The sequence below is a fragment of the Burkholderia sp. Bp8963 genome, from assembly GCF_003854275.1.
GTDB lineage: Bacteria > Pseudomonadota > Gammaproteobacteria > Burkholderiales > Burkholderiaceae > Burkholderia.
This window is the reverse complement of sequence record NZ_QTQP01000038.1, coordinates 1-56,900: the sequence shown is the minus strand read 5'-3', so window position 1 is coordinate 56,900 and position 56,900 is coordinate 1. Positions and strand designations below refer to the sequence as shown.

Below are 56,900 nucleotides of genomic sequence, written 5' to 3'. Positions count from 1 at the left end.
CGCGTCGATGGTGTTGTAGACGCCGTCGGCAGCGCCTTCGATGTAGGCCGCGCACGACGCCCGCGACTTGACGTCCGTCTTCGCGCACAGCCGGTCGAGATCCGCGCCCGTGAACGCCGCCGCCGTCAGCGGCACGGCAAGCGCCGCGGCACAAAACATAGCCCGCAACATGGTGTTCCTTTTGTCTATACGGCCGGAGCCGCACGCTGCGATGATCGGCGCGGCGGCGCCGGGATGCCGGCCGCGCCCAAGTTGGCCACGCCTATGCCGGCCGCACCGAAAAACCTCATTTTGCACTCTTTTGCGCATCCGCCGGCGACGATGCGCCGACGCGTACGGTGCGCTTGCTCAGGATCTCCGTCGCGTCCGGCGCCTTGTAGTGCTTCGCGAACTCGAGCGCGGTGATGCCGAGCTGGTTCTTCACCTGAGGATCCGCGCCCTGGTCGAGCAGCAGGTTGACCGTCGTCGCATGGTTGCCGCGCGCCGCCATCATCAGCGGGGTCGTGCCGTTCGGCGACGCGGTGTCGATGTACGCGTCGTGATCGAGCAGCACCTTGACGACCGCGTCCTGGCCGTTGGTCGCCGCGTAGTGCAGCGGCGCCCAGCCCTTCTTGCTGACTTCCGCGCCCTTGTCGATCAGCAGCTTCACGAGGCCGACGTCGCCGTTCAGCGACGCGAGCATCAGCGCGTTCTCGCCGGCCTTGTCTTCCTTCTCGAGATCGACGTTCGGCGCCGCGGCGAGCGCGGCCGCCACCTTGTCGGACTTCTCGCGCGCGGCGATCACGAGGAGCGGATCGCCGTTCGGCGCGAGCGTGTTCGGATCGAGGCCGTTCTTCAGCTGCTTGCCGATATCGGCGATGTCGTCGAACTTGACCGCCTTGACGATCGCATCGAGCGATTCCGCGTGCGCGCCGGCAGACGCGAACAGGCCGCCCGCGACGAGCGCGGCGGCGATGAGCGCAGCCGCCTGCGCGCGTTTCGGCAGATGTTTGATCGGCTTCGTCATTGTTGTGAGCTCCTTCCCTGGGTTGTCGTCGGCTGCATCGTGCCGCCGTCAGCGGGCGATCTTGAACAGCCGGAAAAAGTTCTGGGTGGTCGCGTCGGCGAGCGCCTCGACGGCGATCCCGCGCTCGGACGCGATAAAGCGTCCGACATGGCTGACGTACGCAGGTTCATTCGGCTTGCCGCGATACGGCACCGGCGCGAGGTACGGCGAGTCGGTCTCGATCAGCAGCCGGTCGAGCGGCACGCGCCGCGCGACGTCCTGCACGTCGGTCGCGTTCTTGAACGTGACGATCCCCGACAGCGAGATGTGGAAGTTCTGCGCGAGCGCCTGCTCGGCGACGGCCCACGTCTCGGTGAAGCAGTGCATCACGCCGCCCGGCACTTCGGCGCGCTCCTCGGCCATGATCCGCAGCGTGTCTTCCGACGACGCGCGCGTATGGATGATCAGCGGCTTGGCCGTCGCGTGCGCGGCGCGGATATGCGTGCGGAACCGCTCGCGCTGCCATTCCATGTCGGCGATCGAGCGGCCTTCGAGCCGGTAGTAGTCGAGGCCCGTCTCGCCGATCGCGACGACCTTCGGGTGCGCGGCCAGCTCGACGAGCTCGGCGAGCGTCGGCTCCCGCGCGTCCTCGTGGTCGGGATGGACGCCGACCGACGCATAGACGTTGTCGTGCGCGTCGGCGATCGCGAGCACGTCGGGCAGCGTCTCGAAATCGACGGATACGCACAGCGCGTGCGTGACGTCATGCTCGCGCATGTTCTCGAGCACCGCCGGCAGGCGGTCCGCGAGACCCTTGAAATTGATGTGGCAGTGAGAATCGACGAACATCGCGTTTCCTGATGACGGGTTACGTGGGGCGCCCCCGTCGAATATCAATCAATTGAAGGCAATCCTGGCTCACGCGAACATGTCGCGATATCCGAGAAACAGCTCCTCGAATACCAGCCGCGCGTTGAGCGGATGATTCTCGACCATCCGCTGGCGCGTCACGGCCTTCATGAAGCGCGCGAACGCATTCGCGTCGAGCGCATTCGCACAGCGCGCCAATGCGGATGCATGCGCCGGAAAGTAGCGCGGCGCGCCCGCCATCCGCTGCGCAAGCAGATCGTACAGCCAGCGCTGCAGCCAGCCGAGCACGAGCGGCACCGGCAGCTTCTGCAGCGTCTCGCCGCATGCGAACGGGTCGCACCCCGCGCCGGCCGCGAGCTGGCCGAGCGTGAAATCGCGCAGCGGACGGTTCTCGTCGCTCGCGAGCGCCAGTGCCGCGAGCGGCGCGCCGCCCGCCTCGGCGAGCAGCGCCGGCGCGTCGGCAATGCCTTGCGCGGCGAGCCACGCGGCGGCCGCGTCCGGCGCCGGCACCGTCATCGGCCACTGCCGGCAGCGGCTGATGATGGTCGGCAGCAGCCGGTCGATGCGTGCCGACACGAGCAGGAACACGACACCCGCCGGCGGCTCCTCGAGCGTCTTCAGCAGCGCGTTCGATGCGGCGACGTTCAGCGCCTCGGCCGGATACAGCACGACGACGCGCGCGCCGCCGCGGTGCGAGCCGACGCCGCAGAAATCCAGCAGCGCGCGCACCTGCTCGATCTTGATTTCCTTGCTCGGCGCGCGGGTCTTCTTGCCGCCGTCGTCCGCGTCCGCGGGCTTCGCGTCGTCCGCCGCGCCCGGCGCTTCGCCGGCGAGCGCTTCCGGCAGCACGATCCGGTAGTCCGGATGGTTGCCCTGCTCGAACCAGTTGCAGGCCGGGCAGGTGCCGCACGGCTCGCCGTTCGCCTGCGGCGTTTCGCACAGGAAGCCCTGCGCGAGATGCTGCGCGAAACGCAGCTTGCCGATTCCGGCCTGGCCGTGCAGCAGCAGCGCGTGCGGCCATTGCGCACGCAGCTGCTGCAGGCGGTTCCAGTCGTCGGTTTGCCACGGATAGATCATCTGCTTCCTCTGTTGAGCGTTACAGCGACGCATTACAGCGCGGCGAGCACGCCTTCGAGCTGCTTGCGGATCTCGGGGATCGACTGCGTCGCATCGACGATCGCGAAACGGTGCGGCGCCTCTTCCGCGCGCCGCAGGTATTCGCCGCGGGTGCGCGCGAAGAACGCGTCGGATTCGCTCTCGAACTTGTCGGGCATCCGCGCGGCGCCGCGCCGTTCGCTCGCGACCTGCGGCGCGACGTCGAACAGCACGGTCAGGTCCGGCTGGAAGCCACCCTGCACCCAGCGCTCGAGCGTCTCGAGCTTGTCGCGCGGCAGCCCGCGGCCGCCGCCCTGGTACGCGAACGTCGCATCGGTGAAGCGGTCGGACACGACCCAGTCGCCGCGCGCGAGCGCGGGCTCGATCACGAGCGCGAGGTGCTCGCGGCGTGCCGCGAACATCAGCAGCGCCTCGGTCTCGAGGTCCATCGGCTGGTTCAGCAGGATCTCGCGCAGCTTCTCGCCGAGCTGCGTGCCGCCCGGCTCGCGCGTGACGACGACCTGCCTGCCGGCCCCGGCCAGCTTGTCCTGGAGCCGTTCGCAGAACCAGTTCAGGTGGGTGGTCTTCCCCGCCCCGTCGATGCCCTCGAACGTGATGAATTTACCGCGCGCCATCTATTGACCTCGTATGTATTTGTCCACGGCCTTGTTGTGATCGCCGAGCGTGTCGGAAAAGACGCTCGTGCCGTCGCCCTTCGCGACGAAGTACAGCGCGCCTGTGGCCGCCGGATTGATCGCCGCCTGCAGCGCCGCCGTGCCCGGCAATGCGATCGGCGTCGGCGGCAGACCGCGCCGGGTGTACGTATTGTAGGGAGTGTCCGCCTGCAGATCGCGCTTGCGCAGATGGCCGTCGTACGCGTCGCCGAGCCCGTAGATCACCGACGGATCGGTCTGCAGCGGCATGCCGATGCGCAGCCGGTTCGCGAACACCGCCGCGACGAACGCACGGTCGGCCGCGTGTCCGGTTTCCTTCTCGACGATCGACGCGATCGTCAGTGCTTCGTAAGGCGTCTTGTAGGGGAGACCCGGCGCGCGCGCGGCCCATGCCTCGTCGAGCCGCGTCTGCATCAGGCGATACGCGCGCCGGTAGATGTTCAGGTCGCTCGTGCCCTTGTCGAACAGATAGGTGTCGGGAAAGAACAGGCCCTCGCCGCTGCCGCGCTGCACCGCACTGTCGGGCGCGCCGATCGCGCGCAGCAGGTCGGCATCGCTCATCCCGGCCGTCGAATGCGCGAGAGCCGGATTCGCGTCGAGCTCCGCACGCATCCGCTTGAAGGTCCAGCCCTCGATCACGGTCGCGACGTATTCGTTGACGTCGCCGCGCGCGATCTTCTGCAACACGTCGTACGGCGTGATGCCGGTCTTGAATTCGTAGTTGCCGGACTTGAGCTGGCTCGACAGCCCGAGCACGCGCGTCATGACGACGAAGGCGAACGGCTCGACCGGCACGCCGCCGCGCTTCAGCTGCTGGGCGACGCTCTTCACGCTGCTGCGGGGCTTGATCGTGACGTCGAGCGACGCCGCGCCGAGCAGCAGCGGCCGGGTCGCCCAGTAATACGCGCCGCCCGCGCTGGCAGCGGCCGCGACGATGGCCACCGCCGCGAACGTCGCGGCGGATTTCTTCAATAGGGACAGCACAATAGGCAGTTGACTTTAAAGCAGTAACGCACTGATTTTTAACGAAAAGCCTCGCACCGATCGGCGTTGGGGCCTGGCCACGCTGGTGGACTTTCGCGGATGTCGAGCCCTACATTGTATCGGTGTGGGCATGCTTTGGTCACAGCGTCTCGGCGCCATCGTCGGCCATCGATTCAATTTCGGATCGCATCACCCGGGGCTTGGCGCCCGCATCGTATGCCGCGAATGCGGCTGCGGGTTCGCTGGCGCCCCGTAAAGCCATGCGCGTCGTGGGGGCAGCCGGAAGGTCTGCGGGATTGGGCGCGAGCGACTAGAATGGCGTGACCGGCCTTGGCGCTACCGGAGCATGACGCTCCAGCGACGCCGAGGCATTGCAGAATCCGGTCAGCGCCTGACATGAGCATGGATCCGCGTCTCGTCAGGATCCATGCCACGCCTGTTCGCGCACGCCGCACTCAAATCGACAGTTTCCTCGTTCCATGAGCACACCGTTCGCTTCAACGGCCCCGCAGGCCGCCGCCCCCGCCTCGCTCCCAGTATTCCCCCGCCCGTCTGCCGCCGATTTCGCCGCGCCGGGCGCGTACATGCCGCTCCCGCAGTTCGGCGTGATCGACGTGGCCGGCGACGACGCCGCGACGTTCCTGCACAGCCAGCTCACCAACGACATCGAGCACCTCGACCCCGCGAGCGCAAGGCTCGCCGGCTACTGTTCGCCGAAGGGGCGCCTGCTCGCGTCGTTCCTCACGTGGCGCGCAGGTCACGGCGTGCGGCTCCTCGTGTCGAAGGACGTGCAGGCCGCTGCGCAGAAGCGGCTGTCGATGTTCGTGCTGCGCGCGAAGGCGAAGCTGTCGGACGCGAGCGACGCGCTCGCCGTGGTCGGCTTCGCGGGTGACGTACGCGGCGCACTGTCGGGTATCTTCGACGCGCTGCCGGACGGCGTGCACGTGAAGGTCGACGGCCCCGCCGGCACGCTGATCCGCGTGCCAGACGCGGCCGGCAAGCGGCGCTACCTGTGGATCGGCACGCGCGCCGACGTCGATGCGCGCATCGCCGCGCTCGAAGGCAAGCTGCCCGCCGTGTCGCCGGCCATGTGGGACTGGCTCGACATCCGCGCGGGCGAGGCGCGCATCACGCAGCCGGCCGTCGAGCAGTTCGTGCCGCAGATGGTGAACTTCGACGTGGTCGGCGCGGTGAACTTCCGCAAGGGCTGCTATCCGGGCCAGGAAATCGTCGCGCGCAGCCACTATCGCGGCACGATCAAACGCCGCACCGCGCTCGCGCATGTCGCGGGCGACACCGACACGGCACGCGCGGGCATCGAACTGTTCCACAGCGACGACCCGGGCCAGCCGTGCGGGATGATCGTCAATGCGGCGGCCGCACCGGCAGGCGGCGTCGACGCGCTCGTCGAGATCAAGCTCACCGCGCTCGACAGCGGCAGCGTGCATCTCGGCGCGGCCGACGGCCCGACGCTCGCGTTCGTGCCGCTGCCCTACGCGTGGCCGACGGAAGTGTGACCGGCCATCCATTCGTTCGCGCGCCGGCCTGCGCATTGCAGCCGGCGCCTGAAGTTTCCTGCGAGAGATTCGCCCGATGTGTCTGATTGCCTTCGACTGGCAGCCCGATGCCGCCGCCGGTCCCGTCTTTACCCTGATCGCCAACCGCGACGAGTTTTTCCGCCGCACGAGCGCGCCGCTCTCCTGGTGGGAGGAAGTGCCGGGCGTGCTGGCCGGCCGCGACCTCGAAGCCGGCGGCACGTGGCTCGGCGTCTCGCGCGACGGCCGCTTCGCGGCGCTCACGAACTACCGCGCGCCGTTCGACATCCGTGCGGGTGCGCCGACCCGCGGCAAGCTCGTGTCCGATTACCTCGGCGGGCAGCGGGTCGCGCCGCTCGACTACCTCGCTCGGCTCGCCGAGCACGCGGCGATGTACAACGGCTTCAACCTGCTCGTCGGCGACTGGAAGCGGCGCGAACTCGCGTGGTTCTGCAACCGCGCGGCCGAGGGCGAGAGCGGCGTCGCCGCACCCGCGCTGATCCCGGCCGGCGTGCACGCGCTGTCGAACGCGCGGCTCGACACGCCCTGGCCGAAAGTGGTGCGCAAGCGCGCCGAACTCGGCACACTGCTGACCGACGACCCGGCGCCGCCGCTCGACGACCTGATCGCGCTGATGCGCGACCCGCACATCGCCGAAGACGACGTGCTGCCGCACACGGGCATCCCGCTCGAACGCGAACGCGCGCTGTCCGCCGCGTTCATCGAAACGCCCGAATACGGCACGCGCGGCACGACCGCGCTGCGGGTCACGATGAAGGAAGGCGTGCGACTGACGGTCGACATCAAGGAACGCTGCGACGACGACGGCTCGCACCGCATCGTCCGTCCCGGCGCTTTCGAGCGCACGTTCACGTTCGACATCGACGCGACGCATGCCCGCTGACGCGGGTGCTGGCCGCGTCGTCCGCTCAGGGCGCGCGCGTCATCTCGACGTGCGGGATGCCGGCTTCGACGAAGCGCTCTCCGACCGCCGCGAAACCGTGCCGCAGGTAGAACGGCACGGCCGGTTCCTGTGCATAGAGCCGTACGAGCGGATCGCCGCGCCGCCGTGCCTCGTCGAGCAGCGCCTGCAGCACGGCCGACCCGGCGCCCTGCCCGCGCACGTCGGCGAGCACCGCGACGCGGCCGATCGTGCCCGTCGGCAGCAGTCGCCCGGTTGCCACCGCGCGGCGCGTGCCGGTTGCGCGATCGATCCGGTACGCGACCGCGTGGCGCGACAGCGGATCGTCGTCGTCCAGTTCCATTTCTGCCGGAATGCGCTGCTCGCGCACGAACACCGCGTCACGAATGCGCGCGGCGTCGCCGCCCAGCGTCGCCCAGTCACCCGTTTCCACCACGCAGTCCGCCATGCGCCCTCCGCGCGGCAGCCGTGCCGCCGCCAACCGTCAGATATCGTCGAATGCCGCCCGCAGCGCCGCGACCGCATCCGCATGCGCGGCCCGCACTTCAGGAACGTAGCCGCCCATCTTGAAGAACTCGTGGATCATTCCCGGGTAGCAGGTCAGCGTGACCGGAACGCCCGCCGCGCGCAGCTTGTCCGCATATGCGACGCCTTCGTCGCTCAGCGGATCGTACTCGGCGGTCGCGATCCACACCGGCGCGACACCCGCGAACGACGGCGCGCCGCGCGTGCCGTCGAGCGGCGCAAAACGCCAGTCGTCGCGATCCGCGGGTTCGCGCAGGTATTGCGAGAAGAACCACTGAATCGTGTCCTGCGACAACAGGAAGCCGTTCGCGAGCCGCGCGTGCGATTCGGTCTGCTGGTGGCCGGTCGCGCCCGGGTAGATCAGCAACTGGAGCGCGACGCGGAGGCCCGCGTCGCGCGCGAGCACCGCGCAGACGGTCGCGAGCGTACCGCCCGCGCTATCGCCGCCAACCGCGAGCCGCGCCGCGTCGACGCCGAACGCATGCGCCTCGCGGTGCAGCCAGCGCAGCGCGTCGTCGGCATCGTTCACGGCGGTCGGAAACTTGTGCTCGGGCGCGAGCCGGTAGTCGACCGACAACACCGCGCATTGCGCGTCGCGCGCGAACATCCGGCACAGCGCGTCGTGCGTGTCGACGCTGCCGACCGTGAAGCCGCCGCCGTGATAGTAGACGAGCGCCGGCAGCGGCTCGGCCAGGCTCGGCTCGATCGGCAGATACAGGCGCGCGCCGATCGAGCGGCCGTCGCGCGTCGGCACGACGCAATCCTCGACCGAATGCATCGGCGCGGGCGGCACGTCGAGGATCGGCGCGCTCTTCTCGTAGGCGGCGCGCGCCTGCTGTGGCGTCTGGTGGTGGTAGGACGGACGTTTCGCGCGCTCGACCATGTCGAGTATCTGGGCGATCTTCGGATTCAGCGGCATCGGAAAAAACGGGCGCCCGCACGGCGCCGCTCACGGACAAGCATCACATGATGCCATGCCCGCGTCAGACGAGCTGCACGAGCTGCTTGCCGAAGTTGTGGCCCTTCAGCATCCCGACGAACGCTTCGGGCGCACGCTCGAGCCCGTACGCGATCGATTCGCGGTAGTGCAGCTGCTTCGTCGCGACGAGCTCGGTCAGCTCCGCGAGCGCGGGCGCCCACGCGTCCGGATGCTCGAACACGATGAAACCCTGAAGCGTCAGCCGCGAGCGCAGGATCAGCGCCGGGTTCGACAGCGGCGCGCTCGTGCCGTCGTAAGCGGCAATCATCCCGCACACCGCGATGCGGCCGAATGCGTTCATCCGCGCCATCGTCGCGTCGAGCACCGCGCCGCCGACATTCTCGAAGCAGCCGTCGACACCGTCGGGCGTCGCGGCCGCGAGGTCGTCGGCGAGCCGCCCCGCCTTGTAGTCGATGCACGCGTCGAAGCCGAGCGTGTCGACGACGTAGCGGCACTTGTCGGGTCCGCCCGCAATGCCGACCGCGCGGCACCCCGCGCGCTTCGCGAGCTGGCCGACCACGCTGCCGACCGCGCCGCTCGCCGCACTGACGACGACGGTCTCGCCCGCCTTCGGCGCGATGATCCGGTTCAGCCCGACCCAAGCGGTGACGCCCGGCATCCCCGTCACGCCGAGCCACGCCGGGAGCGGCACGCGCGACGTGTCGACCTTGCTCAGCCCGTGCCCGTTCGACGTGCCGTACTCCTGCCAGCCGAACTGGCCGACCACGTGCTCGCCGACCGCGAACCCCGGATGGCGCGACTCGATCACTTCGCCCGCGGTGCCGCCGATCATCACTTCGTTCAGCGGCTGCGGCGGCGCATACGACTTCGCATCGTTCATGCGGCCGCGCATGTACGGATCGAGCGACAGGAAATGATTGCGCACGCGCACTTCGCCGTCCGCAAGCGGCGCGAGCGGCGTCTCGACGAGCCGGAAGTTGTCGGTGCTCGCCGCGCCCTGCGGGCGCGACACGAGCAGGATCTGACGATTGACGATGCCCATCGCTGTCTCCTGTCAAACGGCCCTGCCGCACAGGCAGAGCCGCGTATCGCGAACTTACACGTCGCTCGGGCCGGGATGCGCGTCCGGCGCGGTGCGGGTGCGTTGCCGCTTGATGTCGCGGCCCACCGCGAGCCGCCGCATGTACTTGAACGTGCCGAGCGCCTTCGCGACGAAATGGCCGTCGCTGTCACGCACCTCGCCTTCGCAGTACGCCATCGTCGTCGAACGGTGCATCACGCGCCCGTAGGCGCGCAGCTCGCCGCGGCCCGGCTGCATGAAGTTCACCTTCATCTCGACCGTGACGACGCCGACGCCGTCGTCGGTCAGGCTGCGTGCGGCCATCGCGAGCGCGACGTCCGCGAGCGTCATCGTCACGCCGCCGTGCGCGATGCTCCACGTGTTCATGTGGCGCTCGTCGAGCGGCAGCACGATCTCGCTCTTGCCGTCCTTCGCGGACACGAGCTGCACGCCGAGCATGTCGACGAACGGGCTCTCGATCGACGGGCCTTCGGCCTGTTGTGCTGCGTCGCTCATCGTGCGTCGTCGACCAGATAGTCGATGCACTGGCGCTCTTCGCGCACGGTCGCGACGAACTTCTTCACTTCCTCGTGGACGGGGTGCACCTGGTATGCGTCGAGCGCGGCCTTGTCGGCGAAGTCGGATACCAGCACGACGTCGTAGGTGGCTTCGAGGCCCGGCGTCGCGACGCCCACGTCGAGATGCAGGATGCCCGGCACGATGTCGCGGCAGGCGTCGAGCTTCTCCTTCAGCTTCAGCGCGTTCTGCGCGCGCGTGGCGCCTTCCGTCGATTCCTTCAGCTTCCACATGACAATATGTCTGATCACTTCGTTTGCTCCTTTCGTGATGGTTCGCCATTTTGGCCGGAAACGTTGCCGGCAGGGATTTTCCCTGCAGTCGTGCATTCGCCAGCGTTCGTCCGCTCTCGTCGACCTTGACGCCCGGCTGAAGCAAAGGCGAGTATCGAAGCGGGTATCGCGCCGCATGTCGAGCGACGATACCCTCCTTTTCACGACGCCGCATCCGGCGTCGAGCGCGTGCACGGGGTGGCAGGCGCCAAGCCTACCAAACTTGCCGGTTCCGATGGGCTGTATCGCGAAGCTCGACTGGGCGTCACCCGTCTTCGGCGTTCAATTGCCGTCGCGTTGCACGTGCTGGCAATCCGGCACAAGCCGGTCACCGAAGCCGAGGACGACCGCGAGAAACGGCAACCCGATCGCGCTCCACTGCTTGCCGGAGCCGCGAATGACGATGCGATCAGCCATCCATCAGATGCCCACTGGAATCGACGTTGCCGACCGCCCCGCCTCACCCCGCCACAACCCGGTTCCGCCCTTCCCGCTTCGCCTGATAGAGCCGCTCGTCGACCGCGCGCAGCAACGCATCGACCGTGCTGCCGTCGATCCCGTATTGCGCCACGCCAACGCTGACCGTCACTTGCACGCGCTTGAAATCGAGCCCGAACGGCGAACTTGCGATCGACGAGCGCACGCGTTCGGCCGTCATCCGCGCCCCCTCGAGCGGCATCTCGGGCAACAACGCCATGAACTCCTCGCCGCCGACCCGCGCGAGCCCACCCGCCGGCCGGATCGCCTCGAGACACTGCCGCACGACGCCGCGCAGCACCTCATCGCCGATCTGGTGCCCGTATGCGTCGTTGATGTTCTTGAAGTTGTCGAGGTCGAGTGCGAGCAGGCAGAACGGCGTGCCGTCGCGCTCCGCGCGCTGGATCTCGCGCTCGACCTGCGCGATGAACTGACGGCGGTTCGACGCGCCCGTCAGCGGATCGGTCGCAGCGAGATATTCGAGCTTCTGGTTGGTGCGGCGCAATTCCTGCAGCGCGCTCTCGCTGCGCGCCATCGATTCCGCCAGGCGGCTCATCAGGTCTTCCTGGCTGTAGATCGCCGAAAACGAGCGAGTGGTCTGCAGCGCCTGCACGACACCGTAGCTGAGCAGGAAGAAGCCGCCCGCGAAGATCGCATGGGCGAGCCACCACATGTGGTTCCACGGCTTGCCGAGGATGAATGCGAGCGACGACAGCGCGAACGCCATGATCGACATCCCGTAGATCACCATCAGCGGCGAGCGGATGCGCCGCGCGAGCAGCACGCCGACGTTGAGCAGCGAAAACACCAGCGCGCCGCCCTCCATCGACAGCCGCGTACCGAGCGCGCCGGCCACCGGCGAATAGGCGATGTACGCGACCGCAACGTCGATGACCACAAAGAAGGCGATCCACGGCAGCCAGATGCGCAGGCTGGTGCGCTTGTCGACGCGATCGGACGGCCGCGAATACGACATCAGCCCGACCAGCAGCAGGATCGCCATCACGAGCCGCGATGCCGGCCCGTACAGCAGGAACAGCCAGATATTGTGATGCGCCATGCCTGTGAACACGCCGTGCAGTGCATAGACCATCGCGAAACCGAGGAAGCCGAGCGTCAGCCAGCGCAGCAGCGGCTCGCCGGACGAGCGGTAGCAGACCCACGTCACATAGGTGACGAATGTGCCTTCGAGCGTCGCCGCGGCGATCGCGAGTTCATGAAACGCATGACTCTCGAATGTCAGGTGCGGATCGCCAAAGAACCACAGATAGGCAATGAGATAGGCTGGCAGCAACGCGAAGCCGACCAGCAGGCATTTCGCGTAGATTCTGGCGACGGCGCTGACGGCGCGCGGCGGCTCGCCGGCTGAGAAAGTCGTGCTCACTTCGGCCCCCGATCGATCCGCTGCATGGCTCGAATGCGGGGGCATCCGATCACGATGCGCCGCCCGCTCCAGATTCCAGGCACGTACCGCGGCTGTCGGTGCGACGCGCGACGCGCGATCCGGCCCATTCTGCCGAAAGACAAATGTCAGAGCCTAGTATAGGTGGGGCGATTCGTTTGACAAGTAAGGGGAAACAGCATCGTCGGGGCGATACCGATTGATTCGCGATCGTATCGGATCGTGCAATGGCGCACGTTGCGGCGCCGCTGCGGCGGGCTCCGCTCGTTGCGGCCGCCGGCGCGAATGGGACGAATGGGCGCGATTCGGACCGCGTGGCTGGCGTCGCCGCGGCGGCCGCCAGCCACGCACAGGTCAGACGATTTCGAACAGGCCGGCTGCGCCCTGCCCGCCGCCGATGCACATCGTCACGACCGCGTATTTCACGCCGCGCCGCTTGCCTTCGATCAGCGCGTGGCCCGTCAGGCGCGCACCCGACACGCCGTACGGATGCCCGACCGCGATCGCGCCGCCGTTCACGTTCAGCCGGTCTTCAGGAATCCCCAGCTTGTCGCGGCAGTACAGCACCTGCACCGCGAACGCTTCGTTCAGCTCCCACAGGCCGATGTCCTCGACCTTCAGGCCGGCTTGCTTCAGCAGCTTCGGCACCGCGAACACGGGGCCGATGCCCATTTCGTCCGGCTCGCAGCCCGCGACCGCAAAGCCGCGGAACACGCCGAGCGGCTGCAGGCCTTCCTTCTGCGCGGTGTCGGCGCTCATTACGACGCACGCCGCCCCGCCGTCGGAAAACTGGCTCGCGTTGCCCGCGGTGATCACGCCGCCCGGCACTGCCGAACGGATCTTCGACACGCCTTCGAGCGTCGTATCCGGCCGGATCCCTTCGTCGGCCGTGACCGTCACTTCCTTCGTGTAGAGCCGCCCCGTAGCCTTGTCGGCAACGCCGGCGCGCACGGTGATCGGCACGATCTCGTCGGCAAAGCGCCCGTCGGCCTGCGCGGCCGCCGCCCTCAGCTGCGACTGCACGCCGTACTCGTCCTGCCGTTCTTTCGAGATCCCGTAGCGCTTCGCGACGTTCTCTGCAGTCTGCAGCATGTTCCAGTAGATCTCGGGCTTGTGCTCGAGCAGCCACCCTTCATACGCCATGTGGCGGTTCATCTCGTTCTGCACGCACGAGATCGACTCGACGCCGCCCGCGACGTACACGTCGCCTTCACCTGCGATGATCCGCTGCGCGGCCAGCGCGATCGTCTGCAGTCCGGACGAGCAGAAGCGGTTCACCGTCATGCCCGGCACGCTCACGGGCAGCCCTGCACGCAGCGCGATCTGCCGCGCGATGTTGCCGCCCGTCGCGCCTTCCGGGTTCGCGCAGCCGATGATCACGTCCTCGACGCGCGCGGGATCGAGCTTCGCGCGCTCGAGCGCGGCGGCGACCACGTGGCCGCCGAGCGTTGCGCCGTGCGTCATGTTGAAGGAGCCACGCCACGATTTCGCCAGCGGCGTGCGCGCGGTCGATACGATTACGGCTTCGGTCATCTAAGTTCTCCTGTCGATCGGATCGCGTGCCTGGCCGCTGATCCTGTCCGATGCAAAGATTCCTGCTTCCTGGATTGAATGAATGCGCTACGCCGCCGGGCGTGCGCCGGCCGACGTGACTCGCGCCACGCCCGCCGCCTGCAGTTGTTGCCATGCGTTTGCGAGCGAACCGTTCAGGTCGATCGCGCGGCACGCGTCGTCGATCACCGCCGCTTCGAAGCCCGCCGCGCGCGCGTCGAGCGCCGACCACGCGACGCAGTAGTCGGTCGCGAGCCCGCAGCACCACACGCGCTTCGCGCCGAGTTCGCGCAGATAGCCGGCGAGGCCCGTGCGCGTCGTGCGATCGGCCTCGACGAACGCCGAGTAGCTGTCGACCTGCGCGTCGCTGCCCTTGCGGATCACGAGGCGCGCGTGCGGGATATCGAGGTCGCGATGCAGCGCGGCGCCGTCGGTGTCCTGCACGCAGTGCACGGGCCACAGCACCTGTTCGCCGTACGGCAGCGCGAGCGTCGAGAACGGCTCGCGCCCTGGATGGTTCGCCGCGAACGACACGTGGTCGCGCGGATGCCAGTCCTGCGTCAGCACGACCTGATCGAAGCGCGCGGCGAGCGCGTTGACGACCGGCACGACCGCATCGCCGTCTGGCACCGCGAGCGCGCCGCCCGGCATGAAGTCGTACTGCACGTCGATCACGAGCAGGACGTCGTCGGTACGTTTCATCGCGTGTCTCCTGTGTCGATCAGAGTGAGCGCTTTAGCGCTTACTCAGGCCCCATGCTTCGCGGTCGATCAGAGTTGGCGCATTGGCACCTACTCTGATCCCATGCCTTGCGGTCCCGCATAACACCGCCGCGCGGGCCACACGGTCAACCGTTGAACCCGCGCCCAGCCTTCGCGAGTTCGGCGATCGACGGCGCGAGCTGCCATGCATTACCGTTCGCGGCGGCCGCGTAACGGCGGATTGCGCGCTCGACGTTGTAGAGCCCGACCGTGTCCGCATACAGCATCGGGCCGCCACGCCACAGCGGGAAGCCGTAGCCGGTCAGGTACACCATGTCGATGTCGGACGCCTTCGACGCGATCTTTTCCTCGAGGATCTTCGCGCCTTCGTTGGCGAGCGCGAACACGAGCCGCTCGACGATCTCGTCGTCGCCGATCTTGCGCCGCTCGACGCCGCGCTCGTTCGAATACGCGACGACCATCTCGTCGATGAGTGCCGACGGCCTGGCCTTGCGCTCGCCCGGCACGTAGTCGTACCAGCCCGCGCCGGTCTTCTGCCCGAAGCGGCCCTGCTCGCACAGGCGGTCGGCGATCTTCGAGTACTGGAGATCGGGCTGCTCGACGTAGCGGCGCTTGCGGATCGCCCAGCCGATGTCGTTGCCGGCGAGGTCGCTCATCCGGAACGGGCCCATCGCGAAACCGAACTTCTCGATCGCACGGTCGACCTGCGCGGGCAGCGCGCCTTCCTCGAGCATGAACAGCGCCTGGCGGATGTACTGCTCGATCATCCGGTTGCCGATGAAGCCGTCGCACACGCCCGACACCACCGCAGTCTTCCTGATCTTCTTCGCGAGCGCCATCACGGTCGCGAGCACGTCCTTCGCGGTCGCATCGCCACGAACGACTTCGAGCAGCTTCATCACGTTCGCCGGGCTGAAGAAGTGCATGCCGACGACGTCCTGCGGACGCTTCGTGAACGCGGCGATCTTGTTCACGTCGAGCGTCGACGTGTTCGACGCGAGGATTGCGCCCGGCTTCGCGACTTCGTCGAGCTTGCCGAACACCTGCTCCTTCACGCCGAGTTCCTCGAACACGGCCTCGATGATCAGGTCGGCGTCCTTCAGGTTGTCATAGGACAGCGTCGGCGCGATCAGCGCCATGCGCGCATCGAGCTTCTCCTGCGTGAGCTTGCCCTTCTTCACCTGCGCGTCGTAGTTCTTGCGGATCGTCGCGAGCCCGCGATCGAGCGCGTCCTGCTTCGTCTCGAGCAGCGTGACCGGCAGCCCCGCGTTCACGAAGTTCATCGCGATGCCGCCGCCCATCGTGCCCGCGCCGATCACCGCGACGCGGCGGATCTCGCGCACCGGCGTGTCGGCCGGCACGTCCGGGATCTTGCTCGCCGCGCGCTCGCCAAAGAACGCATGCCGCAACGCGCGGCTTTCCGGCGTCATGATCAGCGCGAGAAAACCGTCGCGCTCCGCGACGAGGCCCTTGTCGAAGCCATTCAGCACGCCCGCCTCGATCGCATCGATGCACTTGTGCGGCGCCGGAAAATTCGGCGCGGCGGCCTGCGCGGAATTGCGTGCGAACTGGATGAAGCCCGCGGCGTTCTCGTGGACGATCTCGCGGTCGCGCACGCGCGGGTGCGGGCCCGCCTGCGCGCCGGCCTTGTGCGCGAACGCAACGGCCGCGTCGAGCAGGTCGCCTTCGGCCATCTCGTCGAACAGCCCGCTCTTCGCGAGCTGCTCGGACGGCACCGGCGCGCCGGACACGATCATGTTCAGCGCGGTCTCGAGCCCGACCGCGCGCGGCAGCCGCTGCGTGCCGCCCGCGCCCGGCAACAGGCCGAGCTTCACCTCGGGCAGCGCGATCTGCGCGCCGGGGGCCGCGATCCGGTAGTGCGCGCCGAGCGCGAGTTCGAGCCCGCCGCCCATCGCGACGCTGTGAATCGCCGCGACGACGGGCTTCGCGCTCGCTTCCACCGCACGGATCACGGTGTGCAGCGTCGGCTCCTGCAACGCTTTCGGGGTATTGAATTCGGTGATGTCGGCGCCGCCCGAGAACGCGCGGCCCGCGCCCGTCAGCACGATCGCGCTGACCGCCGGGTCCTGCGCCGCGCGATCGAGCCCTTCCAGGATGCCGGCCCGGGTCGACAGGCCAAGCCCGTTGACGGGAGGATTGTCGAGCGTGATGACGGCCACGCCGTCGCGAGTCGAATAATTCACTGCCATCTGCCTGCCTCCATGCATCGCGCGCCGGGGTGGCTGCGCTTCATTGTGCGCGGTCGATCGGCCGCTTGTCCAAGACGAACGGAGGCAGCATACAACGAAAAAGCACGGTCGTTCAATTTGATTTTTTCGTGCGATCCGGGGACGGATCCGTGCGTCCCGGTGCGGGCATCCCGGTGCGGGCATCCCGGAGAAGCGCCGCCCGCCGCCGGCGCATCCGGTCGCCGCGCAACCGCTAACAGGTCGCCGTCGGCAGCGCGTAATCGCGGAACATCTCGCGCAGCTTCAGCTTCTGCAGCTTGCCCGTAGCCGTATGCGGCAGCGAGTCGACGAACACGACATCATCGGGAATCCACCATTTCGCGACCTTGCCTTCGTAGAACGCGAGCATCTCGTCGCGGCTCACTTCCGCGCCCGCGCGCTTGACGACGACGAGCAGCGGCCGCTCGGTCCACTTCGGATGCGCGCACGCGATGCACGCAGCTTCGGCGACGGCCGGATGCGCGATCGCGACGTTCTCGATGTCGATCGAGCTGATCCACTCGCCGCCGGACTTGATCACGTCCTTGCTGCGGTCGGTGATCTGCAGGAAACCGTCCGGATCGATCGTCGCGACGTCGCCGGTCGGGAACCAGCCGTCGGCGAGCGGCGACGCGTCGCTCCGGAAGTAGCGGTCGATCACCCACGGGCCGCGCACCTGCAACTCGCCGAATGCGACGCCGTCCCACGGCAGCTCGCGGCCGTCCTCGCCGACGATCCGCATGTCGACGCCGAAGATCACGCGTCCCTGTTTCTCGAGCAGCTGGCGCTGCGCATCGAGCGGACGCTGCGACTGCGCCCAGTTCAGCTTTGCGAGCGTGCCGAGCGGCGACAGCTCGGTCATCCCCCATGCGTGAATCACGCGCACGTCGTATTCGTCCTCGAACGTGCGCAGCATCGCGGGCGGACATGCGGAGCCGCCGATCACCGTGCGGTTCAGCGTCGAGAAACGCACGCCCGCTTCGCGCATGTAGTTGAGGAGGCCGAGCCAGACCGTCGGCACGCCCGCGGAAAACGTCACGCGCTCCGCCTCGATCAGCTCGTACAGCGACTTGCCGTCGAGATCCTTGCCGGGCAGCACGAGCTTGCCGCCCGTGAGCGGCACCGAGTACGGCAGGCCCCACGCGTTCACATGGAACATTGGCACGACGGGCAGCACCGCGTCCATCGCGGACAGGTTCATTGCATCCGGCAGCGCGGCGCCGTACGCATGCAGCACGGTCGACCGATGCGAATACAGCACGCCCTTCGGATTGCCGGTCGTGCCCGACGTGTAGCAGAGCCCCGACGCCTGCTGCTCGTCGAGACGCGGCCAGTCGTAGCGGCCGTCCTCGGCGTCGACGAGCGACTCGTAGCACAGGAATGGCGTCGCGCCGGACGGCAGGTGCGCGGCGTCGGTCATCGCGATCCAGCCCTTCACGTTCGGGCATTGCGGCGCGATCGCATCGACGAGCGGCGCGAAATTGAGGTCGAAGAACACGTAGCGGTCGTCCGCGTGATTGACGATGTACGCGATCTGTTCGGGGAAGAGGCGCGGATTGATCGTGTGGCAGACGGCGCCCATCCCGCTGATCCCGTAATACGCCTCGAGATGCCGGTAGCCGTTCCATGCGAGCGTGCCGACGCGCTCGCCCGCGTCGACGCCGAGGCGCGCGAGCGCCTGCGCGAGCTGCTTCGCGCGCCGTTCGCAATCGCGATACGTGTAGCGGTGCAGGTCGCCCTCGATCCGCTTCGATACGATCTCGACATCACCCGCGTGCCGCGCGGCATGCGCGATCAGCGAGGACACCAGGAGCGGCATGTCCATCATCTGGCCCAGCAACGGCTTACCCATCGTCTTGTTCTCCGTGAAGGATGCGAATCGGTGTACAGCCTCGAGCCGGCGCAGGCCCGCGTGCGGCGTGAGCGGGGTCCCGCGCACGGCGCATGCGGCGCCATGCGGGCGGCGCAGCGCCGCCTTACAATATCGGCTTACCCAGAGGCGCTCAACATGTCGTTTTCCCGAAGCGCAGCCCCCGCGGCTGACACCCTCCCCGACCTCGCCGCCACGCTCGGCGCGCCCGCCGATGGCGCGTTCGTGCAGCTCGGCGCGGCGTTTCATACGCGCCTGCCGGCCGCGCCGCTGCCGGCGCCGTACGTGGTCGGTTTCTCCGACGAAGTCGCGACGCTGCTCGGGCTGCCGGCGTCGCTCGTCGATCACCCGGAATTCGCCGCGCTGTTCGCCGGCAATCCGACCCGCGACTGGCCCGCGGACGCGATGTCGTACGCGTCGGTCTACTCGGGTCACCAGTTCGGCGTTTGGGCCGGCCAGCTCGGCGACGGCCGTGCGCTGACGATCGGCGAGCTCGCCGGCACCGACGGCCGCCGCTACGAGCTGCAGTTGAAGGGCAGCGGCCGCACGCCGTACTCGCGGATGGGCGACGGGCGCGCGGTGCTGCGCTCGTCGATCCGTGAATTCCTGTGCTCCGAGGCGATGCATCACCTCGGCATCCCGACCACACGCGCACTGACCGTGATCGGCTCCGACCAGCCGGTGATCCGCGAGGAGATCGAGACGTCGGCCGTCGTCACGCGCGTGTCCGAGAGCTTCGTGCGCTTCGGCCACTTCGAGCACTTCTTCTCGAACGATCGCCCCGACCTGCTGCGCCAGCTCGCCGATCACGTGATCGACCGCTTCTATCCGGACTGCCGCGAAGCCGACGATCCGTACCTCGCGCTGCTCGAAGCAGCGACGCTGCGCACTGCCGACCTCGTCGCGCAATGGCAGGCGGTCGGCTTCTGCCACGGCGTGATGAATACCGACAACATGTCGATCCTCGGCGTGACGATCGACTACGGCCCGTTCGGCTTCATCGACGCGTTCGACGCGAACCACATCTGCAATCATTCGGATGCGCACGGCCGCTACGCGTACCGGATGCAGCCGCGCATCGCGCACTGGAACTGCTATTGCCTCGCGCAGGCACTGCTGCCGCTGATCGGCCTGCAACACGGCATCGCCGACGACGATGCGCGCGCCGAACGTGCGGTCGACGACGCGCAGGCCGCGCTCGCGAAGTTTCCGGAACGCTTCGGCCCCGCGCTCGAACGCGCGATGCGTGCGAAGCTCGGCCTCGAACTCGAGCGCGACGACGACGCGGCGCTCGCGAACCGGCTGCTCGAGGTCATGCATGCGAGCCATGCGGACTTCACGCTGACGTTCCGTCACCTGTCGCAGCTGTCGAAGCACGACGCGAGCCGCGATGCGCCGGTGCGCGACCTGTTCATCGACCGCGACGCGTTCGACGCGTGGGCGAACCTCTACCGCGCGCGCCTGTCCGAGGAAACACGCGACGATGCCGCACGCGCCGCCGCGATGAACCGAGTGAACCCGAAATACGTGCTGCGCAATCATCTGGCCGAAATCGCGATCCGGCACGCGAAGGATAAGGACTTTTCCGAAGTCGAACGCCTCGCGCAGGTGCTGCGCCGGCCGTTCGACGAACAACCCGAATACGCGTCGTATGCCGCACTTCCGCCCGACTGGGCCGGCTCGCTCGAAGTGAGCTGCTCGTCGTGACGGCCGCGCGCCGACCGATCCCTCAGGAGAAACCCGACATGTCCCACGATTCCGACGACAAGTCCTACCCGTACGAGAAGGACGAAGCCGAGCTGCGCCGCCGGCTCACGCCGATGCAGTACGAAGTCACGCAGCACGCGGCGACCGAGCGTGCGTTCACCGGCGCGTACACCGACACCGAAGACCCCGGCATCTACAAGTGCGTCGTCTGCAGCACCCCGCTGTTCGAATCCGGCGCGAAATTCCACTCCGGCTGCGGCTGGCCCAGCTACTTCAAGCCGATCAACGGCGAAGTCATCGAAGAGAAGATCGACTACACGCACGGGATGGTGCGTGTCGAAGTCCGCTGCAACCACTGCGGCGCGCATCTCGGCCACGTGTTCGAGGACGGCCCGCGCGACCAGACCGGTTTGCGGTACTGCATCAATTCGGCTGCGTTAAACTTCGAGTCCCGACCCGAACACGAATAAGCGGCGCCCGGGCGCGAATCGGCCGGTCTCCCCGACGGGGCAGCCCCGGTTCGCGGCGGCGCGCTGGCGGGTCCCTACAACGGTGAAAGGCCGCATCAGTCATTTCAGCGTCCTTTCACGCAGCTGCGAGCACCATGAAATTCCTGTTCGATCTGTTTCCGATCATCCTGTTTTTCGCCGCCTTCAAGGTCTGGGGCATCTTCACCGCCACCGCCGTCGCGATCGTCGCGACGCTCGCCCAGGTCGCCTGGGTCGCGTTTCGTCACCGGAAGGTCGACACCATGCTGTGGGTCAGCCTCGGCGTGATCGTCGTGTTCGGCGGCGCCACCCTCGTCCTGCATGACGAGAAATTCATTCAATGGAAACCGACTGTGCTGTACTGGCTGTTTGCAATTGGCCTGTTCGCCGCGCGCTATGCGTTCGGCAACAACCTGATCGAAAAGATGATGGGCAAGCAGCTCACGCTGCCGCATCCCGTCTGGGACAAGCTCAACGTCGCGTGGGCGCTGTTCTTCGCCGTGCTCGGCGTCGCCAACCTGTACGTCGTGCACAACTTCACCGAATCGCAATGGGTGAACTTCAAGCTGTTCGGCACGACGGGCGCGATGGTCGTATTCATCATCCTGCAGAGCCTGTGGCTCGCGAAATACCTGAAGGACGAGTGACATGACGGACGCCTTCCTCCATGCGTCGCCCGATGCGCGCATCGCGCTGATCGAGGCACGCCTCGCCGCCGCGCTCGCACCCGTGTCGCTCGCGGTGCGCGACGACAGCGCGCAGCACGCGGGCCACGCCGGCGCGGCCGCCGGCGGCCACTACACGGTCACGATCGTGTCCGCCGCGTTCGCCGGCAAGCCGCGCGTCGCGCGGCACCGGCTGGTGTATGATGCGCTCGCCGACGCGATGCAGCGTGGCATCCACGCGCTCGCGATCGTGGCGTACACGCCCGAAGAATTCAACGCATCTTCAATCCAGTCGTCTCATTAGGAATTCCCGATGATCCTGAAATCCCCCCGCCTGTGGGCCGCAGCGGCCGCTCTCGCAGCGGCGCCGGCATTCGCCCAGAACATCGCCGTCGTCAACGGCACGCCGATTCCGAAGTCGCGCGCCGACGCAATGGTTGCCCAACTGGTCCAGCAAGGCCAGGCCGACAGCCCGCAACTGCAGCAGGCCGTGCGCCAGGAACTCGTGAACCGCGAAATCCTGATGCAGGAAGCGATCCGTCGCGGCATCCCGAACCGTCCGGACGTAAAGGCGCAGATCGCCGTCGCTCAGCAGACCGTCGTGCTGCGCTCGATGATCGAGGACTTCCTGAAGACGAACCAGCCGACCGACGCCGACGTGAAGGCGCGCTACGACCAGCTCGTGTCGGGCGTATCGAATCGCGAATACCACCTGCACCACATCCTCGTCGACAACGAGCAGCAGGCGAAGGACCTGATCGCGAAGATCAAGGCCGGCGCGAAGTTCGAGGATCTCGCCAAGCAATACTCGAAGGATCCGGGCTCGGGCAAGAACGGCGGCGACCTCGACTGGTCCGATCCGAAGGCGTACGTGCCGGAATTCGCGGCGGCCGCGCAGAAGCTGCAGAAAGGCCAGATGACCGACGAGCCGGTGAAGACCCAGTTCGGCTGGCACATCATCCGCGTCGACGACATCCGCAACACCGCGCCGCCGCCGCTCGACCAGGTCAAGGCGCAGATCGCGCAGCAACTGGTGCAGCAGAAGCTGCAGGCGTTCGAGGAAGGCCTGCGCCAGAAAGCGAAAGTGCAGTAACGCGAACCGCGCTCGCGTATGCAAAGGCCGCTCCCGGAGCGGCCTTTTTCATTGCGGCTGCGCGCCGGCGCTCGCGCAGCGGCGCACGGGCCCGTGCGCCGTAAACGAACAAGCCGCTCCGGAGAGCGGCTTGCAGCCGCTGCTCGCGAGCAGCAACGACGCGTAGCGCGACGGTTATGCGACGGCTATGCGATGGTTACGCGAAGTGGAACGCGTCGTGGTATCGGACCGTGCCCGACGGCCGCGGCGCCGCCTCGTCGAACGACAGCGCCAGCAGATACTCGGCCGGCACGCCCGGAAACACGATGTCACCGGTCGACGCGAAACCGAAGCGCGTGTAATACGCAGGCTCGCCGAGCAGCACGCAGCCGCGCGCACCGAGCCGGCGCAACGCATCGAGGCCCGTGCGCACGAGCCCCGCGCCGATGCTCTGACGCCGGCAGTCGGGCAGCACCGCGAGCGGCGCGAGCCCGTACCAGCCTTCGCTGTCCGTGCCGATCGTCACCGGTGAAAACGCGACGTAACCGACGATGCGCCCGTCGCGCTCCGCGACGAGCGACACGCTCAGGCAGCCGTCCGCGCGAAATGCGTCGACGATCCGCTGCTCGACCTGCCCGCCGTGCGGCTCGCCGGCAAACGCGGCGGCGATCACGCGGGCAATCGCCGCGACGTCGCTCGCGCGCTCGTCGCGCAGCGTGACGACGTCGACCGGCGCATGCGGATCGAACATCGCGTCAGCCGATCCAGCGGCGCGCGTTGCGGAACACGCGCAGCCACGGGCTCGCCTCGCCCCAGCCTTCCGGGTGCCAGCTCATCGTGACCGTGCGGTGCACGCGCTCCATGTGCGGCATCAGCACCGAGAAGCGGCCGTCGGCAGTCGTCACCGACGTGATGCCGGCCGGCGACCCGTTCGGGTTGAACGGATAACCCTCGGTCGCGTTGCCGCGGTGGTCGACATAGCGCATCGCGACCGCGACGTTGTTGATGTCGCCCTGCTGCGAGAAGTCCGCATAGCCTTCGCCGTGCGCGACTGCGACCGGAATCCGCGAGCCTTCCATGCCCGCAAAGAAGATCGACGGCGACTTCTGCACCTCGACGAACGAGAAGCGCGCCTCGAACTGTTCGGACTTGTTGCGCGTGAACTTCGGCCACGCTTCGGCGCCCGGGATCATCGACGCGAGGCTCGACAGCATCTGGCAACCGTTACAGATGCCGAGCGCGAACGTGTCCTGCCGCGCGAAGAATGCCGAGAACATGTCGGACAGGTTCGCGTTGAAGCGAATCGTCTTCGCCCAGCCTTCGCCCGCGCCCAGCACGTCGCCGTACGAGAAGCCACCGCACGCGACCGCGCCCGCGAAATCCGCGAGCGACACGCGGCCGGCCAGCAGGTCGCTCATGTGCACGTCGTGCGCATCGAAGCCCGCGCGGTCGAACGCGTACGCGGTTTCGAGATGCGAGTTCACGCCCTGCTCGCGCAGGATCGCGACGCGCGGACGGGCGCCCGTCGCAATGAACGGCGCGGCGATGTCGTCGGCCGGATCGAACGTCAGCACCGGCGAGATGCCCGGGTCGGCCGCGTCGAGCAGCACGTCGTATTCGGCATCCGCGCAGGCCGGGTTGTCGCGCAGGCGCGCGATGCGCCAGCTCACCTCGCCCCACGCGCGATGCAGTTCGGCGCGCGGCGCGTCGAAGATCTTCTTCGCGTCGCGGTACACCTCGATCACGTCGCGCTCGTTGACCGTGCCGATCACGTGCGAGCACGCGGACAGGCCGAACTCGCGCAACGCGCCGAGCACCGTGTCGCGCTCTGCCGCGCGCACCTGCACGACGGCGCCGAGTTCCTCCGAGAACAGCGCGCGCAGCGTGCGGTCGTCGCGGCGGCCGCTCGTCTGCTTCGCCCAGTCCTTCGCGTCGCCGTAATCGGATTCGTGATTCTCGTCGAGCGTCAGCATGTCGACGTTCAGCGACACGCCCGCGTGGCCCGCGAACGCCATTTCGCAGACCGTCGCCCACAGGCCGCCGTCCGAACGGTCGTGGTACGCAAGCAGCTTGCCTTGCGCGTTCAGCGACTGGATCGCGTTGAAGAAGCGCTTCAGGTCTTCCGGATCGTCGACGTCCGGCGTCTCGTTGCCGACCTGCTGCGTGACCTGCGCGAAGATGCTGCCGGCCATCCGGTTCTTGCCGCGACCGAGGTCGATCGCGATCAGCACGCTGTCGCCCGCATCGGCGACGCGCTGCAGTTGCGGCGTCAGGTGAAGGCGCACGTCCTCGACCGGCGCGAACGCGGAGATGATCAGCGACACCGGCGAAACCACTTCCTTCGCGACGCCCTGCTCGTCCCACTTCGTCTTCATCGACAGCGAGTCCTTGCCGACCGGAATGCCGATGCCGAGTGCCGGGCACAGCTCCATCCCGATCGCCTTCACCGTGTCGAACAGCGCGGCGTCTTCGCCGGCGGTGCCGCACGCGGCCATCCAGTTCGCGGACAGCTTCAGCTTGTCGAGCGACGCGATCGGCGCGCTCGCGATGTTGGTGATCGCCTCGCCGACCGCCATGCGGCCCGATGCGGGCGCGTCGATCACCGCGAGCGGCGTGCGCTCGGCCATCGTCATCGCTTCGCCCTTGAAGCCCGCGTAGTCGAGCGCCGTCACCGCGCAGTCGGCCACCGGCACCTGCCACGGGCCGACCATCTGGTCGCGCACCGACGTGCCGCCAACCGTGCGGTCGCCGATCGTGATCAGGAACGACTTGCTCGCGACCGTCGGGTGCTTCAGCACGTCGACGGCGACCTGTGCAAGCGCGATGCCCGTCACGTCGACCGGCGCACGCTCGGTGCTCACGCGCGTGACGTCGCGGTGCATGCGCGGCGGCTTGCCGAGCAGCACTTCCATCGGCATGTCGACCGGATATTCGTCGACGCCGGTCGCCTCGTCGTCGACGAGCTGCAACTGGCGTTCGTCGGTCGCGACGCCGACCACCGAGAACGGGCAGCGCTCACGCGCGCAGATCGCCTCGAAGCGCGGCAGGTCGGCCGGCGCAATCGCCAGCACGTAGCGCTCCTGCGCTTCGTTCGACCAGATCTCGCGCGGCGACAGGCCCGACTCCTCGAGCGCGACCTTGCGCAGCTCGAAGCGCGCGCCCTTGCCGGCGCCGTCGACGATCTCGGGGAACGCGTTCGACAGGCCGCCCGCGCCGACGTCGTGAATGCTCAGGATCGGGTTCTGCTCGCCGAGCTGCCAGCAACCGTTGATCACTTCCTGCGCACGGCGCTCGATTTCCGGGTTGCCGCGCTGCACCGAGTCGAAGTCGAGCTCGGCGGTGTTCGCGCCGGTCGCCATCGAGCTCGCCGCGCCGCCACCCATGCCGATCCGCATGCCGGGGCCGCCGATCTGGATCAGCAGGGAGCCGGCCGGCACGTCGTGCTTGTGCGTGTGCGCGTCGGAGATGTTGCCGAGGCCGCCCGCGATCATGATCGGCTTGTGATAGCCGCGCACCTGGCCGCCGACATTCTGCTCGTACACGCGGAAGTAGCCGCCGAGGTTCGGGCGGCCGAATTCGTTGTTGAAGGCGGCGCCGCCGAGCGGGCCGTCGATCATGATCTGCAGCGGCGACGCGATGCGGTCCGGACGACCGTACGGGCCGTGCTGCTCGTTCGGGTTGCGCTCGCCGACCGGCTGCGCGGCGTCGCGCGCGTTTTCCCACGTCTGGCGCGCGTCGGGCAGGTCGAGGTTCGACACGGTGAAGCCCGTCAGGCCCGCCTTCGGCCGCGCACCGCGGCCCGTCGCGCCTTCGTCGCGGATCTCGCCGCCCGCGCCGGTCGCCGCGCCCGGGAACGGCGAGATCGCCGTCGGGTGGTTGTGCGTCTCGACCTTCATCAGCGTGTGCGTGAGCTCGGTGTGACGGCCATAACGTTCACCGGGCTCGCCAGCCGCGCCCGCGTTGCGCGGGAACCAGCGCTCGGCTTCGGCGCCCATCATGATCGACGAGTTGTCCGAGTACGCGACGATCGTGCCTTGCGGGCTCAGCTTCTCGGTGTTGCGGATCATCGCGAACAGCGACATGTCCTGCGCGTCGCCGTCGATCGTCCACTGCGCGTTGAAGATCTTGTGGCGGCAGTGCTCGCTGTTCGCCTGCGCGAACATCATCAGCTCGACGTCGGTCGGGTTGCGCTCGAGCTTGCGGAACGCGTCGACGAGGTAGTCGATCTCGTCGTCGGCAAGCGCGAGGCCCAGCTCGACGTTCGCGCGCTCGAGCGCGCCGCGGCCCTGCGCGAGCACGTCGACCGTCGCGAGCGGCTTGGCCGGCAGTTCGTCGAACAGGTGCTTTGCGTCGTCGCGCGCGGCCACGACGCTGTCGGTCATCCGGTCGTGCAGCGCGGCCGCGACCGCGGCGCGCGCGTCGTCGGACAGCGCCTTCTTGCCGCCGAGCAGGCCCGACTTCAGCGTGACCGTGAATTCGATGCCGCGCTCGATGCGGCGCACGTGCGTGAGGCCGCAGTGCCGCGCGATGTCGGTCGCCTTGCTCGCCCACGGCGACACGGTGCCGAAGCGCGGCAGCACGACGAACGATTCGGTGCTGCCCTTCTCGGCCGCCGGCTCGAACGGCGCGCCGTAGTGCATCAGCGCGTCGATGCGCGCGCTGTCGTCGGCCGACAGCGGCTCACTGGCGTTGACGAAGTGCAGGAACTGGCCGCGCACCGCGACGATGTTGGCGTCGATCTGCCTGAGCGTATCGAGCAGACGGGTCTGACGGAAATCGGAAAGGGCCGAAGCGCCGGGAAAACACGAGAAGTGAGCCATGGGCTGGACTGACGTCGATGAGTCGCGCAAGGTGGCGACGTGGGGCGAAAGGAAGGCCGTAATTATACCCGGAAGTCTGCTGCCCCAAACCCGTCCGGTCGGTACGCGCGCACGACGCCGCCCGGCCGGCCGTTTTGCGCTCGTTTGGCGCTCGTTTGGCGCTCGTTTCGCACTGTTTGGCGCTATCATTTGCGGTTCACCGGGCCGAGCGCGGCCCGTCACGCGAATCACCCATCGGGCGGCCGAGCCGCCGCCCGCCATCGAAGCAATCCATGGATGTCATCGTCATCGGCGGCGGAATCAGCGGCGTCGCCACCGCCTACCAGCTGCGCGCGGCCGGCCATCGCGTATGCGTCGTCGAACGTCACGCAACCGTCGCGCAAGGCGCGACCTACGGCGATGGCGGCACGCTGCTGCCGAGCCCGCTCGACGTCTGGTTCGGGCCGACCTTCATGCGTCAGCGCCAGCCGCGCGACAGCGGCATCGTCTACAAGCCCGGGCTGAACGGCCAGGTGCGCCGCTTCGTGAAGCGGCTCGGGGCGTTGCGCGAGCCCGAAGCGTTCGCGGCCCAGTATGCGCGGCTGCGTCCGCTGATCGACGCGTCGCGCGACGCGCTCGCCGACATCGAAGCCCGCTTCGAACTCGAATTCGAACAGAAGGCCGGCGTGCTGCACGTCGTGCGCGACGCGCGCGACTGGGACGCCGCGCAACCCGCACTCGAACTGTTGCGCACGCTCGAGCTGCCGCACCGTACGCTGACGTCCGCCGAATGCGCGGCATACGAGCCGTCGGTGCCCGCCGAGCCGGAATTCGCCGGCGGCGTGCTGCTCGAGACCGAGCGCACCGGGAACTGCCCGCTGTTCGCGAAGCTCGTCAAGCAGGTGCTCGACGAACGCGACGTGCAGTTCCGCTTCGGCGCCGACGTCGCCGCGATCCGCGTCGACTCGGGCCGCGCCGCGGTCGAACTCGCCCCGCAGTCCGGCGACCGGCGCGCGGCGAACGCGCGCGAAGTCGACGTGATCTCGGCCGACGCGATCGTCGTTGCCGCAGGCGCCGGCAGCCTCGCGCTGCTCGAGCGGTTCGGCCTGCACGTGCCGCTGCATCCGGTGCGCATCCATACGCTGACCGCCCCGGTCGCGTACGAGGAGCATGCGCCGCACCTGACCGTCGTCGATTCGATCAAGCGGATCGCGATGACACGCACCCACCAGCGGCTGCGGGTCGGCGGCGGCGCGGTGCTGCAGAGCCTGCAGGACACCGCCCGGCCGCTCGCCGAACCGCTGTCGGAGACCGCGCTCGCGCTGCTCGGGCAGGCCGTCCACGACTGGGTGCCCGGCGCGGCGAAAATCTCGGCCGCGCTGTCGTGGCAAGGCACGCAACTGCTGTCGCCGGACGGCTTGCCTGTCGTTGGTCCGACCCCGCATCCGCGCGTGTTCGTCAATTTCGGGCACGGCCCCGCAGGCTGGGGGCTCGCGTGCGGGTCTGCTAAAGTGGTGGCGGATTACCTCGGCGGCGACGCGCAGCGCTGGCCCGCCGACACGCTCGCCGCGCTGCGCGCCGAGCGCTTCACGACCTGACCGGCCGCGCGGGCTTGCCTGGCGGCTCCCTTCTTCCGCCGCCATGACCGTCACCCGCCCGCTTTCCGCCCCCGCCCCGATCGCGCTGTTGCGCGTCGCCGACTTGCGTGCCGCCGAAACCGCCGCAGCCGCGACGCTGCCGCCGCACGCGCTGATGGGCCGCGCAGGCACCGCTGCCGCGCGCTGGCTGTCCGAGCGCCTCGCCGACGACGATCGCCCGGTGTGGTTCGCAGTCGGCCCCGGCAACAACGGCGGCGACGCGCTCGTCGCGGCGGCGGAACTGCAGCGGCTCGGCGTCGCGACCGAAGCGTGGATGCCGGTCGCGGTGAAGCCGGACGACGCGCAATGGGCGCTCCGCATGGCCCGGGCGGCCGGCGTGCCGATATCGACGGAACCGCCCGCATCGTTCGACGGTTACGCATGGGTCGTCGACGGCCTGTTCGGGATCGGCCTCGCCCGCGCGCTCGACGGCGCGTTCGCGGACCTCGCGGCGCGCATCGCCGGCCGCGCGCGGACGACCGGCCGCGTGCTCGCGCTCGACGTGCCGAGCGGCCTCGACAGCGATACGGGTCAGGTCGTCGGCGCGGGCGTCGCGGTGGCCGCGACGCACACGCTGACCTTCATCGCCGCGAAGCCCGGCCTCTACATGGGCGAAGGCCGCGATCTCGCGGGCGAGGTCGACGTCGCGTCGCTCGACGTCCCGCCGTCTGCCACGTCTGCCACGTCTGCCACACCCGCCACATCTGCCACGATGCTGAATGCACCCGCGCTGTTCGCCGCGGCACTGCCCGCCCGCGCGCACGCGTCGCACAAGGGCACGTTCGGCAGCCTCGCGGTGATCGGCGGCGACACCGGCATGTGCGGCGCGCCGATCCTCGCCGCGCGCGCGGCGCTGTTCGCCGGCGCGGGCAAGGTGCACGTCGGCTTGCTCGGCACGGGCGCGCCGCCGTACGACCCGCCGTTTCCCGAGCTGATGCTGCACCCGGCCGACACCCTCGATCTCACCGCGATGACCGCCATCGCGGCCGGCTGCGGCCTCGGCACGCGCGAAGCCGCGGCAACGCTCGTGCGCAACGTGCTCGCGCACGGCGCGGCGACGCTGCTCGACGCCGACGCGCTGAACCTGGTCGCCACGCACCCGGCGCTCGCCGCCGCCGTCGCGGCGCGCGGCGCGCAGGGCAATCCGTGCATCCTGACCCCGCACCCGCTCGAAGCCGCGCGGCTGCTCGGCTGCGATACCGCCACCGTGCAGCGCGACCGGCTCGCGGCCGCGCACACGCTCGCCGCGCGCTTCGCGAGCGTCGTCGTGCTGAAGGGCGCGGGCACCGTGATCGCCGCGCCCGACGGCCGCCTGACGGTCAACCCGACCGGCAACGCAGCGCTCGCGACGGGCGGCACGGGCGATGTGCTCGGCGGACTGATCGGCGCGCTGCTCGCGCAGCGTGTCGCGCCCTGCGCGGCCGCGCTCGCGGGCGTGTACCTGCACGGCCTCGCGGCCGACACGCTGGTCGCCAGCGGCGCGGGCCCGGCCGGCCTGACGGCCGGCGAACTGGCGCCGACGGTGCGCACGCTGATCAATCGCCTTTTTTACCCATGCGGGCGCGCGGACACATAACGCCGCTATACTGAGTCCCCCGCCGAGCGGCGGGCCCTCTCGTCCGCCGGACATCCGATCCCGATGATCCCGATGCGCCGGTGCGGCATTCCTCCCGATTCACGCCTCACTTGAACCGCCATGACGCTGAATTCGTTCCCCGCCTGGACTGCGCTGAAAACCCATTACGAACAGATCCGCAACGCCCGGTTGCGCGACTGGTTCGCGCCGGAAAACGACCCTGCCCCGACCCGCGCCGAGCGCTTCACGTTCTCGGGCGGCGGTCTTGCGGCCGATTTCTCGAAGAACCGCATCACCGACGACACGCTGCGCCTGCTCGCGCAGCTCGCGCGCGACGCGGGCGTCGAAGCGCGCCGCGACGCGATGTTCGCGGGCGACGTCGTCAACCCGACCGAAGGCCGCGCGGCGTTGCACACGGCACTGCGCGCGACCGATCCGCATGCACCGTTCCACGCGCAAGTCAGCGCCGAGCGCGCGAAGATGGCGACGTTCGCGCGCGCGGTGCGCAGCGGCGCATGGACCGGCTACACGGGCAAGCGCATCCGCTACGTGATCAACATCGGCATCGGCGGCTCGGACCTCGGACCGAAGATGGTCGTTCATGCGCTGCACCACGTCGCGACGCCCGAGATCTCGACCCACTTCGTGTCGAACGTCGACGGCGCCGATCTCGCGCGCGTGCTCGAGCAGGTCGATCCGGAAGAAACGCTCGCGATCATCGTGTCGAAAACCTTCACGACGCTCGAGACGATGACGAACGCGTGCTCGCTGCGCGACTGGTTCATCTCGAAGGGTTGCCCGGAAAGCGAGCTGTCGAAGCATTTCGTCGGCGTGTCCGCGAACCCGGCCGAAGTCGTGCGGTTCGGCATCGCCGAGAACAACGTGTTCGAGATGTGGGACTGGGTCGGCGGCCGCTATTCGCTGTGGTCGGCAGTCGGACTGTCGATCATGATCGCGATCGGCCCCGAGCAGTTCGACGAGCTGCTCGCCGGCGCGAACGACATGGACCGCCATTTCCGCGAAGCACCGCTCGAGCGCAACCTGCCGGTGCTGCTCGGTATGATCGGCATCTGGTATCGGAACTTCTTCGGCTCGCAGAGCTACCTCGTCGCGCCGTATTCGGAAGCGCTGCATTTCCTGCCGTCGTACCTGCAGCAACTCGAGATGGAGAGCAACGGCAAGTCCGCGCGGCTCGACGGCACGTTCGTCGACTATCCGACGTCCGCCGTCACGTGGGGCGAACCGGGCACCAACGGCCAGCACGCGTTCTTCCAGATGCTGCACCAGGGGCCGACGATCGTGCCGATCGACTTCGTCGCGGTGCTGACGCCCGAGCATCCGCTCGCGAGCCACCACCCGAAGCTCCTCGCGAACTGCTTCGCGCAGAGCGAGGCGCTGATGCTCGGCCGCACGCTCGACGAGGCGCGCAAGGTTGCCGGGCCCGGCAACGAGGCGCTCGCGCCGCACCTGACGTTCCCCGGCAACCGTCCGACGACGACGCTGCTCGTCGACGCGCTGACGCCCCGCGCGCTCGGCGCGCTGATTGCGCTCTACGAGCACAAGGTGCTGGTGCAGGCATCGGTGTGGCAGATCAATCCGTTCGACCAGTGGGGTGTCGAGCTCGGCAAGATCCTCGGCAAGGTGGTCGAGACCGACCTGTCGGCCGACGCGCTCGATCCGGCGAAGCACGATTCGTCGACGACCGCGCTGATCGCCCGCGCGCGCGCCGCGCTCAAGCGCTGATGCACGCCGGCCGCGCGACGTGCGATGCGTACGCGCGGCCGGATTGGCATAGCGCCGTCAGGACGCGCCGCGCTGCGCCGTGCGCGGCGTCACGATACGGCCCGCGTCGAGCGTCACGGTCGTCGCGCAGCGGCGCGCGAGCTCCGGATCGTGCGTGACCAGCACGAGCGTCGCGCCGTGCGTGCGATTGAGCTCGAACATCAGGTCGATCACCGCGTGCCCCGTCGCCGCGTCGAGGCTGCCGGTCGGTTCGTCGGCGAACAGGATCGCCGGATGCGTGACGAATGCGCGGGCGAGCGCAACGCGCTGCTGCTCGCCGCCGGACAGCAGCTTCGGGTAATGCGTGGTACGTTCGCCGAGCCCGACCTGCACAAGCAGCGCACGCGCGCGCTCGGCCGCCTCGCGTGCGCCGATCCCGCCTTGCAGCTCGAGCGGCAGCATCACGTTTTCCAGCGCGGTCAGGTGCGGCATCAGCTGGAACGACTGGAACACGAACCCGACCGCGCCGTTGCGCAGCGCGGCCCGCTCGTCCTCGTCGAGCTGGTCGAGCGGCTGGCCGAGCAGGCGAACCGTGCCGCTCGTCGCGCTGTCCAACCCCGCAAGCAGGCCGAGCAGCGTGGATTTCCCCGACCCCGACGCGCCGACGATCGCGAGGCTGCTGCCGGACCGCACGGTGAGGTCGATGCCGTCGAGGATCGTCAGCTCGCCCGTCGCGTCGGCGACCTGCTTGCACACTTGATGCGCTTCGATGACCGGATCGTTGATCTTGAGCATGGACACGACAATTCGCAGAAAAAGACGCGCGGCGCTTGCCGCGCTGCTGAGCGGCTTGCTGGCCGCAAGCACGGCCGGCCTCGCCGGCGCCACGACAGTACCGACCGCTACTGCGGGCCAGCCCGTGATCGTCGTGCTTGGCGACAGCCTGTCGGCCGAATACGGCCTGCCGCGCGACACGGGATGGGTAGCGCTGCTGCGGCAACGGCTCGCCACCGAGCGGATCGATTATAGCGTCGCGAACGCGAGCGTCAGCGGCGATACGACGAGCGGCGGCCGGGCCCGCCTGCCGGCGGTGCTGCAACGGCTGAAGCCCGCGATCGTCGTCGTCGAGCTCGGCGCGAACGATGCGCTGCGCGGCGTGCCGCTCGCGACGACCGAGCGCAACCTGCGCGAGATCGTCGCCGACGTGCAGCGCGCGCACGCGAAGGTCGTGCTGGTCGGCATGTACGTGCCGCCCAACTACGGGCCCGACTACACGCAGAAGTTCCACGGCATCTATACGCGGCTGTCGAAGGACCTCGGCGTGCCGCTCGTGCCGTTCCTGCTCGCCGGTATCGAGAACAGGCCGGAGATGTTCCAGTCCGACCAGATCCATCCGGCCAGGCAGGCCCAGGGCGTGCTGCTCGACAACGTGTGGCCGTCGCTGAAGCCGCTGCTCGCGAAGCCGCGCGGTTGAACGCGCGCGTCGCGCCGGCATGAAAAAGCCCCGCTCGAAGGCGGGGCTCTTTTCGTCGACGCTGCGGGAATCAGTTCCCGCCGTCCTGCGTGGCGCCGGCCGTCGAACCGTACAGCTTGACCTTCGAGCGATCGCGCAGCGCGGCGAGGTACGCCTCGCCTTCGCTTTGTGCGTCGACCTGCGCCATCTGCTGCTGCGCGGCCGCGAGTTGCTGCGGATCGACCGCCGTACCCGGGATCACGGCGTTCACGCGGTAGATCGCGTAGCCGTCCGCACCGAGATCGACGCCAACATACGCCGGCAGCTTCTTCGCGTCGACCTTGTAGACCGCGCTCAGCGCGTCGGGCGACAGGCCGTGTGCTTGCATGCGCGACACGGTCTCGACCGCCGCAAAGCCTGCGGTCGCCTTCGACTTCTGCAACTCCGCGAGCTTCGCCGCGCCGTCCGTCTTCGCGAGCGCAGCCGCCTGTTCGGCGATCACCTTCTGGCGCACCGCGTCCTTGATCGCGGCGAGCGCGGGCACGGCGGCCGGCTTGTAGTCGGTCACGCGCGCCGAGATCAGCGTGTTGTTGCCGACGTCGATCGCCTGCGTGTTGTTCTGGCTCTTCACCGAGTCGCTCGCGAACACCGCCGCGAGGAACTTCGCGTTGTTGAGCGGGCTCGTCGGCGGCAGCGCCGGATTCGGCGTCGGCGTGACGGTGGCCGTCTGGATCGTCAGCTTGTACTTGTCCGCCGCCGGCTGCAGGCTCTTCGCCTTTTCATAGACGGTCGACGTGAAGCCCTCCGAGTTGTCCGAGAACGCCTTCGATGCGTACTGTTGCTTCAGGTCCGCGGCGATCGAATCCTTCACTTCCTCGAACGGCTTGACCACCGACGGCTTCACTTCGGTCGCCTTCAGGATGTGGAAGCCGAGATCCGATTGCACGACGCCGCTCACGTCGCCCTGCTTCAGCGCGAACGCGGCATCGTCGAACGCCTTGCCGCCCGCGGTCGAGCCGCGCGTGATGAAGCCGAGGTCGCCGCCCTTCGCCGCCGACGGCGCGTCCTGCGAGCTCTTCTGTGCGATCTGCGCGAACTGGTCCGGATGCGCCTTCACGTCGGCGAGGATCTGCTCGGCCTTCGCCTTCGCGCTTGCCTTGTCCGCGGCGCTCGCGTTGCTCGCCGCCGCAATGAAGATGTGGCTCACGCGCACCTGCGCTTCGCTGCGGAAGTGCGTCGGGTTGTCGTCGTAGAACTTCTTGATGTCCGCGTCGGTCGGCTGCGCGCTCGCGGCGGCCGCGGCCGGCGAATAGACGACGTACTGGATCGTCGCGGTCTCCGGCGTCGCGAAGCTCTGCTTGTGCGCGTCGTAGTAAGCGGAGATCTGCGCGTCGGTCGGCTGCACCTTCGACGCGTAGTCGCTCGTCTTCAGCACGAGTGCCTGCACTTCACGCTGCTGCGCGGCGAGCTCGGACAGATGCTGCGCGAGACTCTTCGGCGTGAACGCGCTCGACACGATGCTGGCCGGGATCTGCTGCAGCGCGAGACTGTAGCGCACGCGCTCCTGATACTGCTCGGGGGTCATGCCCTGGAACGACAGCAGCTGCGCGTAGCGCTCGACGTCGATCGAGCCGTCCGGCTTCTTCAGCGATGCAATCATCGGATCGCTCAGCAGTGCGTCGCGCACCGCATTGTCGGATGCGGTCAGGTGCAGGCGCTGCGTCTCGTCGGCGAGCACACGCTGCTGGATCAGGCCGTCGAGCACTTCCTTGCGGTGCTCGGGCGTATCGAACGCCTTCACGTCGAACTGCCCGCCGAGCATCTGGCGTGCGCGATCGATCTGCTGGCGGAACGCGCCGTCGAATTCGACACGCGTGATCTTGTGCCCGTTGACCGCTGCGACGTTCGCGCTTTCGTCGAAGAAGCCGCGGAAACCTTGAATCCCGACGAAACCCAGCCCCGGCAACACGATCAGGAGCAGGAGCGCCATCATCAGGCGCTGGTGATTACGGAAGAAATCGAGCATGCGTGACGGGGTATATTGGACAAAACGCCCGATATTACAACAGTGGGCAGGAAAAAAGGCGAACCGGCGTCCGGCGGCGGGCTGTCGGTGGTGCAGGCGGCGGTCGTTGCGGCCCTGATGCACCTGAGCGGGCATATCGATCGACAAACAAAAATGCCCGCACAAGGCGGGCATTTATTGTTTTGGCGGAGCGGACGGGACTCGAACCCGCGACCCCCGGCGTGACAGGCCGGTATTCTAACCGACTGAACTACCGCTCCTTGGTCTTGCTGAATCGCGAAACTGGTGGGTGCTGAGGGGTTCGAACCCCCGACCTACGCCTTGTAAGGGCGCCGCTCTACCAGCTGAGCTAAGCACCCGTTCCGGATTCAATCTGGCTGCGATCTGCGTTTCGGCATCAACAACCAGCGAGCCCGCAATATTAATTCATCCCTCAAGACTTTACCAGCCCCTTATCGAGGAATTTTTTCAGCACCGATCCTGATCGGTGAGCCGGTGTGCGGAAACACTCGTCGTCATCGCCGCGCTCCGGCATGGCGCCACGCCGAACGCGTGTAAAAAAACCCGCGGACATACCGCGGGTTTCGTGTACAGCCGTTACATCAGACTCAGTGCTTGACGACTTCCGTCGAGCCGGCATCCTTCGCCGTTTCCGCGACGGGAGCCGCAGCAGCCTTCGCCTCTTCTTCCGGCGGCAGCGGTGTCGGCGCACGCTCGAGCGCGAGTTCGAGCACCTTGTCGATCCAGCGGACCGGCACGATCTCGATCGCGTTCTTCACGTTGTCCGGAATCTCGGCGAGATCCTTCACGTTCTCTTCCGGAATCAGCACGAGCTTGATGCCGCCGCGATGCGCTGCCAGCAACTTCTCCTTCAGCCCGCCGATCGGCAGAACTTCGCCACGTAGCGTGATTTCGCCCGTCATCGCGACATCGGCGCGCACGGGAATGCCCGTCAGCACCGACACCAGCGCGGTCGTCATCGCGCCGCCGGCGGACGGACCGTCCTTCGGCGTCGCACCTTCCGGCACGTGGATGTGGATGTCCTGCTTCTCGAACGCCTCATCCTTGATGCCCAGACGCCGCGAACGCGAACGCACGACCGAACGCGCAGCCTCGACCGACTCCTTCATCACGTCGCCAAGCGAACCCGTGCGGATCACGTTGCCCTTGCCCGGCATCACCGCGGCTTCGATCGTCAGCAGATCGCCACCGACTTCCGTCCACGCGAGGCCCGTCACCTGACCGACCTGGTTTTCCTTCGCGGCAAGGCCGAAGTCGTACTTGCGCACGCCGAGGAACGTATCGAGGTTGTCGCCATCGACCTTGATCGTGCCCGATGCCTTCTTCAGCAGCAGCATCTTCACGACCTTGCGGCAGATCTTCGACACTTCCCGCTCGAGCGAACGCACACCGGCTTCACGCGTGTAATAGCGGATGATGTCGCGAATCGCCTGCTCGGTCACGTCGACCTCGCCTTCCTTCAGGCCGTTGTTCTTCTTCTGCTTCGGCAGCAGGTAACGCTGCGCGATGCTGACCTTCTCGTCTTCCGTGTAGCCCGACAGGCGGATCACTTCCATCCGGTCGAGCAGCGGCGGCGGGATGTTCAGCGAGTTCGACGTCGCGACGAACATCACGTCCGACAGGTCGAAATCGACCTCGATGTAGTGATCGGCGAACGTGTGGTTCTGTTCCGGATCGAGCACTTCGAGCAGCGCCGACGACGGATCGCCACGGAAATCCATGCCCATCTTGTCGACTTCGTCGAGCAGGAACAGCGGATTGCGCACACCGACCTTCGTGAGGCTCTGCAGGATCTTGCCCGGCATCGAACCGATGTACGTGCGACGGTGGCCGCGGATCTCGGCCTCGTCACGCACGCCACCCAACGCCATGCGGACGAACTTGCGGTTCGTCGCACGCGCGATCGACTGGCCGAGCGAGGTCTTGCCGACGCCCGGAGGCCCGACGAGGCACAGGATCGGCGCCTTCACCTTGTCGACGCGCTGTTGCACCGCGAGATACTCGAGGATGCGTTCCTTGACCTTCTCGAGGCCGTAGTGATCCTCGTCGAGCACCTGCTCGGCGTTCGACAGGTCGTTGTTGACCTTGCTCTTCTTGCGCCACGGCAGGCCGATCAGCGTGTCGATGTAGTTGCGCACGACCGTCGCTTCCGCCGACATCGGCGACATCAGCTTCAGCTTCTTCAGCTCGGCGTCGGCCTTCTTCTTCGCTTCCTTCGGCATGCGCGCGGCATTGATGCGCTTCTCGAGCTCCTCGAGATCCGCACCCTCTTCGCCTTCGCCCAGTTCCTTCTGGATCGCCTTGACCTGTTCGTTCAGGTAGTACTCGCGCTGGCTCTTCTCCATCTGGCGCTTCACGCGCCCGCGGATGCGCTTTTCGACCTGCAGGATGTCGATCTCGGCTTCGAGCTGCGCGAGCAGGTGCTCGAGCCGTTCGACGACCGGGAACATCTCGAGGATGTGCTGCTTCTGGTCGAGCTTGAGCGGCAGGTGCGCGGCGATGGTGTCCGCGAGGCGGCCCGCTTCGTCGATGCCCGACAGCGACGTGAGGATCTCCGGCGGGATCTTCTTGTTCAGCTTCACGTACTGGTCGAACTGCGACACGATCGCGCGACGCAGCGCTTCCGTTTCCGCGCTATCGGCGTGGTCCGGTTCGAGCGGCATCACTTCGCAGGAGAACTGCGTCTCCTGTTCCTCGATCGACAGTGCCTTCGCGCGCTGCAGGCCTTCGACGAGCACCTTCACGGTGCCGTCCGGCAGCTTCAGCATCTGCAGGATATTGGCGACGCAACCGACCTCGTACATGTCCTTTTCGGTCGGTTCGTCTTTGGCCGCGGTCTTCTGGGCGACCAGCATGATGTGCTTGCCGCCTTCCATCGCTGCTTCGAGGGCCTTGATCGATTTCGGCCGGCCCACGAAGAGCGGAATCACCATGTGCGGGAAAACGACGACGTCCCGCAGCGGCAGCAGCGGGAGCGTGATGCGTTCCGGCGGGAGAAGTTGGGTGCCTGACATTTCATTTCCCCATGAGTGGAATCAATTGTTCGGTAATTGAGGCCGGCACTTCGGATTGCAAGGCCTTCAAGCGTGGGAAATATTCGGTAAGAAAGTAACCACCGCGCGTCGAGTCAGAGTTACCCACAAGATAAACGAAAAAAAGCCGTTCACGGTTTCATGAACGGCTTTTTTCGTCAGTACATTGTCGTCAAGCCGGTCAGTTCGAACCCGCCACTTTCGGCGTGTCCTCGTAGATCAGCAACGGTTTGCCGTCGCCATCGATGACGTTCTCGTCGATGATCACCTTGCTGACTCCTTTCATCGTCGGCAGTTCGTACATCACGTCGAGCAGCGCCTGTTCGATGATCGAGCGCAGGCCGCGCGCGCCGGTCTTGCGGCGGATCGCCTTGCGGGCCACCGCCTGCAGCGCGGCCGGGCGGATCTCCAGCTCGACGCGCTCCATCGCGAACAGCTTGTGATACTGCTTGACGAGCGCATTCTTCGGCTCGACGAGGATCTTCATCAGCGCAGCCTCGTCCAGCTTGCCGAGCGTCGCGACGACCGGCAGACGGCCGATCAATTCGGGGATCAGACCGAATTTGATCAGGTCCTCGGGCTCGACCTCGCGCAGCACCTCGCCCGCATCGCGCTCCTGCTTGCTCTTGACCGTCGCGCCAAAGCCGATGCCCGTCTTCTCGGTGCGATCGGTGATCACCTTTTCGAGGCCGTCGAACGCGCCGCCGCAGATGAACAGGATGTTGGTCGTGTCGACCTGGATGAAATCCTGGTTCGGGTGCTTGCGGCCACCTTGCGGCGGCACCGACGCCATCGTGCCCTCGACGAGCTTCAGCAGCGCCTGCTGAACACCCTCGCCCGACACGTCGCGCGTGATCGACGGGTTGTCCGACTTGCGGCTGATCTTGTCGATTTCGTCGATGTAGACGATCCCGCGCTGGGCCTTCTCGACCTCGTAGTTGCAGTTCTGCAACAGCTTCTGGATGATGTTCTCGACGTCCTCGCCGACGTAGCCGGCTTCGGTCAGCGTCGTCGCATCGGCGATCACGAACGGCACGTTCAGCAGGCGCGCCAGCGTCTGCGCGAGCAGCGTCTTGCCGGAGCCCGTCGGGCCGATCAGCAGGATGTTGCTCTTCGACAGCTCGACGTCGTCCTTCTTGTCGAGATGCTTGAGACGCTTGTAGTGGTTGTAGACGGCCACCGCGAGGATTTTCTTCGCGCGCTCCTGCCCGATCACGTACTGATCGAGGATGTCGCGAATTTCCTGCGGGCTCGGCAGATCCGACCGGGACAGGCTGGCCTCGACGCCCGCGGCTGCCGCCTCGTCGCGAATGATCTCGTTGCACAGGTCGATACATTCATCGCAGATGAAGACCGACGGGCCGGCAATGAGCTTTTTCACCTCATGCTGACTCTTGCCGCAGAACGAGCAATACAACAGCTTTTCGCTGTTCGAACCTTTTTTGTCCGCCATGAATGTATGAGCCTCCGGACAGGTAGATGACATGATACGCCGAATGCTCCGCGCGCCACGACCTAGGGCGCAACCGGAGCCGGCTGGATACGCTTGCCGCAGATGCTCAGGGCGTATCGGGTGTGCCGCCCCAAATGGGGCGGCACCCCACTAAGTTCACGGACGCTTCAACAGCACCTGATCGATCAGCCCGTACGCCTTCGCGTCCTCGCTCGACATGAAGTTATCACGGTCGGTGTCGCGTGCGATGCGCTCGACGTCCTGGCCCGTGTGCTGCGCGAGCAGCTGGTTGAGCCGTTCCTTCAGGTAGAGGATTTCGCGCGCCTGGATCTCGATGTCCGATGCCTGGCCACGCGCGCCGCCGAGCGGCTGGTGAATCATCACGCGCGAGTTCGGCAGCGCGAAACGCTTGCCTTTCGCGCCCGATGCGAGCAGGAACGCGCCCATGCTCGCCGCGAGCCCCATGCAGAGCGTCGACACGTCCGGCTTGATGAACTGCATCGTGTCGTAGATCGCCATGCCGGCCGATACGGAACCGCCCGGGCTGTTGATGTACAGGCTGATGTCCTTGTCCGGATTCTCGCTCTCGAGGAACAGCAGCTGCGCGACCACGAGATTCGCGGTCTGGTCGTTCACTTCGCCGACCATGAACACGAGACGCTCTTTCAGGAGGCGCGAATAAATGTCGTACGAACGCTCGCCGCGGCCGCTCGTTTCGACGACGATCGGAACCAGCCCCAGCGCCTGGGCCTCGAGACCCTGCGGCGCGTTCGAAGCAAGCATGTCCAGCAATTCAGCGCGAGTGATCATTCAATGAACCTTGTTCGAATTGAAAATTGAACGGCGGGAAGCCGCCCGCTCAATCGCCATATTAATGGCAACCTTGCGCCTGACGTAAAAACGGCGTGCAGGCCGTCGCTCCGACAGCCGGCACGCCGCTAGAGCGACCTTTACGCTTGCGCCGATGCGCTTGCGAGTGCCTCGAAGCTCACTTCCTTGTCCGTCACCTTCGCCTTGCCCAGCACGAAATCGACGACGTTGCTCTCAACGACGAACGCTTCCATCTCGGCGAGGCGCTGCTGGTTCGAATAATACCAGCGGACCACTTCCTTCGGGTCTTCGTAGCTCTTCGCGAACTCGTCGACTTCCGCGCGGATCTGCTCCGGCTTCGCTTCCAGGCTGTTCGCCTTCACGAGCTCGGCGAGCACGAGGCCCAGCTTCACGCGGCGCTCGGCCTGCTCGGCGAACATTTCCGCCGGGATCGGTGCGTCCTTCGCGTTCGGCACGCCGCGCTGCGCGAGGTCCTGGCGCGCCATTTCGACGAGGCGTTGCTGATCCTGCTCGATCAGTGCCTTCGGCACGTCGAGTTCGGAAATCTTCAGCAGCGCGTCCATCACCTGGTTCTTGACGATCGACTGCGTGCGGCGCTTCGCCTCACGCTCGAGGTTTTCCTTGATCTCGCCGCGCATCTTGGCCAGATCGCCGTCTTCGATGCCGAGCGACTTCGCGAAGTCGGCGTCGATTTCCGGCAGGTGCGGCCATTCGACCTTCTTCATCGTGACCGTGAACTGGGCCGTCTTGCCGGCCACGTCCTTGCCGTGGTAGTCGTCCGGGAACTTCAGGTCGAACGTGCGTGCTTCGCCGGCCTTCAGGCCAAGCGCAGCCGTTTCGAATTCCGGCAGCATGCGGCCTTCGCCGAGCACGAACGGGAAATCTTCAGCGGTGCCGCCCTGGAACGCGACGTCGTCGATCTTGCCGACGAAGTCGACCGTCACGCGGTCGCCGTTCTGCGCAGCCGTGTCCGCGCCGCCGTCGCCGTGCTCGCCGCCTTCGCCGCGTGCGTGGAAGTGCACGCGCTGCTTGCGCAGGATGTCGAGCGTGCGGTCGATCTCGGCGTCGCCGATCGTCGTCGTCGAGCGCTCGACTTCAGCCGTCGCCAGATCGCCGATCTGCACTTCCGGATAGACCTCGAACGTCGCGTCGAACGCGTATGCATCTTCGGCCTGCTCCTGCTTCGGCGCGAAGCTCGGCTGGCCGGCGACGCGCAGGTTTTCCGAGCGGCTGATCGTAAAGAACTCCTGGCCGATCTTGTCGCTCAGCACTTCCGCCTCGACCTGACCCGCATATTGCTGCGCGACCATCTTGAGCGGCACCTTGCCCGGGCGGAAACCCGGCATGCGCACGTTCTTCGCGAGTTTCTGGATGCGGGCGTCGATTTCCTTCTGCACCGAGTCTTTCGGCAGGGAAATCGTCACGCGGCGTTCAAGCTTGCCGAGGTTTTCAACAACGTTAGCCATGGCTTCAATCGTCCTAAAATTATTCGAGCGAATCGGGTTTTCCTTGCCGTGCCTGCGTGGCGGCGTCATACGCCGCGCCGGAGCGCCACGCCATCCCTGCGAGTGCCGGGTCGGCCAGCGCAAGCGGCTCGGAGCACGGCTTTGGCCGGAAGAATCGACTATTCTAGCAAACAATTTTCCCTGTACCGCCAGTTCGGCACAATGCGCATGCGCGAGCGTCGCGCGACAGGCGCCGATGCACGCAGATTGCCGTTATGCCGCGCGGCGTATCCACGCGCGGCCGCCATCCTGTAAGCTCCATTTGAGAATGCGCCGCCGCGCGGCACACATTCGTCCGGCCAATTCGTCCGACCAATCACGCCATCCGGAGACACCATGCCGCAACACCCGTCAGCGCCTGTCGTCGTCATCGCGCCCGATTCGTTCAAAGGCTCGCTTTCCGCCGCGCAGGTCGCGGACGCGATCGCCACCGGCATCCGCCGCGCGCGGCCCGACGCCGTCGTGCGCTGCTGCCCGATGGCGGATGGCGGCGAAGGAACGCTCGACGCGATGCTCGCGACGAACGGCACTCGGCGTACGGTCGCCGTGGCGGGTGCGTCGCTGGCGGCGCGCGACGCGGCGGTCGGCGTGATCGATGCGCGCACCGCGATCGTCGAGACGGCCGAGATCGTCGGGATCACCGACCCGGCCGGGATGAGCGTGCCGGTCGACGCGCGCAGCACGCGCGGGATGGGCGAAGCGATCCGTCAACTGCTCGACGACGGTGTGCGCCGGTTCTTCGTCGCGCTCGGCGGCAGCAGCACCAACGACGCGGGCGCGGGCCTCCTCGCCGGACTCGGGCTGCGCTGCTTCGACGCGGCCGGCGAGCCGGTCGAGCCGGTACCTGCGCGGCTTGCCGAGATCGCCCGGATCGACGCGTCCGGGCTCGACCCGCGCGTGGCCGAAAGCGAGTTCATCGGCATGTCCGATGTCGACAATCCGCTGACGGGCACGCACGGTGCGACCGCCGTGTTCGGCCCGCAGAAGGGCGTGACGCCGGAACAGATTGCGCCCCTCGACGCCGCACTCGGCCACTTCGCCGACCTGCTGGAGGCGGCGCTCGACCGCCGCTGCCGCGACCTGCCGGGCGCCGGCGCGGCGGGCGGCCTCGGCTTCGCGCTGCACATGCTCGGCGCGCGGTTCGAAGCGGGCGCGGAAGTCGTCGCGCGCCAGATCGGGCTCGACGCTGCGCTCGCGGGCGCGGACTGGCTGATCACCGGCGAGGGGCGCTCGGACGTGCAGACGCTGCACGGCAAGGCGCCGTTCATCGCGTGCCGTCACGCGCAGGCGGCCGGCGTGCCCGCGTCGCTGCTGTCGGGCGCGGTCGATCCGGCCGCGCTGCCGCGCCTGTCCGAGCATTTTTCCGGGTGTTTCTCGCCTGCGCCGGGCCCGATCACGCTCGACGTGGCGATTCGCGATGCCGCGAGACTGCTCGCCAACGAGGCCGAGCAACTGACGCGGCTGAAATACGGTGCGCGCTGACCGTTGACCCGAGCGCGCGATACAGGAACAATCGGGCCCGCCCTTTACCCTCAGGATTCGACATGAAAGGCCGTCAAGCCGGGCTCGATCAGTTTCTGACCTATCGCCTCCACGTGCTCACGAAGCGCTCCGACCGCGGCATTGGCGACGTGTACCGGCACAAGCTCGGCATCTCGCTGCCCGAGGCGCGCGTGATCGCGGCGGTCGGCGCGTTCGGCCCGTTCTCGATCATGGATCTTGCGCGCCACACCAACCTCGACAAGAGCCAGGCGAGCCGCGCGGCCGAAGCGCTGCTGCGCCAGGGCCTGCTCGCGCGCAGCGCGAGCGAGGAAGACGGACGGATCGTGCTGATCGCGCTGACGCCGGACGGCCGCGCGCTGCATCGCAAGATCATGCCGATCGTGCGCAAGTGGAACGACGGACTGCTCGCGTGCCTGTCCGACAACGAGCGCAACACGTTCGAACGGCTGCTGGACAAGGTCGTCGCGCACGCGCTCGAGCGCGACGACTGAAGCGGGCCGCGCGCACCGACGGTCGGGTGCAGGCCGGGTTGCGCGCTCCGTCCTACAGTCCGCTGTTCGCGGCGCGCTGACGCAGCAGGCCGAGCACGGCGTCGCAATACGGGGTCGGCACACCCAGCTTGCGCCCCAACTCCGGAAACACGCCGAGGATCGGCCCGATCTCGAGCGAACGCCCGGCTTCGAAATCCTGCAGCATCGACGTCCTGAACGCACCGAGCTTGCGCGTGACTGCCATCCGCTCGGGGCCGCTCATCCCCGTATGCAGGCCGAGTTTCGCACCGATCGCGGCGGCCTCCTCCATCATCCGCAGCGCGAGCGCGTGCGTGTATGGATCGTCCAGCAGTTGCACGGACGTCGACCCCGTCAGCGCACTCAGCGGGTTCATGTTCATGTTGCCCCACAGCTTCGCCCAGATCTCGGTGCGGATCGCGGCCGTCGTCTCGACGTCGAAGCCACCCGCCGCGAGCGCTGCCGCAAAGCGTGCCGCGGCCGCATCGAGTGCGGGATCGGCGGCGCCGACGATCAGGCGGTTGCCGCGCCCACGGCGCACGACGCCCGGCGCGTCGGTGCTCGACGACAGGTGCACGACACAGCCGATCGCCTGTGCCGGCGGCAGCACCGCGGAGACTGCGCCACCCGGATCCACCGCGTCGAGCGGCACGCCGTCGAGCGAGCCGGCGAGCCCGTGCGTGAACCACCATGGCAGCCCGTTCATCGCCGCGACGATCACCGTGCGCGGCCCGACGAGCGGCGCGATGCGCGCGGCCAGATCCGGCAGCGCCTGCGCCTTCAGCGCGATCACCACGTAGTCCTGCACGCCGAGCGCGGCCGCGTCGTCGCTGGCCTCGACCACGACCGACGATTGCGCGCCCGTTTCGTCGAGCACCCGCACGCCGTGTGTCTTCAGCGCATCGAGCGTCGCACCGCGCGCATACGCGCTCACCTGCATTCCGGCCCGCACAAGTGCGGCCGCGAGCAGCCCGCCGATCGCGCCGACGCCGACGATCGCCGCGCGCACCGGCCCTGAATTCGAGTCGTTCATGATGGGATTCCGTCTCCTGGGAGCAGACGAGCATAGCGCTCAATGGTTGCGGATACAACCATCATTGCGCCGTTGCGGCTCAGCGCGGCTCGTGGGCTGTCGGCGCTCACGTGTCGCGCGCCGCAGCGTGCAACGAAACGGCCCTTGCGCAATCGGCGCAGATGCGGTTTCCTGTGCGTGTTTGCACAAGCGGGGCCTGGAGCCCCACCCATCCGATGAAATCGTCTCCGCGCGAGAAAGCGCGCCGCCGGCCGTCCAACCTGGTACTGAATATCGCCGCCATTCTGGTCGGCCTCGTCACGTTCGCGATCGGCGCAGCCTGGCTGATCTACAGCTGGATCGTCGATCGCGAGGCGCAGTATTTCGCGATTCCGCTGGTGTTTTCGGTACCGGTGATCGTCGCGGTCGCGATCCGCAGCTTTTGGGATTAGCGGTCGAGCGAGACAGGTTGCTTGGCGATCTTGAGGATGCCGCGCACCTTTTCCTCGGACATCTCCATGCGTTCCGCAAGGGTGGCCGGATCTGCTTCCTTTCCCGTCTGTTGCAGGATTTCGCGCGAAACCCGGTTCAGCTTGTTGATCGTCTCGATCATGTGGACCGGCACGCGAATGGTGTCAGGCAAGTTTTCGGGTCAGCCAGTTTGGCATGACAACCATGTTGTCGTGGCAACTTGACGGTACTCAGTTCCCAAGGGACCTGCCCCGACCATGTTCCGGCGTGAGACACAATGCTGTTACATCGCATAGGGATTGACAGACACACCGCCAGCGCACGGTCCGTGACAGGACAGACGCATCGAAGGTTCGCCGACGGCTCCGTCGAGTTGATTCAAATCGTTCCTGCGCCAACCGGATATACGAACTCGTGCCCAGCGACGGATCACTCGCAATCAACCATAACGCCTGACCGAGTGGCTCCCGACGGAATAATTTCCCGGAGCCCGGGTAACCAGACGTACGCGACTGCCACCAGCACCGCACCGGCGCATAGCATCGGCACGACCATCGGCCACGCGCCATATTCGTGAAGCGGGCCGGCAAAAGCCGCGGCCGTCTGCCCGGCACAGAACGCGAAGCACATCATGATGAACCCGGACCACGACACCGCACGTCCGGCCAAGCGCGGAAGCCCCCCCACCGCCCCCGCCTGCCCGCAGGGTTGATGAATGCCGTGGCCCAGGCAATACACGCCATGCCCGACCAGCAGCGGCCATGGGCTCCCCGGCACCAGCCAGCATCCCGACGCCTGGATTAATGCGCCGGCCACGCTCAGCAGCGCACCGTGCTGCACCGTCGCCAGCATGCTTTGACGGCGCAGCAGAACCCGGCAGCCATACGTGCTCGCCACGTAAATCAGCGTGCCGCAAGCAGGTATCCAGCCGTATTGCTGAGGGGCAATGCCGAGATAACCGATATAGACCGACGGCGACAGCAACAGGAAGCAGAACATGCCGGTATACGTCGCTGCGGCGACCAGCGTCCACGCACGGAACGGTGCGCTGGCGAAGATTTCCCGTACGCTTGCGGCGGGCTGCGCGATGGCTGCGTCGGACGGACGACTCTCGGCAAAGCCAACCCAGCACGTCGCGAGCAGCACGATCGCGTATGCGCCCATCGCGACGAGCACCCATCGCCACCCTGCCTGCTGCGTCGCGTACGCGCCGAGGATCGGTGCAAGAAACGCCATCATGCCCATTCCCATGAAGCCGCGCGCCATGATCTGCGGGCCGTCGGCAGCCGTATAGCGGTCGCGTACCGTCGCTCGCGCGCACACCACGATCGCTGCAGTAGCGACACCCTGCACGGCGCGCGTGGCCGTCAGCGCCATCGCCGTCGACGCAGCGGCACCGGCAAGCGCCGCCGCTGCATAAAGGCCCAGCCCCGCGAGCAGAACCGGTCGGCGGCCGAACCGATCGCAAAGCCCGCCGGCCGGCAACTGCCCGACGCCGAACGCGAGCACGAAGAACGTGAGGCCGAGACTGGCGGAGCCCAGCGTCGATGCGATCTCGGGCAACGCCGGCAAGTAACTGTCGGTGGCCACCGGTTGGGCCGCAAGCAGAAGCGGCAGAAGTAACGCGAAATCGAGCGGGATGCGGCGGATCATCTGCACAGTGTGTGATGGTGTTCGTTTGCCAGGGCATGACGATCGCCATGCCGTTTTTCGGAACCCCGGCGAGCCCTAGCCTTGTAGCGAGCCGGACACGGGTTCGCTTGCTGCATTCACGGCATATCGCGCTTCCGCACGCAGGCGCTCGTACTCCGCCTTGTCGCACGGCAACGCATCCCGGCGACCGAGATCGCTCATGTGAATGCGATGGGTTTCGCGCGCGCTGAACGCGGCGATCGACGCGATCACGGTGGCACCGAACGTAATCGCACCGACGATCAACCAGATGTGTGCTGCACCGGGAGGCGCCACCGCGGCGAAAAGCGCGGGCAGCATCGCGGTAACGGCCGTCCCCAGGTTCTGCGCGATGGCCATCGCCGACACGCGCGTGCGGGTCGGAAAGAGTTCCGGGTAGAACGCCGGAAACACCGCGTTGTATCCCTGGTACACCACGCCCCACATCAGTATCGACATGACGAACGCAAGCGGCACGTTCCGGATGCTGATCGCATACAGGTAAGCGAAGGCAAGCAAGCCGGCCAGCAACGACCCGACGATGATCGGTGGCCGCCGGCCGACCTTGTCCGACAGCGCGCCGACATATGGAATCACCACCACCGCGACGATGTTGCCGACGACCGGAATCCACAGATAGACGTCCTTCGCAAACCCGATCCCGTACGCGGGCTGCACCGCATAGGCGGCACCGAAGATCGTCGCGACCACCGGAATCACGTTCATGAAAGCCATGAACACCACGCGCAGCATGTCGGGAAAGTGATGCTGGAACGCGTCCGCCACGGGCGACCCGATTTGCGGCTGCTTCTGCACCTCGTCAACGAAGGCCGGCGACTCCTCGACTTCGCGACGAATGACCCACCCCGCGATAATCACCACGAAGCTCAGCAGGAACGGCACCCGCCATCCCCAGCTATTGAACATCGCGGTCGGCATGTAGTGCGCGAGCGGCAGGAACACCGCCGCCGCCAGCACCTGGCCCGCTTGCACGCCCTGCAGCGAGAAACTGACGAAGTAACCTCGCCGGCCGAACGGCGCGTGCTCGAGGATCATCGAGCTCGCGCCGGTAATCTCCCCAGCCACGGCAAACCCCTGTATCAGGCGCAGAATCACCAGAAGCACGGGCGCCAGCAGCCCGACCTGATCATAGGTCGGCAGCAGGCCCACGCCGACCGTCGAGAATCCCATCAGGAACATGCACCACAGCAATACGGCCTTGCGGCCGCGTGTATCGCCGAAATGCCCCAACACGAACGCGCCGATGGGCCGCGACACATAACCGACACCATAGGTGGCGAGAGAAGCGACGATTGCGGTCGTCGGGCTGCCGGCCGGGAAGAAGATCTGTGGGAAGATCAGCGCTGATGCGGTGGCATAGATGAAGAAATCGTAATACTCGAGCATCGACCCGATCCAGCCGCTCGCTGCGGCCTTCTTCGACTGATGCATGCCCCGCGTGTCGCGCGGTGTCGCTACGTTCATGGTTGTCTCCGGATATTGATATGTGTGCCGGGTAGCGCAGGATGCGCGGAGACGGCCCCACCCGACGGCACGCCTCCCGGTGATGTGACCTTTCCAGCATGCGGCGCCGTCGCGGCAACGGCACGATGCCGCGTGGCCCGTCACATCCTGTCGATCGCCGAGACAGCGGCTCCAAGAGCGAGCAGATAGCTGTCGATGCCGAACCCGGCGATCTGTCCGCTGACGATGTCGGCGAATACCGAGCGATGCCGAAACGGTTCGCGCGCATGGATGTTCGACATGTGCAGTTCGACGACCGGGCACGTCAGGATCTGCTTCATTCGCGCCTCCACAGTGCCTTCAGTCGAGCGGTACGGTGAGCCGGTCGATCACCGGGCCGGTTCGCGGACGTACGCTCCGCCACCACGAGAATGCCTCCGCGGCCTGCTCGACCAGCATGCCGACGCCGTCGGCCACACCGAGCACGCCGGCATTCTTCGCCAGCCGAAGGAACGGCGTCATGCCTTTTCCGTAGGCGAGCTCGTACGCGGTGCCGTCCGGACTGAACACGCCTGGCGGCACGGGCGGCAGATCGCCGGTCAGGCTGGCCGACGTCGCGTTGACCACGAGATCGAAGCGCCCCATCCGTGCAAGCTCGGCGTATCCGCACGCGACGATCGTGCCGTGCGCCGCGACCCGCGATACCAGCGCCTGTGCTTTGCCGACGTCCCGGTTCGCCACGACCATGTCGGCCGGACAAGCTGCGAGGAACGGCAGCAACGCGCCGCGCGCCGCGCCGCCTGCACCGAGCATCAGCACGCGCTTGCCGGCCAGCGGCAGGCCCAGATTGACCTCGATGTCGCGAACCAGCCCGATCCCGTCGAAGTTGTCGGCGAGAATGCGTCCTGCTTCGAACTTCAGCGTGTTGGCGGCACCCGCCAGTGTCGCGCGCTCGCTGCGCTCGTCCGCCATCGCGAAGGCCGCGAGCTTGAACGGCGCGGTGACGTTCAAGCCCTTCCCGCCCTCCGACGCGAACGCGCGCACGACCTGTTCGAATCCGTGCGGCGGCTCGAGCGGCCCCTCGATCGCCGTATAGCGCATGTCCTGCTGCGCTTCCTGTGCGAAGAGCCCGTGGATGAGGGGCGACTTGGTGTGTCCGATCGGGTTGCCGATCACCGCATACTGGTCAGTCATCATGGGCTCGCTTCGAATAAAGAATGCCGTCGGCCTGCATCGCGTCGATCTCGGCCGGGTCAAAGCCGAGCGAACGCGCGATGTCGGCGTTGTGCTGCCCGAGCTCGGGCGCGACATCGCGAATCGTCGTGTCGCAATCGGAGAAACGAAACGGCAGGTTGGGCAAGCGCAGCGTGCCGTAGCGCGGATGCTGCTGTTCGATGATCATGCCCCGCGCCTGGATCTGCGGATCGGCCAGCACCTCGTCAATACGCTGCACCTTCGCGCACGGTACGTCGATGTCGTCGAGCAAGGCCAGGATCGATGCAACCGGACGGGCGGCAGCCCACGGTTCGACGACGGCCAGGATGGCCGACCGATGTGCGTTGCGGCCTACGCTGTCATGAAAGCGCGTGTCGGCGCCGAAACCCGTCGGCCCGCCGTGTGCTTCGATCAGCGCGGCGAAGCGCTTCCACGCATCGTCCACCTGCGCGGCGATCACCAGATCGCCATCGGCCGCGCGGAATACGCCGTAGAGCGTCGACGTCGGCATGTCGTGGCCGGTCTGTTCGGGCAGCACGCCCTGCAGCGTGTAGCACTGCACGGCGTACTCGTGCATCGACACCAGCGTGTCATACAGCGCCATGTCGATGTGCTGGCCCCGTCCGCTCTTCACACGGCCCAGCAGCGCGGCGTTGATCGCCGCCACCGCGTGAATGCCGGTGTACATGTCGCCGAGCGAAATGCGCAGCAGCGGCGGGCGCTCGCCCGGCGTTCCGACCATCTGCATAATGCCGCTCTTGGCTTCGGCGATCAGCCCGAAGCCGGCGCGATGCGCATCCGGTCCCGTATGGCCGTACGCCGATATCGAACAGTAGACGAGCCCCGGATTGCGGGCCGACAGCTCCGCATAGCCGAGCCCCAGCTTGTCGAGCGCGCCGGGCCGGTAGTTCTCGACGAAGACGTCCGCCGAATCGCACAGCCGCTGCATGAACGCCTTGCCTCGCGGGTTCTTCATGTCGACGCTGACGCCGCGCTTGCCCATGTTGAGCTGCAGGAAATAGCCGCTTTGCTGGTCGTCGAGCACGGTCGCGTGCTGGCGCCCGGCGTCGCCAGTGCCCGGGCGCTCGACCTTGATCACTTCGGCGCCGAGCGCGGCAAGACAGCGCCCGACATAGGGGCCAGCAAGGAAATGGCTGTAGTCGACGACGCGCAAGCCTTCGAGAGGACGGGCCTGCATCAGTAGGCTCCCGGCCGACGCGGCACCATCAGCCGATGCTCGCCGCGTTGCACCACCTGGCCGTCCTGATTGACGAGTTCCGACGGCAGCACGACGATGCCCCAGCCCGGACGGCTGTTGCTCGCGCGCATCGAACCTACGCGGAACTTCACGTGCAGCACGTCGTTGACGCGGATCGGCAACAGGAAGTCCCAGGTCCAGCCGAGCGACATGCCCGGCAGGAAGCGGTAGTCGCTCTGCGTCTTGAGGCCGTCGGCGATCGACAGCCCGAGGAGTCCGTGCGCGACGATGCAGCCGAAATGGCTGGCGTTCGCATAGTCCTCGTCGACGTGCACTGGCGTGTGGTCGCCAGTGAGTTCGGCGTAGGCGAGGATGCGCTCTCGGGTCACCGTGTAATGCGGGCTCACGCATGCATCGCCCTCGCGCGCATCGTCCCAGTATTTTTCGATGATCGACATGTTCATGCCTCCGCCCGCGGGTTGATCGACAGTGCCTGTGCGACACAGGACGCGGGTTTCGCCTGGATCAGCTCGATTGCCAGGCCGTCAGGCAAACGCAGCCAGTTGCGCCCCTGCGGCATTTCGGTCACGCTGAATCGCTGCGCAGCGGTCAGCGCAGCTTCCAGGTCCTCGCACATGACGCCGAGATGCGCGAGCCGGCCTTCGGGACCGTCATGCTCGGGGGCGTGGATGAACTGCAGGCCGCCGAGGGTCCAGTACTGCCGGGGGGCGTCGAGCGTGCCGTCGACTTCGCGCAAGGTCATGCCAAGGACCACTTCGAAAAAGCGGATGTGCCATTGGATGTCCTTCACAAAAATTGCGACGTGTTCCAGATAGGCTTTCGGCGCGTTCATGCCGTGGCCTCCTCGCGTTGCCGGTCGGTCATCGCGCGTTCGATTCCCTTGATGCACGCGACGAGCGTTGCATTGACCGGCGTCGGCACGCCATAGCGTTCGCCGTAGCGCACGACCGAACCGTTGATGAAGTCGATCTCGGTAATCGAACCCTTCTCGAGGCTCTGAAGCATCGAGGTCTTGAAGGCGGCCGACAGCCCTTCGGCCGCCAGCGTCCATGCCTGCTCGGGATCGCTCATCGACAGCGCGACGCCGGCCGCCCGCGCGGCTGCGATCGCTTCGGCGACAGCCGCGAGCGACGCGGCTTTCAGTTGCGGCTCGTCGTAGAGCTGGCCGTAGGTCAGCCCGGTGACGCCCGTGAGCGCGCCGGTCGCGACGTTGACCAGCAGCTTGTCCCACATCGTGCCAACGATGTTGTCGCTGACCGTCGTCGCCAGCCCGGCGGCATTGAATGCGTCGGCGATCGCCTGCACGCGTGGCGTGATGCGACCGTCGAGTTCGCCGATGTAGGTGGACTTGCCGACCACGCCGGACTCGATGTGCGCGGCGCCGCGCAGCACGCCGCCGACGTAGGTCTTGCCAGCGAGCACGCGCTCGCGGCCGACCGCGTCGGCCAGGATGTCCTCGTGCCCGAGGCCGTTCTGCAGCGACAGCACGAGCGTATCGGGCCCGACCAACGTCAGCGCGCCACGGATCGCCGCGTCGGTGTGAAACGACTTCACAAGCACGATCACCAGCTCCGCGACGCCGACTTCGGCGGCTTGTGTCGTCGCGCGAACGCGGACGAGGCGCGAGCCACGCGCGTCGTCGACACGAAGGCCGACGCTGCGCATGGTCCCGACGTGTTCCGGCGAGCGGCCGATCAGCCACGTTTCATGACCCCCTTCGGTCAAGGTGGCGCCAATCGCGCAGCCCAGCGCGCCGGCACCCAGAATTGCAATCTTCAATGACGTCTCCTGTCGACCGCGACGCTTGCCGCGATCATCTGCTTCTCGATCAACCGGATATCGACGTGACCGTGGGTATTGGCAACCGGCACGGTCCGTCCCGGAGCGGCCGGCGCTTCCGCCACCGCACTGGCTGCCGTTCCGCACGCGGGTCTCGCGCAAAACGGGCATGGCTGCAAGATAGGCGTCGCCGTGTATAACAGCAATTCAATGATTACAATGACGTCATTGCAAAATACAATAATGCGATGATTCCGACCGACCTGCCCGACCTGAAGCTCCTGCAGCTCTTCGACCTGCTGTACGACGCCCGCAGCGTGACCCGCGTCGCGGAACAACTCGGACAGAGCCAGCCGACAGTCAGCATCTGGCTCGGACGCCTGCGCGAGTACCTGCACGACCCGTTGTTCATCCGCACGCCCGGCGGGATGGCGCCGACGCCGCAGGCCGATGCGCTGATCGGTCCGTGTCGCGAGATCCTCGAATCGCTGCGGCGGTTCACCGCGTGGGAGATCGCGTTCGACCCGGCGACCGCGCAACGGCGGTTCCGGATCTGCATGACCGACGCCAGCCACATCACACTGCTGCCGTTGCTGCTTGCGCACGTCCGTGCGCAAGCGCCCGGCATCCGGCTCGAAGCCGCACGCATCGACGGCAACACGGAACGGGCGCTGGAGTCGGGCGAGGCCGATCTCGCAATCGGCTACGTGCCGTGGCTCGGCGGCGGCATCTATCAGCAGCAACTCTACGAGCAGGACTGGGTGTGCCTCGCGAATCGCCGGCACCCGAGGATTCGCGCACGGCTGGGTGTAAGGCAGTATTGCGGGGAGGGGCATGTCGCGATCACCGGGGGAACCGGTGCGCAGCTTCTCGAGCAGGCACTGACACGGGAGCGCATCGAGCGGCAGGTCGTGCTCGAGTTGCCGGGATTCCTGGGGCTGGGCGCGATCATTCAGAGCACTGACCTGATCACGACGCTACCCCGTCACATTGGCGAAACGCTCGCACAGTCCAGCGACGTGGCCGTGCACACGTGCCCGATTCCTGTCGACAAGTTTGCCGTTCGACAACACTGGCACGCCCGATATCACCACGAGGCCGGCAATCGTTGGCTGCGCAGTGTGGTGGTCAAGCTGTTTGGTGGTGCACACTGATCTACAGGCGCTATCCGGGTCAGCGGCCGGGCCGGCGGCCGTGTAAGCATCGACCTTGCCCCGGCCGATGAAGTTGGCGTCGCCTGTCGCGCGCTCGTCTACGCCGATCACATCGCAAGCCGTGACTCGTGCAACCTCGAAACTGCACGGACGATTCGTGACCAATACATCAAACATGCCGATCAAGCTGTTCCAGGTCGCCGAAGCGTCACCGTCGCAGACCAATTTGCAACCGCACTCGGCGGAACGACCATGACTTCGGTCGCGCGATTCAGCGCTGATTGAAGTCGGGCTGCCGGAACGACGCACCGTAGGCGCTGGCCGGCAAGCGGTCCCCTCCATGACCCAGTCTCGAACGGAACGTGCCAGATGGGGGTGTCGTCCGGTACAGTCCACGCTTCTTCAGCTCCGGTACAACGAGCTCAATGAAGTCGTCGAACGATCCCGGGCTGATCAGCGGATTCAGCATGTAGCCGCTCGTCGTCGACACGCGCGCGTGCTCGGCGAGCTGATCGGCGACTTCGTCCGGCGAACCGACGAGGATCAAATCCGTGCCGCGGGTGACGCTCGCAAACTTGCGCCGCACATCGCCGGCGGTCAGCGGCTGGCCGCTGCCGTCCGGCCGCATCACGTACGAGGTCAGCCCTTCTGTCTGCGTGGTCAGCGGCTCGTCGTCCGCATAGCGATCGATGTCGATGCCGGTGTCTCCCGCGTAGCTGACGAGCTGCGCGTGCTGATGGTAGTGACTCTGCAGCGTGTGGTACTTCTCCTTCGCGTCGCCCGACGAACGCGCGGTGACGATCCGCAATACAGTCAGCGCCTTCACGTCGTCGCCTGCGCGGCCGCTCTGCTGCGCGAGCCGGCGGATCTCGCCAAGGCCGTCGCGGATCTCGTTCGGATTCGATTTTGCGACGAAAACCACTTCCGCGTGCTTCGCCGCGAACTGGCGCCCGCGCCCCGACCAGCCCGCCTGGATCAGCACGGGGGTCCGCTGTGGCGACGGCGCACACACGTGCGGGCCTTGCACCCGGTAGTGGCGACCCTCGTGCGCGATTGGCCGCACGCGGTCGCCGCGTGCATAGCGCAACTCGCGCTTGTCGGCCACCACCGCATCATCGGCCCAACTGCCTTCCCAGAGCTTGTAGGCGACGTCGAGAAACTCCTCCGCGCGTTCGTACCGTTCGTCGTGGCCGATCATTCTGTCGAGGCCGAAATTGCGCGCCGCGCTAGTCAGGTAGGACGTGACGATGTTCCAGCCGATCCGGCCGCCGCTCAGGTGATCGAGCGTGCTGAAGCGCCGCGCCAGCGCGAACGGGTGCTCATAGGTCGTGCTGGCAGTGACGCCGAAAGCAAGGCGTTCCGTCTGGGCAGCCAGCGCCGGAATCAGCATCATCGGATCGTTCGCGGGCGCTTCGACGGCCCATTGCAGTGCCGCGTCGGCCGAGCCGCCGTACACGTCGTACAGGCCGAGCACGTCCGCGAAGAACAGCATGTCGAGGTCGGCCTGCTCGGCCTTGCGTGCAAGATCGGACCAGTAGGCAAGCGTATTGACCCGCAGCCGTTCGTCGGCGGGATGGGTCCACAAGCTCGGCGCGCCGCCGCAGCCGACGCTGGCCTGTTCATAAAGGGAAAACAGCAAGGGTTGGGGATCGGACATGACGTTGCGAAATGCAGAAGGTGGAATCAGTTCGGCGCGGCCCACGCACCCGGCACCGCCTTGCGCGCGCGATTGAGCGGCTGGTCGGCCGGTGCGCGAGACAGGTAGCGATTGAGGCGCTTTTCGAGCCAGCCGGCGGGAATGGTCAGCGAGGCAACCAGCACGACATAAACGAGCGCAGCCCCGGCGAGCGGTTCATACACGCGCAACGTCTCGAAACGCAGCGTGTTAGCCGTACCCAACACATCGAACACGGTGATCGTCGACGCGAGCACGGTCGACTTCATCAGCAGGATCGACTCGCCAATCAGCGCGGGCAGTGCAAGCCGCAGCGCGCGCGGACCGACGATTCGGCGCAGCACCTGCGCGCGGCTCATCCCGTACGCGTGGCCGGCCTCGATCTCGCCGACCGGGACGCCGGCGATCGCGCCACGCAGGACTGTGGCGACATACGCGCTCTCGTTTATGCCGAGCGCAACGACCGCGTACCAGAACGCATCGCGCAGCAACGGCGATGCCCAGCTATCACGCATCCATTCGCGCGGGACGATCTGGCCGAAGCCGTAGTACA

The 56,900-nt window shown here is 67.2% G+C and carries 51 protein-coding genes, 2 tRNA genes and 2 pseudogenes (1 of these 55 running past the window's edge); 16 read left to right on the top strand and 39 right to left on the bottom strand.

Features of this window, described 5'->3' with window-relative positions; all coding sequences use genetic code 11:
- The 6 genes from DID96_RS26850 to mltG form a co-directional block, all read right to left on the bottom strand.
- Positions 1–171: the 5' portion of a Rap1a/Tai family immunity protein gene (locus DID96_RS26850; protein ID WP_124602274.1), read on the bottom strand. 186 nt of this gene lie to the left of the window's left edge; only the first 171 of its 357 coding nucleotides appear in the window; its start codon is at positions 169–171; the stop codon falls past the left edge of the window.
- A 115-nt stretch (positions 172–286) separates the two neighbouring features.
- Positions 287–1,006 (bottom strand): ankyrin repeat domain-containing protein, encoded by a 720-nt coding sequence (locus tag DID96_RS26845; protein WP_124602273.1) that lies wholly within the window; start codon positions 1,004–1,006, stop codon positions 287–289.
- Between the two features lie 48 nt (positions 1,007–1,054).
- Positions 1,055–1,834: a TatD family hydrolase gene (locus DID96_RS26840; protein ID WP_124602272.1), complete on the bottom strand. Its 780-nt coding sequence runs from the start codon at positions 1,832–1,834 to the stop codon at positions 1,055–1,057.
- 69 nt (positions 1,835–1,903) lie between these two features.
- Positions 1,904–2,932, bottom strand: coding sequence for a DNA polymerase III subunit delta' (locus DID96_RS26835; RefSeq protein WP_124602271.1), 1,029 nt, complete (start codon positions 2,930–2,932; stop codon positions 1,904–1,906).
- Between the two features lie 32 nt (positions 2,933–2,964).
- Entirely contained in the window at positions 2,965–3,585 is a 621-nt protein-coding gene (tmk, locus tag DID96_RS26830) for a dTMP kinase (protein WP_124602270.1), read from the bottom strand.
- Positions 3,586–4,605: an endolytic transglycosylase MltG gene (mltG, locus tag DID96_RS26825; protein ID WP_124602295.1), complete on the bottom strand. Its 1,020-nt coding sequence runs from the start codon at positions 4,603–4,605 to the stop codon at positions 3,586–3,588.
- 482 nt (positions 4,606–5,087) lie between these two features.
- Between mltG and DID96_RS26820 the strand changes: the two genes are divergently transcribed.
- Positions 5,088–6,125 (top strand): folate-binding protein YgfZ, encoded by a 1,038-nt coding sequence (locus DID96_RS26820; RefSeq protein WP_124602269.1) that lies wholly within the window; start codon positions 5,088–5,090, stop codon positions 6,123–6,125.
- Between the two features lie 76 nt (positions 6,126–6,201).
- Positions 6,202–7,047 (top strand): NRDE family protein, encoded by an 846-nt coding sequence (locus tag DID96_RS26815; RefSeq protein ID WP_124602268.1) that lies wholly within the window; start codon positions 6,202–6,204, stop codon positions 7,045–7,047.
- 25 nt (positions 7,048–7,072) lie between these two features.
- On the opposite strand, the gene DID96_RS26810 is transcribed toward DID96_RS26815, so the two are convergent.
- The 11 genes from DID96_RS26810 to DID96_RS26765 form a co-directional block, all read right to left on the bottom strand.
- Positions 7,073–7,513, bottom strand: coding sequence for a GNAT family N-acetyltransferase (locus DID96_RS26810; protein WP_124602267.1), 441 nt, complete (start codon positions 7,511–7,513; stop codon positions 7,073–7,075).
- A gap of 36 nt (positions 7,514–7,549) precedes the next feature.
- Positions 7,550–8,509: an alpha/beta hydrolase gene (locus tag DID96_RS26805; protein WP_124602266.1), complete on the bottom strand. Its 960-nt coding sequence runs from the start codon at positions 8,507–8,509 to the stop codon at positions 7,550–7,552.
- Positions 8,510–8,573: 64 nt separating this feature from the next.
- Positions 8,574–9,572: an NADP-dependent oxidoreductase gene (locus tag DID96_RS26800; protein WP_124602265.1), complete on the bottom strand. Its 999-nt coding sequence runs from the start codon at positions 9,570–9,572 to the stop codon at positions 8,574–8,576.
- 54 nt (positions 9,573–9,626) lie between these two features.
- On the bottom strand, positions 9,627–10,106 hold the full coding sequence (locus tag DID96_RS26795) for a PaaI family thioesterase (RefSeq protein ID WP_124602264.1): 480 nt from the start codon (positions 10,104–10,106) through the stop codon (positions 9,627–9,629).
- Complete coding sequence (locus DID96_RS26790) at positions 10,103–10,417, bottom strand: Dabb family protein (protein ID WP_124602263.1); 315 nt, start codon at positions 10,415–10,417, stop codon at positions 10,103–10,105. Before DID96_RS26790 ends, DID96_RS26795 begins: the two co-directional genes overlap by 4 nt.
- Positions 10,418–10,720: 303 nt before the next feature.
- Positions 10,721–10,855 carry a hypothetical protein gene (locus DID96_RS39080; RefSeq protein WP_260464016.1) on the bottom strand — a complete coding sequence of 45 codons (135 nt, stop codon included), beginning with the start codon at positions 10,853–10,855 and terminating at the stop codon, positions 10,721–10,723.
- Between the two features lie 43 nt (positions 10,856–10,898).
- Positions 10,899–12,299, bottom strand: a complete 1,401-nt coding sequence (locus DID96_RS26785) for a sensor domain-containing diguanylate cyclase (protein ID WP_124602262.1) — start codon at positions 12,297–12,299, stop codon at positions 10,899–10,901.
- 372 nt (positions 12,300–12,671) lie between these two features.
- Positions 12,672–13,850, bottom strand: coding sequence for an acetyl-CoA C-acyltransferase (locus DID96_RS26780; RefSeq protein WP_124602261.1), 1,179 nt, complete (start codon positions 13,848–13,850; stop codon positions 12,672–12,674).
- Positions 13,851–13,937: 87 nt separating this feature from the next.
- Positions 13,938–14,570 (bottom strand): bifunctional nicotinamidase/pyrazinamidase, encoded by a 633-nt coding sequence (gene pncA, locus DID96_RS26775; RefSeq protein ID WP_124602260.1) that lies wholly within the window; start codon positions 14,568–14,570, stop codon positions 13,938–13,940.
- A gap of 145 nt (positions 14,571–14,715) precedes the next feature.
- Positions 14,716–16,800 carry a 3-hydroxyacyl-CoA dehydrogenase NAD-binding domain-containing protein gene (locus DID96_RS26770; protein ID WP_124602259.1) on the bottom strand — a complete coding sequence of 695 codons (2,085 nt, stop codon included), beginning with the start codon at positions 16,798–16,800 and terminating at the stop codon, positions 14,716–14,718.
- Positions 16,801–17,032: 232 nt separating this feature from the next.
- Entirely contained in the window at positions 17,033–18,670 is a 1,638-nt protein-coding gene (locus DID96_RS26765; RefSeq protein ID WP_124602258.1) for a 3-(methylthio)propionyl-CoA ligase, read from the bottom strand.
- 156 nt (positions 18,671–18,826) lie between these two features.
- On the opposite strand from DID96_RS26765, the gene DID96_RS26760 reads away from it, so the two are divergent.
- The 5 genes from DID96_RS26760 to DID96_RS26740 all read left to right on the top strand — a co-directional run bounded on the left by DID96_RS26760 (position 18,827) and on the right by DID96_RS26740 (position 22,641).
- Positions 18,827–20,395, top strand: coding sequence for a YdiU family protein (locus DID96_RS26760; protein WP_124602257.1), 1,569 nt, complete (start codon positions 18,827–18,829; stop codon positions 20,393–20,395).
- Positions 20,396–20,433: 38 nt separating this feature from the next.
- A complete protein-coding gene (msrB, locus tag DID96_RS26755) occupies positions 20,434–20,865 on the top strand; it encodes a peptide-methionine (R)-S-oxide reductase MsrB (RefSeq protein WP_124602256.1) in 432 nt (143 codons plus the stop codon).
- A gap of 134 nt (positions 20,866–20,999) precedes the next feature.
- The gene (locus DID96_RS26750; RefSeq protein WP_124602255.1) at positions 21,000–21,530 is read left to right on the top strand and encodes a septation protein A; all 531 of its coding nucleotides are present in this window, start codon (positions 21,000–21,002) and stop codon (positions 21,528–21,530) included.
- Between the two features lies 1 nt (position 21,531).
- Positions 21,532–21,852 (top strand): BolA family transcriptional regulator, encoded by a 321-nt coding sequence (locus DID96_RS26745; protein WP_124602254.1) that lies wholly within the window; start codon positions 21,532–21,534, stop codon positions 21,850–21,852.
- A gap of 9 nt (positions 21,853–21,861) precedes the next feature.
- The gene (locus DID96_RS26740; protein ID WP_124602253.1) at positions 21,862–22,641 is read left to right on the top strand and encodes a peptidylprolyl isomerase; all 780 of its coding nucleotides are present in this window, start codon (positions 21,862–21,864) and stop codon (positions 22,639–22,641) included.
- Between the two features lie 196 nt (positions 22,642–22,837).
- Here DID96_RS26740 and DID96_RS26735 read toward each other — a convergent pair whose 3' ends face one another.
- Positions 22,838–23,371, bottom strand: coding sequence for a GNAT family N-acetyltransferase (locus DID96_RS26735; RefSeq protein ID WP_124602252.1), 534 nt, complete (start codon positions 23,369–23,371; stop codon positions 22,838–22,840).
- A gap of 4 nt (positions 23,372–23,375) precedes the next feature.
- Positions 23,376–27,440 carry a phosphoribosylformylglycinamidine synthase gene (gene purL, locus DID96_RS26730; protein ID WP_124602251.1) on the bottom strand — a complete coding sequence of 1,355 codons (4,065 nt, stop codon included), beginning with the start codon at positions 27,438–27,440 and terminating at the stop codon, positions 23,376–23,378.
- A gap of 272 nt (positions 27,441–27,712) precedes the next feature.
- Between purL and DID96_RS26725 the strand changes: the two genes are divergently transcribed.
- From DID96_RS26725 to pgi, 3 genes are all read left to right on the top strand, one after another.
- On the top strand, positions 27,713–29,017 hold the full coding sequence (locus DID96_RS26725; protein WP_124602250.1) for an FAD-dependent oxidoreductase: 1,305 nt from the start codon (positions 27,713–27,715) through the stop codon (positions 29,015–29,017).
- Between the two features lie 43 nt (positions 29,018–29,060).
- Entirely contained in the window at positions 29,061–30,632 is a 1,572-nt protein-coding gene (locus DID96_RS26720; RefSeq protein ID WP_124602249.1) for an NAD(P)H-hydrate dehydratase, read from the top strand.
- A 120-nt stretch (positions 30,633–30,752) separates the two neighbouring features.
- Positions 30,753–32,375, top strand: coding sequence for a glucose-6-phosphate isomerase (pgi, locus tag DID96_RS26715; RefSeq protein ID WP_124602248.1), 1,623 nt, complete (start codon positions 30,753–30,755; stop codon positions 32,373–32,375).
- Positions 32,376–32,432: 57 nt separating this feature from the next.
- Here pgi and DID96_RS26710 read toward each other — a convergent pair whose 3' ends face one another.
- Positions 32,433–33,149 carry an ABC transporter ATP-binding protein gene (locus tag DID96_RS26710; RefSeq protein WP_124602294.1) on the bottom strand — a complete coding sequence of 239 codons (717 nt, stop codon included), beginning with the start codon at positions 33,147–33,149 and terminating at the stop codon, positions 32,433–32,435.
- Between DID96_RS26710 and DID96_RS26705 the strand changes: the two genes are divergently transcribed.
- Complete coding sequence (locus DID96_RS26705) at positions 33,148–33,828, top strand: arylesterase (RefSeq protein WP_124602247.1); 681 nt, start codon at positions 33,148–33,150, stop codon at positions 33,826–33,828. The genes DID96_RS26710 and DID96_RS26705 overlap by 2 nt on opposite strands.
- 70 nt (positions 33,829–33,898) lie before the next feature.
- Here DID96_RS26705 and DID96_RS26700 read toward each other — a convergent pair whose 3' ends face one another.
- The 7 genes from DID96_RS26700 to tig form a co-directional block, all read right to left on the bottom strand.
- Positions 33,899–35,833, bottom strand: coding sequence for a SurA N-terminal domain-containing protein (locus DID96_RS26700; RefSeq protein WP_124602246.1), 1,935 nt, complete (start codon positions 35,831–35,833; stop codon positions 33,899–33,901).
- A gap of 183 nt (positions 35,834–36,016) precedes the next feature.
- Positions 36,017–36,093, bottom strand: a tRNA-Asp gene (locus tag DID96_RS26695).
- A 23-nt stretch (positions 36,094–36,116) separates the two neighbouring features.
- Positions 36,117–36,192: transfer RNA gene (locus DID96_RS26690), tRNA-Val, on the bottom strand.
- A gap of 249 nt (positions 36,193–36,441) precedes the next feature.
- Positions 36,442–38,868 carry an endopeptidase La gene (gene lon, locus DID96_RS26685; protein WP_124602245.1) on the bottom strand — a complete coding sequence of 809 codons (2,427 nt, stop codon included), beginning with the start codon at positions 38,866–38,868 and terminating at the stop codon, positions 36,442–36,444.
- A 199-nt stretch (positions 38,869–39,067) separates the two neighbouring features.
- The gene (gene clpX, locus DID96_RS26680; RefSeq protein ID WP_010092138.1) at positions 39,068–40,339 is read right to left on the bottom strand and encodes an ATP-dependent Clp protease ATP-binding subunit ClpX; all 1,272 of its coding nucleotides are present in this window, start codon (positions 40,337–40,339) and stop codon (positions 39,068–39,070) included.
- A gap of 156 nt (positions 40,340–40,495) precedes the next feature.
- Positions 40,496–41,149, bottom strand: coding sequence for an ATP-dependent Clp endopeptidase proteolytic subunit ClpP (gene clpP / locus DID96_RS26675; protein WP_124602244.1), 654 nt, complete (start codon positions 41,147–41,149; stop codon positions 40,496–40,498).
- Between the two features lie 140 nt (positions 41,150–41,289).
- Complete coding sequence (tig, locus tag DID96_RS26670) at positions 41,290–42,636, bottom strand: trigger factor (RefSeq protein ID WP_124602243.1); 1,347 nt, start codon at positions 42,634–42,636, stop codon at positions 41,290–41,292.
- 375 nt (positions 42,637–43,011) lie between these two features.
- Here tig and DID96_RS26665 point away from each other — a divergent pair, with 375 nt between their 5' ends.
- Positions 43,012–44,157 (top strand): glycerate kinase, encoded by a 1,146-nt coding sequence (locus tag DID96_RS26665; RefSeq protein ID WP_124602242.1) that lies wholly within the window; start codon positions 43,012–43,014, stop codon positions 44,155–44,157.
- A gap of 62 nt (positions 44,158–44,219) precedes the next feature.
- Entirely contained in the window at positions 44,220–44,669 is a 450-nt protein-coding gene (locus DID96_RS26660; RefSeq protein ID WP_124602241.1) for a MarR family winged helix-turn-helix transcriptional regulator, read from the top strand.
- Between the two features lie 52 nt (positions 44,670–44,721).
- Here DID96_RS26660 and DID96_RS26655 read toward each other — a convergent pair whose 3' ends face one another.
- Positions 44,722–45,720, bottom strand: coding sequence for a 2-dehydropantoate 2-reductase (locus DID96_RS26655; RefSeq protein ID WP_124602240.1), 999 nt, complete (start codon positions 45,718–45,720; stop codon positions 44,722–44,724).
- A 215-nt stretch (positions 45,721–45,935) separates the two neighbouring features.
- On the opposite strand from DID96_RS26655, the gene DID96_RS26650 reads away from it, so the two are divergent.
- Positions 45,936–46,151: a hypothetical protein gene (locus DID96_RS26650; RefSeq protein WP_124602239.1), complete on the top strand. Its 216-nt coding sequence runs from the start codon at positions 45,936–45,938 to the stop codon at positions 46,149–46,151.
- A 2-nt stretch (positions 46,152–46,153) separates the two neighbouring features.
- On the opposite strand, the pseudogene DID96_RS26645 reads toward DID96_RS26650, so the two are convergent.
- From DID96_RS26645 to DID96_RS26605, 9 genes and pseudogenes are all read right to left on the bottom strand, one after another.
- Positions 46,154–46,333, bottom strand: a pseudogene (locus DID96_RS26645) (sigma-70 domain-containing protein); the annotation flags it as partial.
- A 266-nt stretch (positions 46,334–46,599) separates the two neighbouring features.
- Positions 46,600–47,823 (bottom strand): MFS transporter, encoded by a 1,224-nt coding sequence (locus DID96_RS26640; protein ID WP_124602238.1) that lies wholly within the window; start codon positions 47,821–47,823, stop codon positions 46,600–46,602.
- A gap of 75 nt (positions 47,824–47,898) precedes the next feature.
- Positions 47,899–49,326 (bottom strand): MFS transporter, encoded by a 1,428-nt coding sequence (locus DID96_RS26635; protein ID WP_124602237.1) that lies wholly within the window; start codon positions 49,324–49,326, stop codon positions 47,899–47,901.
- Positions 49,327–49,466: 140 nt separating this feature from the next.
- Positions 49,467–49,637: pseudogene (locus DID96_RS26630) on the bottom strand (type II 3-dehydroquinate dehydratase); the annotation flags it as partial.
- A gap of 28 nt (positions 49,638–49,665) precedes the next feature.
- A complete protein-coding gene (aroE, locus tag DID96_RS26625) occupies positions 49,666–50,499 on the bottom strand; it encodes a shikimate dehydrogenase (RefSeq protein ID WP_124602293.1) in 834 nt (277 codons plus the stop codon).
- On the bottom strand, positions 50,492–51,718 hold the full coding sequence (locus DID96_RS26620; RefSeq protein ID WP_124602236.1) for a CaiB/BaiF CoA-transferase family protein: 1,227 nt from the start codon (positions 51,716–51,718) through the stop codon (positions 50,492–50,494). The genes aroE and DID96_RS26620 overlap by 8 nt, the downstream gene beginning before the upstream one ends.
- Positions 51,718–52,176: a MaoC family dehydratase gene (locus tag DID96_RS26615; protein ID WP_124602235.1), complete on the bottom strand. Its 459-nt coding sequence runs from the start codon at positions 52,174–52,176 to the stop codon at positions 51,718–51,720. The genes DID96_RS26620 and DID96_RS26615 overlap by 1 nt, the downstream gene beginning before the upstream one ends.
- Before the next feature lie 2 nt (positions 52,177–52,178).
- Complete coding sequence (locus tag DID96_RS26610; protein ID WP_124602234.1) at positions 52,179–52,571, bottom strand: VOC family protein; 393 nt, start codon at positions 52,569–52,571, stop codon at positions 52,179–52,181.
- Positions 52,568–53,518 carry a ketopantoate reductase family protein gene (locus DID96_RS26605; protein WP_124602233.1) on the bottom strand — a complete coding sequence of 317 codons (951 nt, stop codon included), beginning with the start codon at positions 53,516–53,518 and terminating at the stop codon, positions 52,568–52,570. Before DID96_RS26605 ends, DID96_RS26610 begins: the two co-directional genes overlap by 4 nt.
- 248 nt (positions 53,519–53,766) lie before the next feature.
- Between DID96_RS26605 and DID96_RS26600 the strand changes: the two genes are divergently transcribed.
- Positions 53,767–54,672: a LysR family transcriptional regulator gene (locus tag DID96_RS26600; RefSeq protein ID WP_124602232.1), complete on the top strand. Its 906-nt coding sequence runs from the start codon at positions 53,767–53,769 to the stop codon at positions 54,670–54,672.
- Between the two features lie 12 nt (positions 54,673–54,684).
- Positions 54,685–54,957, top strand: coding sequence for a type IV toxin-antitoxin system AbiEi family antitoxin (locus DID96_RS39610; protein ID WP_124602292.1), 273 nt, complete (start codon positions 54,685–54,687; stop codon positions 54,955–54,957).
- Here DID96_RS39610 and DID96_RS26590 read toward each other — a convergent pair.
- Positions 54,944–56,329 (bottom strand): LLM class flavin-dependent oxidoreductase, encoded by a 1,386-nt coding sequence (locus DID96_RS26590; protein WP_124602231.1) that lies wholly within the window; start codon positions 56,327–56,329, stop codon positions 54,944–54,946. The two genes, DID96_RS39610 and DID96_RS26590, sit on opposite strands and share 14 nt — an antisense overlap.
- Positions 56,330–56,355: 26 nt before the next feature.
- A partial coding sequence (locus DID96_RS26585; RefSeq protein ID WP_124602230.1) for an ABC transporter permease subunit occupies positions 56,356–56,900 on the bottom strand: 545 nt, incomplete at its 5' end.

Bases quoted from the DNA above. Each gene is read 5' to 3' on its own strand.
- DID96_RS26810 (WP_124602267.1), bottom strand. From the start codon at position 7,513: ATGGCGGACTGCGTGGTGGAAACGGGTGACTGGGCGACGCTGGGCGGC.
- DID96_RS26650 (WP_124602239.1), top strand. From the start codon at position 45,936: ATGAAATCGTCTCCGCGCGAGAAAGCGCGCCGCCGGCCGTCCAACCTG.
- DID96_RS26795 (WP_124602264.1), bottom strand. From the start codon at position 10,106: ATGAGCGACGCAGCACAACAGGCCGAAGGCCCGTCGATCGAGAGCCCG.
- DID96_RS26700 (WP_124602246.1), bottom strand. From the start codon at position 35,833: ATGCTCGATTTCTTCCGTAATCACCAGCGCCTGATGATGGCGCTCCTG.
- DID96_RS26750 (WP_124602255.1), top strand. From the start codon at position 21,000: ATGAAATTCCTGTTCGATCTGTTTCCGATCATCCTGTTTTTCGCCGCC.
- DID96_RS26710 (WP_124602294.1), bottom strand. From the start codon at position 33,149: ATGCTCAAGATCAACGATCCGGTCATCGAAGCGCATCAAGTGTGCAAG.
- DID96_RS26780 (WP_124602261.1), bottom strand. From the start codon at position 13,850: ATGACCGAAGCCGTAATCGTATCGACCGCGCGCACGCCGCTGGCGAAA.
- DID96_RS26655 (WP_124602240.1), bottom strand. From the start codon at position 45,720: ATGAACGACTCGAATTCAGGGCCGGTGCGCGCGGCGATCGTCGGCGTC.
- DID96_RS26760 (WP_124602257.1), top strand. From the start codon at position 18,827: ATGTCGTTTTCCCGAAGCGCAGCCCCCGCGGCTGACACCCTCCCCGAC.
- DID96_RS26800 (WP_124602265.1), bottom strand. From the start codon at position 9,572: ATGGGCATCGTCAATCGTCAGATCCTGCTCGTGTCGCGCCCGCAGGGC.
- clpP (WP_124602244.1), bottom strand. From the start codon at position 41,149: ATGATCACTCGCGCTGAATTGCTGGACATGCTTGCTTCGAACGCGCCG.
- DID96_RS26590 (WP_124602231.1), bottom strand. From the start codon at position 56,329: ATGTCCGATCCCCAACCCTTGCTGTTTTCCCTTTATGAACAGGCCAGC.
- lon (WP_124602245.1), bottom strand. From the start codon at position 38,868: ATGTCAGGCACCCAACTTCTCCCGCCGGAACGCATCACGCTCCCGCTG.
- DID96_RS26635 (WP_124602237.1), bottom strand. From the start codon at position 49,326: ATGAACGTAGCGACACCGCGCGACACGCGGGGCATGCATCAGTCGAAG.
- DID96_RS26845 (WP_124602273.1), bottom strand. From the start codon at position 1,006: ATGACGAAGCCGATCAAACATCTGCCGAAACGCGCGCAGGCGGCTGCG.
- DID96_RS26720 (WP_124602249.1), top strand. From the start codon at position 29,061: ATGACCGTCACCCGCCCGCTTTCCGCCCCCGCCCCGATCGCGCTGTTG.
- DID96_RS26770 (WP_124602259.1), bottom strand. From the start codon at position 16,800: ATGGCAGTGAATTATTCGACTCGCGACGGCGTGGCCGTCATCACGCTC.
- tmk (WP_124602270.1), bottom strand. From the start codon at position 3,585: ATGGCGCGCGGTAAATTCATCACGTTCGAGGGCATCGACGGGGCGGGG.
- DID96_RS26745 (WP_124602254.1), top strand. From the start codon at position 21,532: ATGACGGACGCCTTCCTCCATGCGTCGCCCGATGCGCGCATCGCGCTG.
- DID96_RS26725 (WP_124602250.1), top strand. From the start codon at position 27,713: ATGGATGTCATCGTCATCGGCGGCGGAATCAGCGGCGTCGCCACCGCC.
- pncA (WP_124602260.1), bottom strand. From the start codon at position 14,570: ATGAAACGTACCGACGACGTCCTGCTCGTGATCGACGTGCAGTACGAC.
- DID96_RS26835 (WP_124602271.1), bottom strand. From the start codon at position 2,932: ATGATCTATCCGTGGCAAACCGACGACTGGAACCGCCTGCAGCAGCTG.
- DID96_RS26740 (WP_124602253.1), top strand. From the start codon at position 21,862: ATGATCCTGAAATCCCCCCGCCTGTGGGCCGCAGCGGCCGCTCTCGCA.
- DID96_RS26665 (WP_124602242.1), top strand. From the start codon at position 43,012: ATGCCGCAACACCCGTCAGCGCCTGTCGTCGTCATCGCGCCCGATTCG.
- DID96_RS26765 (WP_124602258.1), bottom strand. From the start codon at position 18,670: ATGGGTAAGCCGTTGCTGGGCCAGATGATGGACATGCCGCTCCTGGTG.
- DID96_RS26805 (WP_124602266.1), bottom strand. From the start codon at position 8,509: ATGCCGCTGAATCCGAAGATCGCCCAGATACTCGACATGGTCGAGCGC.
- DID96_RS26640 (WP_124602238.1), bottom strand. From the start codon at position 47,823: ATGATCCGCCGCATCCCGCTCGATTTCGCGTTACTTCTGCCGCTTCTG.
- msrB (WP_124602256.1), top strand. From the start codon at position 20,434: ATGTCCCACGATTCCGACGACAAGTCCTACCCGTACGAGAAGGACGAA.
- DID96_RS26600 (WP_124602232.1), top strand. From the start codon at position 53,767: ATGATTCCGACCGACCTGCCCGACCTGAAGCTCCTGCAGCTCTTCGAC.
- pgi (WP_124602248.1), top strand. From the start codon at position 30,753: ATGACGCTGAATTCGTTCCCCGCCTGGACTGCGCTGAAAACCCATTAC.
- DID96_RS26705 (WP_124602247.1), top strand. From the start codon at position 33,148: ATGGACACGACAATTCGCAGAAAAAGACGCGCGGCGCTTGCCGCGCTG.
- DID96_RS26815 (WP_124602268.1), top strand. From the start codon at position 6,202: ATGTGTCTGATTGCCTTCGACTGGCAGCCCGATGCCGCCGCCGGTCCC.
- clpX (WP_010092138.1), bottom strand. From the start codon at position 40,339: ATGGCGGACAAAAAAGGTTCGAACAGCGAAAAGCTGTTGTATTGCTCG.
- DID96_RS26660 (WP_124602241.1), top strand. From the start codon at position 44,220: ATGAAAGGCCGTCAAGCCGGGCTCGATCAGTTTCTGACCTATCGCCTC.
- DID96_RS26620 (WP_124602236.1), bottom strand. From the start codon at position 51,718: ATGCAGGCCCGTCCTCTCGAAGGCTTGCGCGTCGTCGACTACAGCCAT.
- DID96_RS26820 (WP_124602269.1), top strand. From the start codon at position 5,088: ATGAGCACACCGTTCGCTTCAACGGCCCCGCAGGCCGCCGCCCCCGCC.
- DID96_RS39080 (WP_260464016.1), bottom strand. From the start codon at position 10,855: ATGGCTGATCGCATCGTCATTCGCGGCTCCGGCAAGCAGTGGAGCGCG.
- DID96_RS26615 (WP_124602235.1), bottom strand. From the start codon at position 52,176: ATGTCGATCATCGAAAAATACTGGGACGATGCGCGCGAGGGCGATGCA.
- DID96_RS26840 (WP_124602272.1), bottom strand. From the start codon at position 1,834: ATGTTCGTCGATTCTCACTGCCACATCAATTTCAAGGGTCTCGCGGAC.
- purL (WP_124602251.1), bottom strand. From the start codon at position 27,440: ATGGCTCACTTCTCGTGTTTTCCCGGCGCTTCGGCCCTTTCCGATTTC.
- tig (WP_124602243.1), bottom strand. From the start codon at position 42,636: ATGGCTAACGTTGTTGAAAACCTCGGCAAGCTTGAACGCCGCGTGACG.
- aroE (WP_124602293.1), bottom strand. From the start codon at position 50,499: ATGACTGACCAGTATGCGGTGATCGGCAACCCGATCGGACACACCAAG.
- DID96_RS26610 (WP_124602234.1), bottom strand. From the start codon at position 52,571: ATGAACGCGCCGAAAGCCTATCTGGAACACGTCGCAATTTTTGTGAAG.
- DID96_RS26735 (WP_124602252.1), bottom strand. From the start codon at position 23,371: ATGTTCGATCCGCATGCGCCGGTCGACGTCGTCACGCTGCGCGACGAG.